This is a genomic window from Kribbella sp. NPDC004536 (assembly GCF_042873835.1).
GTDB lineage: Bacteria > Actinomycetota > Actinomycetes > Propionibacteriales > Kribbellaceae > Kribbella.
Window position 1 is genome coordinate 457,217 of sequence record NZ_JBIALY010000005.1, and the last position, 56,447, is coordinate 513,663.

At 68.7% G+C, this 56,447-nt stretch carries 51 protein-coding genes and 1 riboswitch (2 of these 52 running past the window's edge); of the genes, 19 read left to right on the top strand and 32 right to left on the bottom strand.

What is annotated here, in order from left to right:
- Positions 1-196, top strand: the 3' portion of a protein-coding gene (locus ACFYRU_RS37980) for a LuxR C-terminal-related transcriptional regulator (RefSeq protein WP_387668375.1). The gene continues 1,439 nt to the left of window position 1, outside the view; only the last 196 of its 1,635 coding nucleotides appear in the window; the start codon falls outside the window, past its left edge; its stop codon occupies positions 194-196.
- Here the strand turns inward: ACFYRU_RS37980 and ACFYRU_RS37985 are convergent.
- Positions 181-1,713 carry an FAD-dependent monooxygenase gene (locus ACFYRU_RS37985; protein WP_387668378.1) on the bottom strand — a complete coding sequence of 511 codons (1,533 nt, stop codon included), beginning with the start codon at positions 1,711-1,713 and terminating at the stop codon, positions 181-183. The genes ACFYRU_RS37980 and ACFYRU_RS37985 overlap by 16 nt on opposite strands.
- A gap of 50 nt (positions 1,714-1,763) precedes the next feature.
- On the opposite strand from ACFYRU_RS37985, the gene ACFYRU_RS37990 reads away from it, so the two are divergent.
- Complete coding sequence (locus ACFYRU_RS37990) at positions 1,764-2,405, top strand: TetR family transcriptional regulator (RefSeq protein ID WP_387668380.1); 642 nt, start codon at positions 1,764-1,766, stop codon at positions 2,403-2,405.
- 34 nt (positions 2,406-2,439) lie between these two features.
- Positions 2,440-2,964: a hypothetical protein gene (locus ACFYRU_RS37995; RefSeq protein ID WP_387668382.1), complete on the top strand. Its 525-nt coding sequence runs from the start codon at positions 2,440-2,442 to the stop codon at positions 2,962-2,964.
- Here the strand turns inward: ACFYRU_RS37995 and ACFYRU_RS38000 are convergent.
- A complete protein-coding gene (locus ACFYRU_RS38000) occupies positions 2,939-3,943 on the bottom strand; it encodes a pirin family protein (RefSeq protein WP_387668385.1) in 1,005 nt (334 codons plus the stop codon). The two genes, ACFYRU_RS37995 and ACFYRU_RS38000, sit on opposite strands and share 26 nt — an antisense overlap.
- A complete protein-coding gene (locus tag ACFYRU_RS38005) occupies positions 3,940-4,983 on the bottom strand; it encodes a PHP domain-containing protein (RefSeq protein ID WP_387668387.1) in 1,044 nt (347 codons plus the stop codon). The genes ACFYRU_RS38000 and ACFYRU_RS38005 overlap by 4 nt, the downstream gene beginning before the upstream one ends.
- Positions 4,984-5,108: 125 nt before the next feature.
- Here ACFYRU_RS38005 and ACFYRU_RS38010 point away from each other — a divergent pair, with 125 nt between their 5' ends.
- The 6 genes from ACFYRU_RS38010 (at position 5,109) to ACFYRU_RS38035 (ending at position 11,696) form a co-directional block, all read left to right on the top strand.
- Positions 5,109-6,323, top strand: coding sequence for a PucR family transcriptional regulator (locus ACFYRU_RS38010; protein ID WP_387668390.1), 1,215 nt, complete (start codon positions 5,109-5,111; stop codon positions 6,321-6,323).
- Positions 6,324-6,402: 79 nt separating this feature from the next.
- Positions 6,403-7,596: an acyltransferase domain-containing protein gene (locus ACFYRU_RS38015; protein WP_387668392.1), complete on the top strand. Its 1,194-nt coding sequence runs from the start codon at positions 6,403-6,405 to the stop codon at positions 7,594-7,596.
- Positions 7,593-8,582 carry a beta-ketoacyl-ACP synthase III gene (locus tag ACFYRU_RS38020; RefSeq protein ID WP_387668395.1) on the top strand — a complete coding sequence of 330 codons (990 nt, stop codon included), beginning with the start codon at positions 7,593-7,595 and terminating at the stop codon, positions 8,580-8,582. Before ACFYRU_RS38015 ends, ACFYRU_RS38020 begins: the two co-directional genes overlap by 4 nt.
- Before the next feature lie 85 nt (positions 8,583-8,667).
- The gene (locus ACFYRU_RS38025) at positions 8,668-8,916 is read left to right on the top strand and encodes an acyl carrier protein (protein ID WP_130380551.1); all 249 of its coding nucleotides are present in this window, start codon (positions 8,668-8,670) and stop codon (positions 8,914-8,916) included.
- Between the two features lie 114 nt (positions 8,917-9,030).
- On the top strand, positions 9,031-10,266 hold the full coding sequence (fabF, locus tag ACFYRU_RS38030) for a beta-ketoacyl-ACP synthase II (RefSeq protein WP_387668397.1): 1,236 nt from the start codon (positions 9,031-9,033) through the stop codon (positions 10,264-10,266).
- Between the two features lie 5 nt (positions 10,267-10,271).
- The gene (locus ACFYRU_RS38035) at positions 10,272-11,696 is read left to right on the top strand and encodes a carboxyl transferase domain-containing protein (protein ID WP_387668399.1); all 1,425 of its coding nucleotides are present in this window, start codon (positions 10,272-10,274) and stop codon (positions 11,694-11,696) included.
- Positions 11,697-11,914: 218 nt separating this feature from the next.
- Here ACFYRU_RS38035 and ACFYRU_RS38040 read toward each other — a convergent pair whose 3' ends face one another.
- The 5 genes from ACFYRU_RS38040 to ACFYRU_RS38060 form a co-directional block, all read right to left on the bottom strand.
- Complete coding sequence (locus tag ACFYRU_RS38040; protein ID WP_325038753.1) at positions 11,915-12,412, bottom strand: DUF3145 domain-containing protein; 498 nt, start codon at positions 12,410-12,412, stop codon at positions 11,915-11,917.
- Between the two features lie 203 nt (positions 12,413-12,615).
- Positions 12,616-13,599: a hypothetical protein gene (locus ACFYRU_RS38045; protein WP_387668402.1), complete on the bottom strand. Its 984-nt coding sequence runs from the start codon at positions 13,597-13,599 to the stop codon at positions 12,616-12,618.
- Between the two features lie 43 nt (positions 13,600-13,642).
- Positions 13,643-14,596: a VWA domain-containing protein gene (locus tag ACFYRU_RS38050; protein ID WP_387668403.1), complete on the bottom strand. Its 954-nt coding sequence runs from the start codon at positions 14,594-14,596 to the stop codon at positions 13,643-13,645.
- The gene (locus tag ACFYRU_RS38055) at positions 14,596-15,558 is read right to left on the bottom strand and encodes a DUF58 domain-containing protein (protein WP_141862991.1); all 963 of its coding nucleotides are present in this window, start codon (positions 15,556-15,558) and stop codon (positions 14,596-14,598) included. The genes ACFYRU_RS38050 and ACFYRU_RS38055 overlap by 1 nt, the downstream gene beginning before the upstream one ends.
- A 29-nt stretch (positions 15,559-15,587) precedes the next feature.
- Positions 15,588-16,622, bottom strand: coding sequence for an AAA family ATPase (locus ACFYRU_RS38060; protein WP_387668406.1), 1,035 nt, complete (start codon positions 16,620-16,622; stop codon positions 15,588-15,590).
- A gap of 171 nt (positions 16,623-16,793) precedes the next feature.
- Here ACFYRU_RS38060 and ACFYRU_RS38065 point away from each other — a divergent pair, with 171 nt between their 5' ends.
- The gene (locus tag ACFYRU_RS38065) at positions 16,794-17,645 is read left to right on the top strand and encodes a hypothetical protein (RefSeq protein ID WP_387668408.1); all 852 of its coding nucleotides are present in this window, start codon (positions 16,794-16,796) and stop codon (positions 17,643-17,645) included.
- Here ACFYRU_RS38065 and ACFYRU_RS38070 read toward each other — a convergent pair.
- Together ACFYRU_RS38070 and ACFYRU_RS38075 are read right to left on the bottom strand one after the other, a co-directional pair.
- Positions 17,604-17,879: a hypothetical protein gene (locus ACFYRU_RS38070; protein ID WP_387668410.1), complete on the bottom strand. Its 276-nt coding sequence runs from the start codon at positions 17,877-17,879 to the stop codon at positions 17,604-17,606. The two genes, ACFYRU_RS38065 and ACFYRU_RS38070, sit on opposite strands and share 42 nt — an antisense overlap.
- A gap of 22 nt (positions 17,880-17,901) precedes the next feature.
- A riboswitch (guanidine-III (ykkC-III) riboswitch) is annotated at positions 17,902-17,962 on the bottom strand.
- Positions 17,963-17,965: 3 nt separating this feature from the next.
- Positions 17,966-18,757, bottom strand: a complete 792-nt coding sequence (locus ACFYRU_RS38075) for an aldo/keto reductase (RefSeq protein WP_387668413.1) — start codon at positions 18,755-18,757, stop codon at positions 17,966-17,968.
- A 188-nt stretch (positions 18,758-18,945) separates the two neighbouring features.
- On the opposite strand from ACFYRU_RS38075, the gene ACFYRU_RS38080 reads away from it, so the two are divergent.
- Positions 18,946-19,437: a GNAT family N-acetyltransferase gene (locus ACFYRU_RS38080; protein ID WP_387668415.1), complete on the top strand. Its 492-nt coding sequence runs from the start codon at positions 18,946-18,948 to the stop codon at positions 19,435-19,437.
- Between the two features lie 37 nt (positions 19,438-19,474).
- Here the strand turns inward: ACFYRU_RS38080 and ACFYRU_RS38085 are convergent, their stop codons facing one another.
- The 4 genes from ACFYRU_RS38085 to ACFYRU_RS38100 all read right to left on the bottom strand — a co-directional run bounded on the left by ACFYRU_RS38085 (position 19,475) and on the right by ACFYRU_RS38100 (position 24,067).
- Positions 19,475-21,049: an alpha/beta fold hydrolase gene (locus ACFYRU_RS38085; RefSeq protein ID WP_387668418.1), complete on the bottom strand. Its 1,575-nt coding sequence runs from the start codon at positions 21,047-21,049 to the stop codon at positions 19,475-19,477.
- Positions 21,050-21,106: 57 nt separating this feature from the next.
- On the bottom strand, positions 21,107-22,036 hold the full coding sequence (locus ACFYRU_RS38090) for an oxidoreductase (RefSeq protein WP_387668420.1): 930 nt from the start codon (positions 22,034-22,036) through the stop codon (positions 21,107-21,109).
- 38 nt (positions 22,037-22,074) lie between these two features.
- Entirely contained in the window at positions 22,075-23,520 is a 1,446-nt protein-coding gene (locus ACFYRU_RS38095) for a M4 family metallopeptidase (RefSeq protein ID WP_387668423.1), read from the bottom strand.
- Between the two features lie 115 nt (positions 23,521-23,635).
- Positions 23,636-24,067 (bottom strand): Lrp/AsnC family transcriptional regulator, encoded by a 432-nt coding sequence (locus ACFYRU_RS38100; RefSeq protein ID WP_387668425.1) that lies wholly within the window; start codon positions 24,065-24,067, stop codon positions 23,636-23,638.
- An 83-nt stretch (positions 24,068-24,150) separates the two neighbouring features.
- Between ACFYRU_RS38100 and ACFYRU_RS38105 the strand changes: the two genes are divergently transcribed.
- On the top strand, positions 24,151-24,684 hold the full coding sequence (locus ACFYRU_RS38105) for an RBBP9/YdeN family alpha/beta hydrolase (RefSeq protein ID WP_387668427.1): 534 nt from the start codon (positions 24,151-24,153) through the stop codon (positions 24,682-24,684).
- Between the two features lie 131 nt (positions 24,685-24,815).
- Here ACFYRU_RS38105 and ACFYRU_RS38110 read toward each other — a convergent pair whose 3' ends face one another.
- From ACFYRU_RS38110 to ACFYRU_RS38145, 8 genes are all read right to left on the bottom strand, one after another.
- Positions 24,816-25,676, bottom strand: a complete 861-nt coding sequence (locus tag ACFYRU_RS38110) for a hypothetical protein (RefSeq protein ID WP_387668429.1) — start codon at positions 25,674-25,676, stop codon at positions 24,816-24,818.
- A gap of 177 nt (positions 25,677-25,853) precedes the next feature.
- Positions 25,854-26,975, bottom strand: a complete 1,122-nt coding sequence (locus tag ACFYRU_RS38115) for a hypothetical protein (RefSeq protein WP_387668431.1) — start codon at positions 26,973-26,975, stop codon at positions 25,854-25,856.
- A gap of 16 nt (positions 26,976-26,991) precedes the next feature.
- Positions 26,992-27,843, bottom strand: coding sequence for a hypothetical protein (locus ACFYRU_RS38120; protein WP_387668433.1), 852 nt, complete (start codon positions 27,841-27,843; stop codon positions 26,992-26,994).
- Positions 27,844-27,849: 6 nt separating this feature from the next.
- On the bottom strand, positions 27,850-29,730 hold the full coding sequence (locus tag ACFYRU_RS38125) for a hypothetical protein (protein ID WP_387668435.1): 1,881 nt from the start codon (positions 29,728-29,730) through the stop codon (positions 27,850-27,852).
- A 140-nt stretch (positions 29,731-29,870) separates the two neighbouring features.
- Positions 29,871-33,101 (bottom strand): ATP-binding protein, encoded by a 3,231-nt coding sequence (locus tag ACFYRU_RS38130; RefSeq protein ID WP_387668437.1) that lies wholly within the window; start codon positions 33,099-33,101, stop codon positions 29,871-29,873.
- Positions 33,088-33,660, bottom strand: a complete 573-nt coding sequence (locus ACFYRU_RS38135) for a hypothetical protein (protein WP_387668440.1) — start codon at positions 33,658-33,660, stop codon at positions 33,088-33,090. Before ACFYRU_RS38135 ends, ACFYRU_RS38130 begins: the two co-directional genes overlap by 14 nt.
- Positions 33,660-33,947 (bottom strand): hypothetical protein, encoded by a 288-nt coding sequence (locus ACFYRU_RS38140; RefSeq protein ID WP_134118528.1) that lies wholly within the window; start codon positions 33,945-33,947, stop codon positions 33,660-33,662. The genes ACFYRU_RS38135 and ACFYRU_RS38140 overlap by 1 nt, the downstream gene beginning before the upstream one ends.
- Before the next feature lie 49 nt (positions 33,948-33,996).
- The gene (locus ACFYRU_RS38145; RefSeq protein WP_387668442.1) at positions 33,997-35,031 is read right to left on the bottom strand and encodes a conjugal transfer protein; all 1,035 of its coding nucleotides are present in this window, start codon (positions 35,029-35,031) and stop codon (positions 33,997-33,999) included.
- Between the two features lie 678 nt (positions 35,032-35,709).
- On the opposite strand from ACFYRU_RS38145, the gene ACFYRU_RS38150 reads away from it, so the two are divergent.
- The 3 genes from ACFYRU_RS38150 to ACFYRU_RS38160 all read left to right on the top strand — a co-directional run bounded on the left by ACFYRU_RS38150 (position 35,710) and on the right by ACFYRU_RS38160 (position 38,011).
- Positions 35,710-36,585 (top strand): aldo/keto reductase, encoded by an 876-nt coding sequence (locus ACFYRU_RS38150; protein ID WP_387668445.1) that lies wholly within the window; start codon positions 35,710-35,712, stop codon positions 36,583-36,585.
- Positions 36,586-36,736: 151 nt separating this feature from the next.
- Positions 36,737-37,126 carry a thioredoxin gene (trxA, locus tag ACFYRU_RS38155; protein WP_387668447.1) on the top strand — a complete coding sequence of 130 codons (390 nt, stop codon included), beginning with the start codon at positions 36,737-36,739 and terminating at the stop codon, positions 37,124-37,126.
- A gap of 159 nt (positions 37,127-37,285) precedes the next feature.
- Positions 37,286-38,011, top strand: a complete 726-nt coding sequence (locus tag ACFYRU_RS38160) for a hypothetical protein (RefSeq protein WP_387668449.1) — start codon at positions 37,286-37,288, stop codon at positions 38,009-38,011.
- On the opposite strand, the gene ACFYRU_RS38165 is transcribed toward ACFYRU_RS38160, so the two are convergent.
- Both ACFYRU_RS38165 and ACFYRU_RS38170 read right to left on the bottom strand, forming a co-directional pair.
- On the bottom strand, positions 37,992-38,393 hold the full coding sequence (locus ACFYRU_RS38165) for a VOC family protein (RefSeq protein ID WP_387668452.1): 402 nt from the start codon (positions 38,391-38,393) through the stop codon (positions 37,992-37,994). The two genes, ACFYRU_RS38160 and ACFYRU_RS38165, sit on opposite strands and share 20 nt — an antisense overlap.
- Before the next feature lie 227 nt (positions 38,394-38,620).
- Complete coding sequence (locus ACFYRU_RS38170) at positions 38,621-39,886, bottom strand: NAD(P)/FAD-dependent oxidoreductase (protein WP_387668454.1); 1,266 nt, start codon at positions 39,884-39,886, stop codon at positions 38,621-38,623.
- A gap of 90 nt (positions 39,887-39,976) precedes the next feature.
- On the opposite strand from ACFYRU_RS38170, the gene ACFYRU_RS38175 reads away from it, so the two are divergent.
- Positions 39,977-41,515, top strand: coding sequence for a PucR family transcriptional regulator (locus tag ACFYRU_RS38175; RefSeq protein ID WP_387668456.1), 1,539 nt, complete (start codon positions 39,977-39,979; stop codon positions 41,513-41,515).
- 221 nt (positions 41,516-41,736) lie between these two features.
- On the opposite strand, the gene ACFYRU_RS38180 is transcribed toward ACFYRU_RS38175, so the two are convergent.
- From ACFYRU_RS38180 to ACFYRU_RS38190, 3 genes are read right to left on the bottom strand one after another with little or no spacing between them, the layout of a single operon-like run.
- The gene (locus tag ACFYRU_RS38180) at positions 41,737-42,753 is read right to left on the bottom strand and encodes an NAD(P)/FAD-dependent oxidoreductase (protein WP_387668459.1); all 1,017 of its coding nucleotides are present in this window, start codon (positions 42,751-42,753) and stop codon (positions 41,737-41,739) included.
- Positions 42,750-43,277 carry an isoprenylcysteine carboxyl methyltransferase family protein gene (locus ACFYRU_RS38185; protein WP_387668461.1) on the bottom strand — a complete coding sequence of 176 codons (528 nt, stop codon included), beginning with the start codon at positions 43,275-43,277 and terminating at the stop codon, positions 42,750-42,752. The genes ACFYRU_RS38180 and ACFYRU_RS38185 overlap by 4 nt, the downstream gene beginning before the upstream one ends.
- Complete coding sequence (locus tag ACFYRU_RS38190) at positions 43,277-44,323, bottom strand: type III polyketide synthase (protein WP_387668464.1); 1,047 nt, start codon at positions 44,321-44,323, stop codon at positions 43,277-43,279. The genes ACFYRU_RS38185 and ACFYRU_RS38190 overlap by 1 nt, the downstream gene beginning before the upstream one ends.
- A gap of 18 nt (positions 44,324-44,341) precedes the next feature.
- On the opposite strand from ACFYRU_RS38190, the gene ACFYRU_RS38195 reads away from it, so the two are divergent.
- On the top strand, positions 44,342-45,148 hold the full coding sequence (locus tag ACFYRU_RS38195) for a UbiA family prenyltransferase (RefSeq protein WP_387668466.1): 807 nt from the start codon (positions 44,342-44,344) through the stop codon (positions 45,146-45,148).
- Between the two features lie 101 nt (positions 45,149-45,249).
- Here the strand turns inward: ACFYRU_RS38195 and ACFYRU_RS38200 are convergent, their stop codons facing one another.
- Complete coding sequence (locus tag ACFYRU_RS38200) at positions 45,250-46,137, bottom strand: LysR family transcriptional regulator (protein WP_387668469.1); 888 nt, start codon at positions 46,135-46,137, stop codon at positions 45,250-45,252.
- A gap of 109 nt (positions 46,138-46,246) precedes the next feature.
- Here ACFYRU_RS38200 and ACFYRU_RS38205 point away from each other — a divergent pair, with 109 nt between their 5' ends.
- The gene (locus ACFYRU_RS38205) at positions 46,247-47,773 is read left to right on the top strand and encodes an MFS transporter (RefSeq protein WP_387668470.1); all 1,527 of its coding nucleotides are present in this window, start codon (positions 46,247-46,249) and stop codon (positions 47,771-47,773) included.
- Positions 47,774-47,833: 60 nt separating this feature from the next.
- Here the strand turns inward: ACFYRU_RS38205 and ACFYRU_RS38210 are convergent, their stop codons facing one another.
- The 4 genes from ACFYRU_RS38210 to ACFYRU_RS38225 form a co-directional block, all read right to left on the bottom strand.
- Positions 47,834-49,858 carry a hypothetical protein gene (locus ACFYRU_RS38210; RefSeq protein WP_387668473.1) on the bottom strand — a complete coding sequence of 675 codons (2,025 nt, stop codon included), beginning with the start codon at positions 49,856-49,858 and terminating at the stop codon, positions 47,834-47,836.
- Positions 49,859-50,057: 199 nt separating this feature from the next.
- Complete coding sequence (locus ACFYRU_RS38215; RefSeq protein ID WP_387668476.1) at positions 50,058-51,464, bottom strand: N,N-dimethylformamidase beta subunit family domain-containing protein; 1,407 nt, start codon at positions 51,462-51,464, stop codon at positions 50,058-50,060.
- 145 nt (positions 51,465-51,609) lie between these two features.
- On the bottom strand, positions 51,610-53,169 hold the full coding sequence (locus ACFYRU_RS38220; protein ID WP_387668477.1) for a N,N-dimethylformamidase beta subunit family domain-containing protein: 1,560 nt from the start codon (positions 53,167-53,169) through the stop codon (positions 51,610-51,612).
- Between the two features lie 131 nt (positions 53,170-53,300).
- Entirely contained in the window at positions 53,301-54,785 is a 1,485-nt protein-coding gene (locus tag ACFYRU_RS38225) for a lysyl oxidase family protein (RefSeq protein ID WP_387668480.1), read from the bottom strand.
- 213 nt (positions 54,786-54,998) lie between these two features.
- Here ACFYRU_RS38225 and ACFYRU_RS38230 point away from each other — a divergent pair, with 213 nt between their 5' ends.
- On the top strand, positions 54,999-56,447 hold the 5' portion of the coding sequence (locus ACFYRU_RS38230) for a fibronectin type III domain-containing protein (protein ID WP_387668482.1). Its footprint extends 543 nt past the window's final position; only the first 1,449 of its 1,992 coding nucleotides appear in the window; its start codon is at positions 54,999-55,001; its stop codon lies off the right edge, out of view.

Genomic DNA, 56,447 nt, shown 5'->3' on the forward strand with positions numbered 1-56,447 from the left:
GCCGGGCGGACTCACCGGCCGCGAACTCGAGGTACTGAAGCTGGTTGCCGCAGGCAACAGTAATACCGAGATCGCGCGCCGGCTCGTGCTGAGCGACAAGACCGTTGCCCGGCACCTCACGAACATCTTCACGAAGCTGGCGGTACCGTCGCGCACCGCGGCGGTCGCGTACGCCCGCGATCACGACCTGCTCTGACCGACCCATTTCACCAGCGCCGCGTCCAGACCGGCGGCCGAGCCGTCCGAAGCGGCCCAGGCCACGATCCCGTCCGGCCGGATCAGAACGCCGGTCAGCTCACCGCCGTACTTCGTGGTCAGCGCGCGCACCCGCCCGCCGGCGGCCTCCCGGAGTGCGGCCGAGTCGGCCAGGTCGAGCAGCAACGCCTTGCCGTCGGCCAGGTGCTCGCCGAGCCGGGTACCGTCGGCGAACTCGAAGTCCGGCGCACTCGTACCGACCAGCTCGTGCTCCCCCTCGATCGCGTACCGCTGCAGCACGCCCGACAACTTCTTCGCCAGATACGTCGACCCGCTCGGCGTGGCGAGCAGGTCCCCGACGACACTGCGCAGTGCCGCGGTCCGGGAATCCGTACGCATCAACGCGATCTGCGCCCGCGTCCAGTCCAGCACCCATTCGCCGATCGGATGCCGTTCGGTCGTGTACGTGTCGAGCAGGCCTTCGGGCGCGGTGCCCCGGATCGTCGCGGCGAGTTTCCATCCGAGGTTGACGGCGTCGCCCATGCCGAGGTTCAGACCCTGACCGCCGAACGGCGAGTGCACGTGCGCCGCGTCGCCGGCGAGCAGCACGCGACCCTTCCGGTACGACGTCGCCTGCCGGGCGTTGTCGGTGAAGCGGGTCGCCGACACGAGCTTCGTGACCGTGACGTCGACACCCGAGACGCGGCGCAGGCTGCCCTGGATCTCGTCGGCGGTGATCGGCGCGTCCCGGTCCTCCGGCGGACCGTCGAACTCGACGGTGAGGATCCGGCCCGGGACCGGTCCGTGGGCGTAGATACCGGTGTCGGTGTAGTTCCAGCTCGGCTTCAGCCCCTCAGCACCTGCCAGCTCGACGATCGCCTGCCGCCCGGTGATCGCCGGCTCGGTCCCCGGAAAGTCGAACCCGGCAAGCTTCCGCACCACACTCCGCCCGCCGTCACACCCCACCAACCAACCCGCCCGAACTGGGCCGAGTGACCCGCGTTGGACGGTTACGCCGGAATCGACGGGCCTGAGTTCGACGGTCACGCCGGAGTCGTCGGCGGTGAAGCCGGTGAGCTCGACGCCGCGGCGTACCTCGACGCCCAGCTCCGTCGCCCAGGCGCCGAGGATCGCCTCGAGGGCCTGCTGGCCGACCACGAAGACCGTCGCGGCCGGTCCGGCGTCCCGGAAGTCCGGGTCGGCGAAGTCGATCCCGGCGCCGCTGACCATGATCCCGGCGAAGTGACCGGCCGGCCGCGGCCCGCTCGGCGCCTTCCCGCCGCGGAACGCCTTCATCTGCTCGAACGCCTGCTGCTGCACCTCCTGCAATGCCGGCAGCAGGCCACGGCGGTACAGCGCCTCCGCGGTCGGCAGGTTGATCGAACCCGCCTTGATCGTCGGGTCGATGTCGAGCAGCCGCTCGACGACCAGCACGTCCAGCCCGGCCAACCGGAGTTCGCAGGCGAGCATCAGGCCGACCGGCCCGCCCCCGGAGATCACTACGTCTTTGGAGTCCATGCGAAGAATCTTAGACCGAGTACAAAATTTGGTCCAGTACAATCCTTGCCATGGCGGAGCAGGGACTGCGCGAGCGGAAGAAACTGGCGACCCGGCGGATGATCGCGGACATCGCCACCGGGCTGTTCGTGGTGCGCGGGTTCGACGCCGTCACGGTCGCCGAGATCGCCGAGGCCGCGGGCGTGTCGAAGATGACGGTCTTCAACTACTTCCCGCGCAAGGAGGACCTGTACCTGGACCGGCACCTCGACCGGCTGCGCGAACTCGAGGCCGTCGTCCGCGAGCGCCCGGCCGGCGAGCCGGTCTCGGTGGCGATGCGCCACTACCAGCACGAACTACTGGCCGCCCACCACCCGCTGTCCGGCGCGATCGAAGGCGTGCGCGGTTTCTGGAGCGTGCTGCACGAGAGCCCGGCGCTGATGAGCCGGATGGTCGAGCAGGAACACGAGATCGCCGAACTGCTCGCCCGTCTGCTGGCCGAGGAGACCGGCGACGAGTTCCGGTCCCGCCTGGTCGGCAGCCTGCTGACCGCGACGATCACCACGATCTGGCACACCGCAGTCGGCCGGATCATTGCCGGCGACGACGTCGAGCAGGTACGACGGGATCAGGTCGCGGTCATCGACGACGGCTTCGACGTACTGGAGCAGGGAATCGGTCCTCGGAGGGAGCAGCTTCACTCCGAGGGGTGAGGCGGCGCGGCGCCCGGCCGCCGATGCTCGGAACGTGAGCACAACAGAACATTCCGTCCCCCGCTGGGCCTACGTCCTCGCCCATGTGATCCCGTTCCTCACGCTGCCGTCCGGACTGTGGCGACTCGGGCTGGTGTTCGGCTCGTCGATGGGCATGCTCGACGACACCGGCGCACCCGCGCACCTGGCCGGGTTCGGGCAGAAGCTGTACGTCGTCAGCCTGACGATCTTCTCCGAACTGGTCGCGCTGACGGCTCTCGGCCTGGTCAGTCGCTGGGGCGAGGTCGCGCCACCATGGATCCCGCTGATCGGCGGCCGCCGCGTCCACCCGTACGCCGCGATCGTCCCGGCAACGCTCGGCGCGCTCAGCTTGATGGCGATCTGGACCTACGGCTTCCGCGACGCGTACACCGACCACTTCATCCCGTTCAGCAGCACGGCCTGGAAGGTCCTGATGCTGACGTGCTACAGCCCTCTCAACCTGTGGGGCCCGGCGTTGCTGCTCGTCACCTGGGCGTACTACCGCCGCCGCGTCAACGCGAGCGTGGTCGCGGCTTGAGGGTCGTCGCGGGCAGCGGCGGCGCCGGGAGCGGATCGCCTTCGTAGCCGGGGACCATCGGGAAGCGCGGGTCGCCGGTGGCGATGGCGGTCTGCCAGGCGTTGCGTGCGGCAACGATCTCTTCGTGGGACCGGCCAATGAAGTTCCACCACATCACGAGCTCCTCCGCGAACGGCTCGCCGCCGAGCAGCAGGAACCGTACACCGTTGTCGGCGGCAACCAGTTCGACGGCGTCGCGACCGGAGCCGAGGTAGACCATCTCGCCGAATCCCGGAGCCAGCGTTCCGACCGTGAGCGAACCGTCCACGACCAGGACGGCGTACTCGTTGGACGGGGTGAGCGGAAGTTCCAGCCGGCGGCCGGGGTCGACGGTGACGTCGGCGCCGACGAGTGGCGTGTACGCGGGCGCCGGTGAGGTGACGCCGGCGACGGTGCCGATCATCACGGTGGCGTGGGCGCCGTCGAGGTCGAGCTCCGGAAGGTCGGCGTACGCGTTGAAGGCCGGCGGGGTCGTCGTCCGGACGCTGTCCGGCAGCGCGACCCACAACTGCGCGCCGTGCAGCGTCGGCGGAGCATCCGGGGTGGACACCTCGGAGTGCGCGATGCCGTTGCCGGCGGTCATGATGTTCAGCTCGCCCGGACGGACGAACGCGTGCGAGCCGACGCTGTCGCGGTGCTCGATCTCGCCCTCGAACAGCCAGCTCACCGTCTGCAGGCTGGTGTGCGGATGCGGCGGTACGAGCATGCCGCGCTCCCCCGGTACGTCGTACGGGTCGACCCGCTGCGTCAGGTCGTCCGGCCCGTAATGGTCGACGAAGCACCACGCGCCGACCATCCGGCGGTTCTTGTTCGGGAGCAGCCGGCGAACGGTCGTACTCCGCCCGAGGACGACCTCGCGTGCTTCGAGCATCTCCAGCGCGGGGCCTTCGCAGTCGCCGGTGCCGATCAGCTCGGCGGGGTCCTTCTCTAGATCACTCATGATGCAGTCCAATCCAGCAGGACCTGCTGGTCCCAGGTGTTGATGACGCGCTCCGGGGTGACCCCGCAGTCCTCGGCGCGTTCGCAGCCGTAGACCTGCCAGTCGAGTTGCCCCGGCGCGTGCGCGTCGGTGTCGATCGAGAACAGGCAGCCGGTCTCGACCGCCATCGACAGCAGGCGTTTCGGCGGGTCCAGGCGTTCGGGGCGGGAGTTGATCTCCACCGCGGTACCGAACTGGCGGCAGGCCTCGAACACCACCTCGGCGTCGAACTCCGACTCCGGCCGGGTCCCACGGCCGCCGGTGATCAGCCGGCCGGTGCAGTGCCCGAGGACGTCGACGTGCGGGTTCGCGATCGCGCGCACCATCCGCTCGGTCATCGGCTCGGAGGCCATCCGCAGCTTCGAGTGCACGCTCGCCACCACGACGTCCAGCCGGGCCAGGATCTCCGAGTCGCAGTCCAGCGTGCCGTCCTCGTTGATGTCCACCTCGATCCCGTTCAGGATCGTGAACCCGTCCAGCTCGTCCCGCAGTTTCTTGTTGAGCTCGGCAACGACTTCGAGCTGCTGCAGGCGGCGTTCGCGGGACAGGCCGTTGGCGACGGTGAGCCGCGGCGAGTGGTCGGTGAGCGCGATGTAGGAGTGCCCGAGGCGGTGCGCCGTACGGGCCATCTCCTCGATCGGGCTGCCGCCGTCGGACCACTCCGAGTGCAGGTGCAGGTCCGCCTTGAGGTCGGCGCGCAGCCGGTTGCCGGCCGTGGTCAGCTCCCCCGCCGCCTCCTCGAGCTTCACCAGGTACGACGGGGTGGCGCCGTCCATCGCCTCGACGATCACGGCCTCGGTCTTCGGGCCGATCCCGGGCAGCTCGGTCAGCGTCCCGGCCCGGCGGCGCGCCCGCACCTCGGTGGCCGGCAGCGCCGCGATCGTGTCCGCGGCCCGCCGGTACGCCTTCACCCGGTGCGTCGGCTGCCGATCCCGCTCCAGGTAGTACCCGATCGCCCGCAACGCGGCCACCGCGTGCTCGACCCCCGCCTTGTCCGTCATACGCCCATCATGGCAGCGCGGACCCCCAAGCCATCACAATCCGCGCGACCGCCGCCGGCCACGCGTGCACCGCGCGGGGAAGTGGGATTGTGATGGCGTGGCGGTCCGGGGTCTAGGGTCGAGGCGTGGCGAGAGACGGGCATCGGGCGCGGGCCGACCGGTTGCAGTTGGCGACCGGGGCGTTGGCGACGGCGGCGATGGCTGCGATGGAGGCCCAGTTGCCGTGGTTCGCCAAGTTGTCGGCGCAGGACCGGTCGTGGATCGGGCTGGTCGCGCAGTCCGGGATCTCCGCGTTCGTCGACTGGTTCCGCGATCCCGAGGCGCACTCGTCGATGCCGACCCGGATCTTCGGGTCCGCGCCGCGCGAGTTCACCCGGGTGATCTCGCTGCATCAGACCGTCGACCTGGTCCGGACCACGATCGAGACCATCGAGACCACGATCGGCACGCTGCTCCCGCCTGCCGACGTACCGATCGTGCACGAGGCGATCCAGCGGTACGCGCGCGAGGTCGCGTTCGCGGCTGCCACCGTCTACGCGCAGGCCGCCGAGATGCGCGGCGCCTGGGACGCCCGGCTCGAGGCGCTGCTGGTCGACTCGGTGATCCGCGGCGAGACCGACGAATCGGTACGGTCCCGCGCCTCCGCCCTCGGCTGGACCGGCGCCATCGGGACCACCGGATCGGCCGAGGTGGCCGTCGTCGTCGGGCGGGCACCGGCCGCCGAGACACCCGCGCCGGCCACCGGTGGTTCGAACGTCGTGGACATGGTCCGGCACGCCGCCCGCGAGGCGGGTGCTGACGCACTGTGTGCGGTCCAGGGCGACCGGCTGGTGGTGGTACTCGGCGGTACGAGCAAACCTGTCGAGATCGTACAAAAACTCGCCCGCTGGTTCGGACCCGGCCCGATCGTGGTCGGACCGGTCGTGAAGGACCTGATGGCGGCCGTCACCTCGGCCCGCGCGGCGGTCGCCGGACTGCGCGCGGTGGCCGCCTGGCCGGGTGCGCCGCGGCCCGTCCACGCCGACGAACTCCTGCCCGAACGGTCACTCTCCGGAGACGGCCACGCCCGGCGGCAGCTCGCGAACGAGGTCTACGCCCCGCTCACCGCGGGCGACGGAGCCCTCCTCGACACGGTCTCGGCGTACCTGGACTCCGGTGGTTCGATCGAGGCGACGGCCCGCACGCTGTTCGTCCACGCCAACACCGTCCGGTACCGGCTGAAGCGTGTGGCGGACCTCACGGGCTACAACCCGCTGAATCCCCGCGACAGTTTCACCTTACGTGTCGCACTGACGCTGGGCCGCCTGCTCAGCCCGGAGCCAGGGAACCCGGTTTTGTAGGATCTCCACAAATCCGCCCCGGTAGAATTCGTGCTCGCCGTGCGGCTCCGAGCGGGCCCGGCTGAGGGAGAGTGGTGTCGTGCTCGTCATCGTCGCGCCCGGTCAGGGTGCCCAGACTCCAGGATTCCTCGAGCCGTGGCTGGCGGACCCCGTCTTCGAGAGCCGGCTGAACTGGCTCTCCGCGGTCGCCGGTCTCGACCTCGCCCACTACGGCACCGAAGCCGACGCGGACACGATCCGGGACACCGCGATCGCGCAGCCGCTGCTGGTCGCGTCCAGCATGCTCGCCGCACTGGCGGTGTTCCCGCACCCTGGCGACGCGTTCGCCAAGGTCGGCGCGGTCGCCGGGCACAGCGTCGGTGAGCTCGCCGCCGCGGCCGGTACCGGCGTACTGACCGCCGAGCAGGCGATGGTCCTGGTCCGCGAGCGCGGCAAGGCGATGGCCGCCGCGGCCGCGCTGACCCCGACCTCGATGACCGCCGTCCTGGGCGGCGACCGGGACGAGATCCTGGCCAAGCTCGCCGAGCACGGCCTGACCCCCGCGAACGACAACGGCCCCGGCCAGATCGTTGCCGCCGGCACCGTCGACGAGCTGGCCGCGCTGGCCGCGGACCCGCCGGCGAAGGCGCGGCTGATCCCGCTCTCGGTGGCCGGTGCGTTCCACACCCGGCACATGGAGCCCGCGGTGCAGACGCTGGCGAAGTACGCGACCGCGATCAGCACCCACGACCCGCGCACCCGGCTGATCTCGAACCGCGACGGTCACGTCGTCCACGACGGCCGCGACGTCCTCCAGCGGCTGGTCACCCAGGTGAACGCGCCGGTCCGCTGGGACCTGTGCATACAGACCATGTCGGACCTCGAGGTGACCGGCATCCTGGAGCTGCCGCCGGCGGGCACGCTGACCGGGATCGCGCGGCGCGCGCTGAAGGGTGTCGAGACGTTCGCGCTGAAGACGCCGGACCAGCTCGACGACGCCCGCGCGTTCGTGGACAAGCACGGCAGCCCGTCCGAGATCGACGCCTCTCCCACCTGGCGCCTGCTGGTCGCCCCGATCAAGGGCACCTTCACCCGTTCCGAGCAGACCCGCCGCGAGTCCGGCGACGCCGTCGAGGCCGGTGAGGTCGTCGCGAAGGTGGCCAGCCTGCGCGACGAGGTCGAGGTCACCGCACCGCACGGCGGCATCGTGGTCGAGTGGCTCGCCGAGGAGGGCGACCCGGTCGCACCCGGCCAGCCACTGCTCCGCCTGCACCCCGCCGGGAGCGCCTCGTGATCACCGCGTCGACCGGAGCGCAGTACGCCGGGATCCTCGGGATCGGGTCGTACCGGCCGCGTCGCGTGGTACCTAACGCGGAGATCCTGGAGCAGATCGACTCCAGCGACGAGTGGATCCAGACCCGTTCCGGGATCAAGGAACGCCGCTGGGCCGACGACGACGAGACCGTCCTGATGATGTCGGTGAGCGCCGCCAAGGACGCGATCGCCGAGTCCGGCATCGACCCGGCGCAGATCGGCTGCGTGATCGTCGCGACCGTCACGCACCTGTACCAGACGCCCGCGATCGCGACCCGGATCGCGGTCGAGGTGGGCGCCCCGACAGCGGCCGCGTTCGACATCTCCGCGGCCTGCGCGGGCTTCTGCTACGGCGTCGCGATGGCGAACGACCTGGTCCGCGGCGGCAGCGCGAAGTACGTGCTCGCGATCGGCGTCGAGCGGCTCAGCGACATCACCGACCGGACCGACCGCAGTACGGCGTTCATCTTCGCCGACGGCGCCGGCGCCGCGATCGTCGGCCCCACGGACGAACCGGGGATCGGCCCGGTCGTGTGGGGGTCGGACGGTACGCAGCACCAGGTGATCAGCCAGAAGGAGTCCTGGCAGGAGGTGTTCGGGAGCTTCAACTGGCCGCACCTCACGATGGACGGCAACCCGGTGTTCCGCTGGGCGTCGTTCGAGATGGCCAAGACCGCGCAGCAGGCGCTGGATGTGGCCGGCGTCAAGGCCGAGCAGCTCGACCTGTTCGTACCGCACCAGGCGAACATGCGGATCACCGACGCGATGCGCCGGGCGCTCAAGCTGCCCGAACACGTCAAGGTCGCCCGCGACATCGAGCGGCAGGGCAACACGTCGGCCGCGTCGATCCCGCTCGCGATCACCGCGATGCGCGAGAACGGCGAGGCGCACAGCGGCGACCTCGCGTTGATCATCGGCTTCGGCGCGGGGCTTGTCTACGCCGCCCAGGTGATCAGGCTTCCGTAGTCCATAGTTGTCCGGAGCAGCTCAGGTGGCTGCACCGGCTGCACCAAGCAGCACAGCCAGCAGAAATCCGAAAGGGAACCAAGAGATGGCCAGCACCGAAGAGATCCGTTCCAGCCTCGCCGAGATCGTGAACGAGATCGCCGGCATCCCGGTCGAGGACGTCCAGCTGGACAAGTCCTTCACCGACGACCTCGACGTCGACTCGCTCTCCATGGTGGAGGTCGTGGTGGCCGCCGAGGAGAAGTTCGACGTGAAGATCCCCGACGACGAGGTCAAGAACCTGAAGACCGTCGGCGACGCGGTCGCGTTCATCGAGCGCGCCCAGAACGGCTGACCTCTGCGTCACCCGTGCTGGCCCGGGTGCTCATCGGCTCCGTTCCGGTGAGCACCAGCAGTACCCACCCCTCGCTCCCAACCGCACAACGTCCATGTGAAGGATGAGGTAACCATGTCGAAGACCCGAGTCGTCATCACTGGGCTCGGAGCCACGACCCCGCTCGGAGGCGACGTGGCCAGCTCCTGGGAAGGGCTGCTGGCCGGGCGTTCCGGCGCGCGGCGGCTGACCGACGAGTGGGTGCAGAACCTGGCGGTGCAGATCGCGGCACCGGCGGCGGTCGAGCCGACCGAGGTGATCGAGCGGGTCAAGGCCCGTCGCCTGGACCGGACCGCGCAGCTCGCCGTGGTCGCCGCCCGCGAGGCCTGGGCCGACTCCGGCCTGGCCGACTCCGGGCTCGACAAGGAGCGACTCGGTGTCGCGGTGGCCTCGGGCATCGGCGGCCTGCACACCACGCTGTCGAACTACGACGCTCTGCAGTCCAACCCGCGCCGGGTGTCGCCGCTGGCGATCCCGATGCTGATGCCGAACTCGTCGGCCGCCTACGTGAGCCTGGAGTTCGGCGCGCAGGCCGGCGTCCACACCCCGGTCTCGGCCTGCGCCTCCGGCAACGAGGCGATCTGGCTCGGCCTGGACCAGATCCGGCTCGGCCGCGCGGACGTGGTGATCGCCGGTGGCGCCGAGGGCGCGATCATGGCGCTGCCGTTGGCCGCGTTCGGGATGATGCAGGCGCTCAGCAAGCGCAACGACGACCCGGAGAAGGCGTCGCGCCCGTGGGACGTGGACCGGGACGGCTTCCTGCTCGGTGAGGGCGCCGGCATCCTGATCCTGGAGTCGTACGAGCACGCGAAGGCACGCGGCGCGAAGATCTACGCCGAGCTCGCCGGTGCGGGCATCTCCGCCGACGGCCACGACATCGCGCAGCCCGACCCGACCGGCTCGGGCGCCCGGCGGGCGATGCAGCGGGCGCTGTCCGAGGGCGACCTGACCCCGGCCGACATCTTCCACATCAACGCGCACGCCACCTCGACCCCGCAGGGCGACATCGCCGAGTCGATCGCGATCCGGCAGGCCCTCGGCAAGGACGCCGACCACGCGGTCGCGACCGCGCCGAAGTCGATGATCGGCCACCTGCTCGGCGGCGCCGGCGCGGTCGAGTCGATCGCCACCGTGCTGGCCCTGCACCACCGGGTCTCGCCGCCGACGATCAACGTCGACAAGCTCGACGACCAGATCGAGCTGGACGTCGCGACCGAGCAGCGCAAGCTGCCCGAGGGCGACATCGCGGCCCTGAACAACTCCTTCGGCTTCGGCGGCCACAACGCCGCCATCGCGTTCAAGTCGGTGTAGGCCCCATGACCGTCGCCCCGGCGAAACCCGTCAAGCTTCCTCGTGAGCAGGATCCGCGGAACCCGGTCACCCGGCTGACGAACCTGCTCGATCCGGGCAGCCTGGAGCTGATCACCCCCGACAACCTGTCGGGGATGGTCGCGGCGCGCGGGACGATCGCCGGGGCTCCCGTCGTCGCGTTCTGTTCGGACGCCACCGTGATGGGTGGCGCGATGGGCGACGAGGGCTGTGACGTCGTCGTCAGGGCGTACGAGGTCGCCCGCGCGGAGCAGGTGCCGATCATCGGAGTGTGGCACTCCGGCGGCGCCCGGCTGGCCGAGGGCGTCCTCAGCCTGCACGCGGTCGGCAAGATCTTCTACGCGATGACGCAGGCCTCCGGGAAGATCCCGCAGCTGTCCGTCGTACTCGGACCAGCGGCCGGCGGCGCGGCGTACGGACCGGCCCTCACCGACGTCGTGATCCTCGGCCCGGAGGGCAGGATCTTCGTCACCGGTCCGGACGTGGTCCGCTCGGTCACCGGCGAGGACGTCGACATGCTCCGCCTCGGCGGCCCCGAACCGCACGGCCGGCGCTCGGGCGTCGTCCACATCACCACCGACACCGAGGCGGCCGCGCTGGAGCAGGCCCGGCGGCTGACCGACCTGCTCGCGAACCAGGGCACGATCGCCACGGACATCCCCGACACCGACCTGTCCGGGTACCTGCCGGAGTCGGCGAAACGCGCGTACGACGTGCACCCGCTGGTCGGCGGCGTACTCGACGACGGCTCCGGAGTGGAGCTGCACCAGCGGTGGGCGCCGAACATCGTCACCGCCCTCGGCCGGCTCGGCGGCCGCACCGTCGGCGTGATCGCGAACAACCCGCTCCGGCTCGGCGGCTGCCTGGACGCGCTGTCCGCCGAGAAGGCGTCCCGGTTCGTCCGGATGTGCGACGCGTTCGGCGTTCCGCTCGTCGTACTGGTCGACGTACCTGGTTATCTGCCGGGCGTCGGTCAGGAGTGGGACGGCGTCGTACGGCGGGGTGCCAAGCTGCTGCACGCGTTCGCGGAGGCCGTCGTACCGCGGGTGACCCTGGTGACCCGGAAGACGTACGGCGGCGCATACATCGCGATGAACGCCCGGTCGCTCGGCGCCACCCGGGTGTTCGCCTGGCCGCGGGCCGAAGTCGCCGTGATGGGCGCGGTGGCCGCTGTCCGGGTACTGCACCGGCGCCGGCTCGCCGAGGTCGACCCGGAGCTCCGGCCGCAGGTCGAGGCCGAGCTCGCCGCCGAGCACGAGAAGATTGCCGGTGGCATCGACCGGGCCCGCGAGATCGGCGTCGTCGACGAGGTGGTCGAGCCGACCCGTACGCGTACGGCGCTCGCCACCGCGCTCGCGAAGGCCGAGGCGGACGGGCGCGTCCGCGGTGCCCACGGCAACATTCCCCTGTAGACAAGGCCTAGACAGCCTGAAGGGCGCGAACCCTGAGGTTCGCGCCCTTCACGTGGTGCGGCCGCTGTTTTTCACAACCACCGGGGGTGTCCCGACACCCGGTGGCCCAGCGGCCACGGCCCCTCCCACCCTTGTGGAATGTCTGATGCTCAGTCTCACCGAAAAGTTCGGGGAAAGCCGGCCGTTCACGGCTTTCTTCAGAAGTTCTCAGGAACCCCTTAGACGACCTGGTGCAGCCAGCGCACCGGAGCGCCGTCACCGGCGTACCGGAAGGGCTCGAGTTCGTCGTCCCACGGACGGCCGAGCAAACGCTCGACCTCCTCGGTCAGGTCGGCCTCCCCGGCGGCAGCCTTCAGCATCGCGGCCTTCAGCCGCTCCTCCGGGACCATGATGTCGCCGTGCACGCCGGTGGTCGCGTGGAAGATGCCGAGTTCGGGCGTGAACGAGTACCGCTCGCCCTCGGCGCCGTTGCTCGGCTCCTCGGTGACCTCGAACCGCAGCTTCTGCCAACCGCGCAGCGCGGACGCCAGCTTGGCCGCGGTGCCGGCCTCGGCCTGCCAGGACAGCTCGGCCCGGTACGTGCCCTGGGCCGCTGGTTGCGGCGTCCAATCCAGTTTCACGGGCACGCCAAGGATGCCGCCCGCGGCCCACTCGACATGCGGGCACAACGCTGACGGCACCGTGTGGACGTACAGAACGCCACGAGTCGTCGCCACCGGGACCTCCTGTGCTCGAGGGGCGCCTTCCCCAGCGTTCTCGAAGCAACTCGTCGATCGTCGGTGCTTGGGTATCAAGTCTCTCAGTGCTGGATTTCTTGGGCATCACAACATGACCCGCGAAACTCTGGACCATCTTGCACCACCACCCCCGTGAACACCAGTAACCTCGCCGTGTCAACCACATCACCGTCGTGTCGCGATCAGCTGGGCAGTAGACCCGCCGCGAAGGTCCGGCGCGCCTCGTCGACCCACCAGCCGAGGTCGGCCCGCTCGCGGGTCCGGATCACCGGGTCCTCGTGCTCGGCGGCGTCCAGGGCCTTGTTCCAGCCCAGCCAGACCAGGCCCGCGAGCAGAGCCAGGCGCAGTGCCGGCTCGTCGCGCCCGGCCGGGACGAGCTCACGGAAGTCCTCGATCAGTTCCTCGCGGGTCGCGTCGACCACGGACGCGCAGCCGGCCAGGAACCTGGCCAGGTCCAGCGCGGCCGGCGCCGCGGCCGGCATGCCCCAGTCGAGCAACGTCACGCCCTCCTTCTCGAATGCCAGGTTCACCGTCGCGAGGTCACCGTGCACCAGCGTGCACGGTCTGGCCAGCAACGCGTCCCCCAGAGGTGCCGGCCGGTCGAGCAGTCGCAGGACGGGTTCGGCGACGTCGTTCGGTACCAGGGTGGGGAACAGTTCCCACCCGCGCAGTACGAGTTCCGGCAGCGGGTTCTCGCCACCGACGTACGGACGAACGCGATCCGGCGTGAACAACCCGACCAACGCCGGCAGCGGGGTCAGGTTGGCCGGGACGCGGCCCAGGAATCCGTCGTACATCGAGCCGACCGAGCCGAACAGCGTCCGGCACTGCTCGCGGCTCAGGCGGTCCTCCCAGGTGAGCACGCCGTCGCCCAGGTCGCGCATCACCACGACCGTGACGTCACCTTCCTGCCAGCCGTCGACGATCGCGTGCCCGACCGACGGCGGAAGCAGGTCGAGTACGCCACTCGACCACATCAGGTACTCGCGCCCGAACGAGTCGCCGGTCAGCGCCATCAGCAGATCGGTCCCGGGCGAGGACCGCTTCACGACGACGCGCCGGCCGTCCGCGAGAACCAGCCGCTCGAGCGTCGCGCCCGACTTCCCCACGTGCCCGGACATCGTCGTCCGCTCGACCGCGGTGTCCAGGTAGTCGCGATGTTCCACCTGTCCAGCGTCCGCCCGAACGGCCGGCGCCGCCAGATCCCTGTTACGGGAAGCGGGTGGCCAGGGCGATGCAGGCGCCGGCGGCGGCCAGGGTCAGGAGCATCGCGATCCCGGCGAAGCGCGCGGTGATCTCCTTGTCGACCTTGTCGTAGCCGACCGAGGAGCCGATGTTCTTGTACACGTCCTTCAGCTCGCCCGCGGACTCGGCGGTGTACGCCTCGCCGCCGCTGATCTCGGCGATGCTGCGCAGCTCGGTGCGGTCCGGTGGGACGCGCTGCCGGATCCCGTCCATCTCGATGAAGCCGGAGTCCGTACCGAAGCAGATCGTGTAGATCGGCGTGTTCTTCGCCTTCGCCGCCTGCGCGCCTTCCTGCGCGGTGCGGCCGACGGTCCGCTTGCCGTCGGACAGCATCACGATCCGCGCCGGAGCCGGGTCGTTCGGGTGCGCCGGGTCGGCGGGGACCTGGGTGAGCGCCTGCAGCGAGGTGAAGATGCCCTCACCGGTCGCGGTCGACTCGGCCAGTTCCAGCCCGTCGATCGACCGGTCGACGGTGGCCCGGTCGGTGGTCGGCGGCACGATGATGGAGGCCGTACCGGCGAAGTTGACCAGCGCGACGTTGAACTTGGCCGGCAGCGAGTTCACGAACTCCTTGGCCGACTCCTTCGCCGCCTCCAGCCGGTTCGGCTCGATGTCGGTGGCCATCATCGACAGCGACACGTCGATCGCGACCACGATCGTGGCCCGCTCGCGCGGCACCTTCACCTGGTCCTTCGGCTGCGCGAACGCCACGATGCAGGACAGCGCGGCCAGCAGCGCCAGCCCGACGGCGAGGTGCCGCCGCCACTGCGGGCGGCGCGGCGCGACCCGGTCCAGCAGCGCGATGTTGGTGAAGCGCAGCGCGTACTGCGAGCGGCGGTGCTGCAGGAAGATGTACCCCGCGACGATCAGCGGGATGAGCAGCAGGAACCACAACCGCCCGGGCGACAGGAACTGCATCAGCGAGCCACTCCCTTCGGCGGTTGGTGCAAGCGGGGCGCGACCCGCCGGTAGGCGAGCACGAACCGTACGGTGTCGGCGACCCAGTCCCGGTCGGTCCGCAGTACCAGATGTCCCGCACCTACCCTACGCAGGGCGGCCCGGGTTCGTTCCCGCTGCGCCAGCGCGGCCACCGCGAACGCGTCCCGGACCTTGCGTCGCCGGGTGTCGATCTCGCGGACCTCGCCGGTCTCGGGATCACCGATCGTGACCACGCCGATGTTCGGCAGCTCGAGCTCGCGCGGGTCGACGATCTCGACCGCGAGCACCTGGTGCTGGGCGGTCAGCTTGCGCATCGCGCGCTCCCAGGACGGCTCGATCTGGCTGGCCACCTCGCCGTCCTGCGGGGTGAGGAAGTCCGACACGATGACCCGCAGACCACGCTTGCGCTGCGTCCGCGCCATCGACTCCAGCGCGGCCGCCAGATCGCTGCGGTGCGCCTCCTGGTCGCCCTCGAACTGCTCGGCCAGCAGGGCACGGAGCAGCCCGTACAGCGCGAGCCGGCCGGAGCGGGCCGGCCAGCGGCGCAGCGCCGAGTCGCGGAGCATCAGCCCGCCGAACCGGTCGCCGAGCCGGTGGGTCAGGAACCCGACGGTGGCGACGGCAGCGACGGCGAGTTCGCGCTTCTCCAGGTTCGACGTACCGAAGTCCATCGAGGCGGACAGGTCGACCAGCGCCCAGGTCTCCAGCTCGCGGTCCGCGATCAGGTCGCGGACGTGCGGGATCGTGGTCCGCGCGGTGACCGCCCAGTCCATCCGGCGGACGTCGTCGCCGACCTGGTACTCGCGGGCCTCGGCCAGCTCCGTACCAGGACCGGGCAGCAGCCCGAGGTGCTCGCCGTGCAGGTAGCCCTCCAGCCGCCGTACGACGGTCAGCTCCAGCCGCCGCAACGCACGCTCGGGAGCGAGCTGCGAGATCGTCATCGCAGCTCGTGGGTCGGGTCGGTTCGGCACTACACGAACTCCGGGCGGCCGGTGCCGTCGGCGCCGTCGCGCCAGACCGGCTGCGGCGGCGGGACGGTGGCCAGGATCCGCTCGATCACGGCGCGCGGGTCGATGTTGTCGGCGACCGCGTCGAAGGTCAGGCCGAGCCGGTGGCCCATCACGTCCAGCGCGACGGTCTGGATGTCGCTCGGCAGCAGGTAGTCGCGGCCGTGGATCAGCGCCAGCGCCCGGCCGGCCGCGATCAGGCCGAGGGTGGCCCGCGGGCTGACGCCGAGCTCGATGATCGGCTCCAGGTCGGGCAGGTGGAAGTCGGTCGGGGTCCGGGTCGCCATCACCAGGCGGACGGCGTACTCCGCGACCAGGTTGTGGACGAACACCTGTTCCGCGGACCGCTGCAGCTCCAGGATCGTCTCCGGCTTCAGCACCTGCCGCGGCTCCGGCGGGTCGACGCTCATCCGGCGGAGGATCTCGAACTCCTCGTGGCCGCGCGGATGGGGTACGTCGATCTTCACCAGGAACCGGTCGCGCTGGGCCTCGGGCAGCGGGTAGACGCCCTCGGACTCGATCGGGTTCTGGGTGGCGATCACGATGAACGGCTTCGGCATCGGGAAGGTCTGGCCGCCGATCGACACCTGCCGCTCGGCCATCAGCTCCAGCATCGCGGACTGCACCTTGGCCGGCGCCCGGTTGACCTCGTCGGCGAGCACGAAGTTCACGAACGTCGGGCCGAGCTCGATGTCGAACGCCTCGCGGGTCTGCCGGTAGATCCGGGTGCCGACGATGTCGGACGGAACCAGGTCCGGGGTGAACTGGATCCGGGCGAACGAACCGCCGACGACACTGGCGAACGTCCGGACCGCGAGCGTCTTCGCGACGCCCGGAACACCCTCGAGCAGGCAGTGACCCTTGGCCAGCAACGACACCATCAGCGTCTCGACCATGTGCTCCTGGCCGACGATCACCCGCTTGACCTCGCCGACGGCCTCGCCGATCAGCCGGGACTGCTGGGCCACCGTTCCCGCCGGCACCGTGGTTTCGGTCATGCCTGTCCTTCCGGGGCCCGCGCGCGAGCCTTGTCAATCCCCACTTGCAACATCCGGTATTCCATCAGATCACCGGGGCCAGCGCCCGCGGAGCCCCGTCCCATCCTCCCCCCGTGGTCCAAATCGGTGCTGTCGCGACAGTGCTACCAGCGATGTGGTGGGATTGGGGTGATGACTGCGACCGAATCCCAGACCGAGGTGCAGCCGGCCGCCGAGCCGGCGCCGCCGCCTGCGCTGGAGATTCCGGTCGCGCTGCCGCTGCAGCCGGAGGACCCGCCGCGGGTCGGCGAGTTCTGGCTGCGTGGCCGGCTCGGCGCGAACGCGGCCGGTTTCCTGTACGAGGCCAGTACCAACGACGGCCGGGACGCGATCGTCGCGATGATGACCGAGGGCTCGGCCGACGACGCCGCGGCCCGGGAACGGTTCGTGAACGCGGTCGACGAGCTGCCCGAGACCGCCGTACTGGCGCACAACGACGCCGACGACGACGATCTGGCGCTCTGGGCCGCGCTCGGGCCGATCCGCGCCGACGACGGGTCCAGCGCGGCGTCCGACGAGCGGCTGATCGCCGAACGCCGCGGCGAGGAGATCCTGTCCGCGGTGCTGATGGACCGGATCCCGCAGCCCGGGAAGCTCCGCGGCCCGGACTTCCGGCACTACTGGGAGAACCGCCGGCGTCCCGGCCTGTTCCGGATCTGGCCGCTCCCGTGGCCGAACGCGCTGCGCCCCGCGTCCCGCTGGGCGCTGGCGCTCGCGTTGCTCACGATGGCCCTGATCATGGCGCTCGCGGTGTTCCTGGCGTGGCTGCTGTTCCGGAACGCGCCGCCACTGGAGCCGCCGCCGGTCGTACCGACGCCGACCAACACCGCGACCGTGACGATCACGCCGACCACCCCGCCGCCCGCGACCGGTACGCCGAGCGGCAGCCCGACGGCGTCGGTGACGCCGACGACGGGGATCCCGACGACGGCGCCGACCGAGTCACCGGGCGGTACGGCCACCGACCCCGGGTCGAAGTTCTGACCGCTGCCGCAGGCTGATCAGACCGATCAGGCTGATCATCGCCCAGCTGCCTTCGAGGAGCAGGAAGCCCCAGGACAGCTGGACGCCGGCGATTGTTGCCAGCACACCCGATCCGAGCAGGTTCAGCAGCTGGTAGGTCGCCGTGCGCTGCCGCAGGCGGCCGGCCTGGGCCGCCGCGAACGCGACCAGAACGGTGAGCGCACCAACGATTTCGAGGACATCGAGCGCATGCATTGGACGGCCCCTCCACGAGGGCTCGGCGTCGTCTTGTCGGTCCGGGTACGACACCGCTCGTCCGGGGAGTTGCTGACTCCTGCTTCCTACGATAGCAAGCGGCTCAGCTCCGGATCCTTCCACAGCCGCTCGGGTACGGGCTGGCGGACGAGCACGGCGTCGGCGCGGATCTCGGCCGGTGAACTCGCCGTGATCAGTACGGACGTGACGGCGTGGTGCCTGCTCGGAAACGCGAGCGCGGCCTGCGGCAGCGAGACGCCGTACCGCTCGCAGACGGCCGAGATCCGGCGGGCCTGGACGGTCTCCGGTTGCAGTACCAGGGCACCGGCCACGATGACTGAGACGCCGCGGGCGAGGCAACGATCGAGCAGCGGCTTGGCCTGCTGGTCGAGCAGCGAGTAGTGACCGGTGAGGAGTACGCAGTCCAGCTCGACGTCGCGGACCACGTGGTCGAGCTGCTGCCAGTCGTCGGCTACCGCGCCGACGGCCTTGATCATGCCGTCGCGTTTGAGTTGCTGGAGGGCGTGGGTCTCCGTGAGGTTCTCCGTGAGGTTCTCCGCGAGCACCACGTCCACCGCCAGGCCCAGCCGCTCGCTGCTTGTCCGGACCTCGGCCTCCGGGTCGTCGCCGAGGATTCTGGTCGACAGGAGGTACTCGCCGCGCGGCCGCCGCTGCAGCGCCGTACCGAGTCGCACCTCGGAGTCGCCGTACGCCGCGGACGTGTCGAAGAACCGGATGCCGGCCTGGTACGCCGCGTCGACGGTCGCGATCGCCGTCTGCTCGTCGGTCGCACCGAGATGCGAGCCTCCGAGCCCGAACCGCGGCGGCCGGAAGCGGACCGTCGAGCGCGGCGCGAGTACCTGGCTGGGTGCGGCCATCGCACTCACCTCCGCTGGTCGGCTACCTCCAGGATCGTGGCTCGACGACTTCTTCGCATCTCGAACTAACACCCAATTCGTACAACCTTGCATGGCCCCGTGCGTTGACCGAGCGCTTTCAGCGCAGCGTCAGTTTCGATTCATCGCGCTCCCTACGATGGAGAGGTCGTTACCGATAGGGAGTTCTGATGGACCTGCGGGCGTTCGAGAGTGAGTTCACGAAGCTGGTTGCCGGTTGGGCGAGCTCGGCGCAGGAAGTCGGCCTCTTGTCAGGCCGCGACGATTTCCCGTTCCCGGCCGATCTGTTGACGAATTGGCGGACGATCGCCGACGACATCAAGTCCTACTTGTTCTTCCAGGGTCCGACGCCGGTTGCCTACGGTGAATTGTGGCTCGACGACGAAGAGGACGAAGTCGAACTGGCACGAATCATCGTCGCCCCGGAAGCCCGCCGCAGAGGACTCGGAACCGCGTTCGTCCGTGCGCTACTGATGCCCGCACTCGACGCCGGCTATTCCAACGTCTTCCTGCGAGTACGCCCCGACAACGAACCGGCCATCCGCACCTACTTCCGAGTCGGTTTTCGACCCGTCGCCGAGGCCGTGGCAGCCGAGTGGAACGTACCTCAACCCGTCAACTACACCTGGCTCCACTACCCGATCAATCGCGCGGTGGCGTAAACCGTGGGATCACGAAGGACGGCTCAGCGCGGAACCGTCACGCTGCCATCGGGACGCTGATCGTCGACGGGTCGTTGGTGGGTGAGCTGAACGTCACCGTCGAGCCGATCACGCTGCGGCCGAGGTAGCGCGGATCGACCGTGTCCACGACGAGTACGAGGTGATGCCCGGCCGGCACCTCCCAGCTCGTCGCCTCCAGTTGTACGTCGACCGCGACCGCCTGCCCGGGGGTCGCCCCGAGCAGCGTGTACGGCTTGTGCGACATCAGCGAGCCGACGCCGAGCGCGTCGACGTCGTACAGGTACGCGAACAACGAGGTGGATGCCGCCGACGGCCGTACGGTGACGTGCAGCTCGGGCGCGCCGTTCACGACCGCTGCCCGGTCGAACGCCGGACCGGACCACACCCCCGCGAACGACCGGTCGACGAGCGGCGTCGCGACACCTGTGGGGATTGTCAACAATCCTTGCAACGCACCGGAAACGAGCGCGACCCCGCTGTCCGCGACCGTCGGTACGCCGGCGCCGATCACGCGGCTCCAACCGGTCGACGCCGCATCCTGCAGCGCCCCCGCCTTGGTGAGGTACGACGTCCGCGCCTGGCCGACCGCGGCCCAGTCGGCGTACCCGCGCCAGGTCCCCCGCTGCGACTTGAGCTGCACAGGTGCTTCCCGGTCCGCACCGTTGTCCGCACGCGTCAGGTAGTGCCGCAGCCAGCCGGCGAGCTCGTCCCAGGTCTCGTTGGGCAGGCCGACCGCTCCGCTCGCCTCCGGTGTGGCGTGGTCGCCGTGCGCGAGCAACAGCCGCTTCGGACCGGTCAACCTGGTGAAGAAGTCCGTGTACTGCGAAGGCGGGAAGATCGAGTCCTCGAACGCGTTCGCCAGGAAGACTGCCGGATTGTTCGCATTCAGATTGTCGACAATCGTCGCGACCGAGCGTACCGGCGAGAGCTGCTTGGCCTCCGCGATCGCGCCGTCGAAGTCACCGGTGACGAACTTCGACTGCAGCGACGCCATCTCCGACCCGGGCCGGCCGGTAACGTTGCCCAGGGCAAGCAGACCGGCGACGGCCTGCAGCGACACGGTGTCGTTCGGGTCCAGCGACCGGATCAGGTCGGCCCAGCCGCTCAGTGCGCCGACCGCCTTGATCCGCGGGTCCTTCGCGGCCGCGAGCAGCGAGGTGCCGGCGCCGTACGAGATCCCGACGGCCGCGACCCGGCTCGTGTCCGCGAGCGTGTGCTGACCGGCCCAGTCGATCACCTTGCTGACGTCGGCCACGGTCGGCGGCCCGGCGATGTCGATCCCGCCGCCGGTGTCCCAGAAGCCGCGGCTCGAGTACGAGATGACCTGGAACCCGGCGGTTGCCAGCTTCGCGCCCTGGCCGACGTACTCGGCGTTCGGCACGCCCCAGCTCGACGGCATCACCACGAGCGGGAACGGGCCGTCGCCCTGCCCGGTCGGCGTCAGTACGACCGCGCCGATGCTGATCCCGTCGGCGCCGGGGATCCGCTCGTACGCCGTACTGAAGCCAGCTGAGGTCTCGCTGGCGTCGGCCCGTGGACCGATCGCGATGAGGGTCAGGGCGACTGCGAGAGCAGCGGCAAGTCTGCGCACGGGGACCTCCGGCTTCGGGAATTACCGGAGGGTAACCACAAAGTTGCCACTGTGTCACTACCTCGGCACGGTGAGTACCGGATTCACTCCCGTCGCCTCGACCGACCACGCCCACAGCTGCTGCGCCAGCTCCGGATCCTGGGCGGTCCGGGTCGGCAGCACGATCCGCGGCGCACCGCGGTACTCGAGGAAGCCCGGCCCGACGAACGATCCCGGACGCAGATCGGCGTACGTCGCGGCGTACAGACTCGGCCACGCGCCGGCCGCGGCCGACTGCGCGACGAGCCGGGTCGCGGTGCTCATGAACCGCGCCTGGAACGCGTTCCCGGCGAGCTCGGGGCCGGCGGCCTGCAGGTGCGTCGACGCGTACCCGGGATGTGCGCCGGCGCTCAGCAGGTCGGCTCCGGCGGCGCGGGCGCGGCGGTCGAGTTCGAGCATGAAGAGGAGGTTCGCGAGCTTGGACTTCCCGTACGCCTCCCACTTCCGGTACGTACCGGCCGGGCGCCGCAGGTCGGCCTCGCTGATACCGCGGACGGTCCTGTGCATGAAGGAGCTGACCGTCACGACGCGGCTGCCGTTGAGCAGCAACGGAAACAGCCGGCCGGTCAACGCGAAATGCCCGAGGTGGTTGGTCCCGAGTTGCAGTTCGAACCCGTCGACGGTCTGCCGGTACGGCGGCGCCATCACGCCGGCGTTGTTGATCAGCAGGTCGAGCCGGTCGTACTTCGTACCGACTTCTTCCGCGGCCCGCTGCACGCTCGCCAGATCGGCCAGGTCCAGCTCGAGCACCGTCGGCGCGCGACCGCCGCGTCGGGTGAGCGTTTCCGCTACCTGGGCGGCCTTCCCGGGGTTGCGCGCGGCAACGATCACGTCGGCGCCGTGCCGGAGCAGCTCCAGCGCGGTCTCGTACCCGAGTCCGCTGGTGGCGCCCGTGACCAGCGCCCGTCGCCCCGTGAGGTCAGGAATGTCCGCCGTACTCCAGGTCATGCGCCCACCCTAGTGGTGGGCGCATGGGCTGGTGTGGTTCAGAGGATCTTGCGGGCCTTGAACGCGTCGGTCACCGTCTGCGCGGCGGCCTTTCCGTACATCAGCCGGGCAGCCTGGACGGTGTCTTGCGCCGCACCGGCGAACGAGGTGTCCGGGTCGTAGAAGAACGTCGCCTCGAGGATCAGCTTGTCGGCCTTGGTCCGGCCGAGCGACTGCTGGATGTCCCAGAGCGCCCGCGACCAGATCTCGCCGTCGTCGTGGACCTCACCGTCGATGTCGTCGGTGGTCTTGGTCCCGTCCGTCCGGCGCAGGCAGTGCGGCTCGTCGGTCGTGTACGACGTCGCGTCCCAGTCCATCACGCACGGCAGGTTGAAGCCCTTGCTCACCGGTACCGAGTTCGTCACGGCCCAGTAGTCGCCGAAGCCCTCGCCGATCGCGCCGGCCTGCTCCGACTCGCCGAAGCCCGGCACCACGTCGTCCTGGATCGCGTGCCCGTACTCGTGCCAGATCACTTCGGCGTCCTCGGCGTCGTCGACCCCGCCCTCACCGGTGGTGATCATGTCCGTCGACGGATCGTAGAACGAGTTGTCGTCCGCGTACGTGTCGACGCTGAAGTCCTGGGATTCGTTGTTGACGTCGGTGAAGCCGAGCTTCTGGATGTACTCCTGCGTCTGGTTGATGTGGTAGTACACCATCACCTGCTCGAACTTGTCGTTCGCTCGTTGGTACACGAAGGTGTTGGTCTTGCTCTGGGCGATGCCGCCCTTGGCCTCCTTGATGTTGACGTAGGAGCCGTCGAGCTTCCCGGAGCCGTCCAGGTTGCGCAGGATCACGTTCTTCTGGGCGAGGAACAGCGCGTCCTGGTTCTTGTCGTTCATGTCGGTGAGCTTCTCGTTCTGCTCGCTCACCACCGGGTTCGGGTCGAACACCGAGCCGCGGCCGTCGATGTTGTCGCTGATCACCTTCGACTCGACGACGCTGCCGGTCTTCGCGTCCACCAGCGACCGGCTGACACCTTCGGTCGAGCGGCTGGTGACGTTCCAGACCAGGCGGGCGTTCGGTCCGCCGATCACCGCGAGTTGCGTGGCGCTGCTGGTCGCGGCGGGCTGCCGTACCAGGCTCTTGTTCGGGGCGGCGTCGCGCTGCGCGCGGGCGGTGACCGCCGCGTTCGCCGACTGGGCCGCGGAGGCCGGAGCCACCTTCGCACTGACGTCCAGGTTCGCCGGTACGGCGTCGCGCCCGTCGGCGATCTCGACGTTGCCGTTCTTGCCGACATGCTTCGCGTAGTACCCGTTGACCACGGGCAGGCCCTTGAAGGTCTGCTGGTACCAGTAGTGCTTGCCCAGCAACGACGTCTTGGTCTTGATCAACTTCAACCCGTTCGGGTTGGCTTGCGCACCCGCTGCGTTGGTCCCCGCCAACCCCAGCGAAACCGAGGCCAACCCAGCAGCAACAGCCACCAGCACCTTACGGCGTCTCGTCATACCCTTTCCCTCCCACGTCCGCGTTGCGTAACGCAACCACTACGGTCCGTCGAACCCTAGTTCCGCCCAGTACCCAGAGGGAAGCAAACCGTGACCACGACAAGGGAAAACCTTGTCAGCCGAGCGGGAGGGGTTTGGCCGGGTACTCCCGCAGCACCAAAGAGGTACTCACCGGCCCCAGCCGGCCGATGGTGTCGACCACCTGCTCGAGCCTTTGCGCGTCAGCCGTGTGGACGTCTAGGAGGAAGCAGTCCTCGCCGGTCAGCCGGTACGTGCTCACGACCTCGGGCAGCTTCTCGAACAGCTCGAGCGCCTCGACGATCCGGGCGTGCGACGTACGCAGCCGTACGACGGCGTGAATGTTCAGCCCGATCCGCGCCGGGTCGACCACCGCCCGGTACCCGGCAATCACCCCGGACCGCTCCAGCCGCTGGATCCGCGCCGACACCGCCGGCTGCGACAACCCCACCTTCCGGCCGATGTCGGCCCCACTCAACCGCCCGTCACACTGCAGGATCGCCAGGATCGCCCGGTCGATCGAATCCAATGACCCAGTCGTTGCCTCGCCCATCGACCTTCATTTCATCAGCAGCCGCCGCCGTCCGGCGATGACTCCACCATCATGACGCGATGACGTACATCATCATCCCCGGCCTCGACGGCTCCGACGAACACCACTGGCAGTCCCACTGGGAAACCACCCTCCCCGCCATCCGCATCCAGCCCACCTCCTGGACGACCCCCGACCTGACCGACTGGACCAACGCCATCACCCGAGCCGTCAACTCCGCCCCCACCCCCATCACCTTCATAACCCACAGCCTCGGCTGCCACGCCGCAGCCCACTGGCTGACCACCCACCCTTCGACTTCCGTCCGAGGCGCCTTCCTGGTAGCCCCACCCGACCCCACGGCCCCCACCTTCCCCACCCACCGCCTCCCAACCTTCGCCACCCCACCAACAGGCCCCCTAGGCATCCCCGCCACCCTGATAGCCAGCACCAACGACCCCTACTGCACCCTCCAAGCCGCCATCCACCTATCCAAAACCTGGCAAGCCCACCTGATCCCCCTCCCCGACCTAGGCCACATCAACACCCAATCCAAGCTCGGCCCCTGGCCCCAAGGCCACCAACTCCTAACCACCTTCGAGACCACCCTCTAAAGCACAACAGCCCGACCCCAAAGGGATCGAGCCGTCGCACCTCGCACCTACGACCGCCGGAGGCTCCTTGGTCGCCGTTCGATGAGCGTTCCTCCAGTAACCCTCTCCGATACCATCCGGTCTCGACGGATTCACGCTCCTTGCAAATAGAGCTCGAGCGCCCGAATGCGCTCGGCAACCACCGGTTGACCGCTGAGCCAATCAGGCTGAGTGATGCCCATCCTCCGAACGGCCTGCTGATGCTGAGCCTGCCATCCATACAGGATCTCGAGCAGCGTTCTACCGAATCCAAGGTCCGCGACCGCCTGGTCCGCCATCCGCTCGTTCCACCTAGCAAGACCAGCGAACACAGCCGGGAGCAGCAGGGGCGACAAGTAGAGGAGAGGAATCGTCCAGCCGTCATAGAAGACCAGCACGAACATGAACAGGCCTATGTAGGCAAGGATCAGGAAGCCAACGATGGTACAGCCGACCGCAGGGATCGTCCGGCTGAGGCGCAGTAGTTTCCGCACCCCGGCGCCGACCAACCGAGTCGGGGCCGTATACCAGTGCAGCAACCGACCGATCGAACTGCTGCCATACAGATGACCGACGTAGTCGAATGCCAGAGCAGCCTGAAGGTGTCCTGGTGGCAATCCAGCCATTGCCCAACTTGTAACAGCTACTGTGCGCCCACCTGGAGCACCTGCAGTTGGAACCTCTCCCAGCTGAATCCACATGCTGAATGGCCGCGGGTCGATTCCGGCGCGTTGGGCGACGGCGAACCAACTTGGTGCGAGCCGCTGGCTCTCTACAAGTGTTGGCCGCCGCAGCTCGAACAGATATCGGGCCAGCAGATCGTCAATCCCAGGCCACAGCACGATCAGTCCTGACAAGATCCAGAGCAGGAGTACTAACCAACTGCCGTCCTCGAGTCCAAAGAGCTGCGAGAACCAGAAGATGATCAGAAATCCGAGTAGAGCTCGAACGACACTGTTGACCGACTGGGCCATGAGGAGACCAACCCCACCAAGCCGTGCCGGACGACCACCGCCTGTGCTGGCGCGAGGCTCGGGCAATGGCGGTCGAAAGCCGTGCTGACCGCCTCCAAGACTCGGGCGACCCGGTTGACCGAGAGCATCCGGACGCTCGACGTCGCCATTTTCACCGCTCATCGGCTTCCCAGATCGTCAGTAGAGAGACACATGCACGTGGTCATAGTGTCCACCCGTCGCATCGGTCGGATTGTAGATACCCCCGCCGTTGTACGGCTTCCATTGGCCCGTGCGGGCGCTCCAGATTTTGCCATACCAGATGACGTATCGGACTCCGGTCTTCGCCGCAGTCTGAAGTGTCCAGTTTGCATACCCGTCGCCTTTCGCGCGCTCCGCGGGCGACTTTCGGGAGTCTCCGCCCACAAAGACGTCGCAGGCTCTTCCCTTGGGATGATCGCTCGTCGGGTTCCAGGCATGCGCGTCCCAACAGCTCATGGAGGGGTTGGCCAGAGCTGCGCGGGCCAAGGCCACCCACGCGGCGGTGCGCGGGGTCACCTTGCCACCGGTGCCCGTCGGATCCGGAACCGTCGCTTCCTGAGGCGGCCATACCCCGTTGATCGGCTTGCCGCCGGCAAGGCCGCCGCCATCGTTGCACGGGTCCAATGGCAGGGGGGCTGCCGTAGTTCCAGCGGGTTTGGTTCCCGCGCGGCCTGCGTAGGGGTCGCCCGAGCGGTCGAGATTGATGCCCGCCGCTGCCGCAATCTCCCGCGCCCGTTGCTCTTGTTTCGCGTAAGCATCGGGGAAAGCTGACACCTGCACGGCCTGCGCTGCTTCGGTGTAGGTCATGGCCGGCCAGCCATCGATGTCGACGAGACCTCGCGGGCTGGGCGGATTGGCTCCTCCGAAGAATGCCTGCGTCGCATAGACCGGATCCATGATCTGTGCGACGCTTCCCCATCCGGCAGACGGGCGCTGCTGAAACAGCCCGACAGAATCCCGGTCGCCGTACGAGATATTCTCCAATTGAGATTCTTGCAGTGCAGTCATTAGTGCGATGAGGGTCGCCTGTCCAGGTAGACCGCGTGCTACGGCGACGCCGTCGATAATCTTCGCAAAGGCAACTTGCCGTGCCTGGGTGGAAGCATCAGCAGGAGGCTCGCCACCTCGACCTGCGTCGCCGATGGGACAACTTGCGAGATTCGTCTCGCCACCTGCACCGAACGGCGCGATCATCACCGCACCCAGAAGTGCTACCAGGCCGGCGACGCCGGCAATCTTCAGTCCTAGCGCAGTGCCAGCTCGCGTCTCCATGAACATGCTCGTCACCTCGTGCTCATGGGCCAGTGCCGCCGTCGATATCACTGACCACCCACGCATCACCATCGAAAGCCAGGGTGAGGAGAAGGGGAAGTACGATCCGCTGCGGCTGTTTTCCGGTGACGTCGATGGTCACGGTTGCCAATCGCGTGATACGCGTCGGCGTATCAACCGGAGCGGTGCCCTCTTTCGGCGGCTTCACATCGATACTGACGACCCGAGATGTACCTTGACTGGCCTTCAGGGCCGTATAGGTCGAATCGCCGGCCCGCCGGAGGCTGTCGCTAACATCGCTGCTGGTGAATTTCGACGCCTTCGTAACGAGATCGTCGTAGGTCTCGGATGCAGGGTTCCGCGTATAGAACACCTGAGCCCAGCTTCGGGCAGAACCGTCCGCGGCAGCGGTTGCCGCCGGCGACGGCCGCTCAGTCAGCGGCGGTGGCGCAATGACGGTTGGCGTCCCGACGCTGCTCGTGGGTGCCTCGGTATCCAACGTCGCGGGCACCGCCGGCGCGGAGGGCGTGAGCAGGCCAACCCCACCACTCTTCGACTGGTCATGCCCGAACAGCTTTGGCAGTCCACCGCCAAATCCGAGGACAATGATCGCGAGCAGCAACACCACTACAACGATCGCGACCGGGCTGGTCGGCTCCGCCTGGCGTTGTCGACGCATCCACGCCATGCGCTGGGCATAGTCGTCGCGGCGCCACGATTTCTTCGCTCGCCGCCTGCTGCGGCGATCCATATCGTCCAGATCGTCTGGATACTTGTAGTCGCTCCGAATGACGTCACGCCAGGTCTCGGGCTCCTGCGGACGCGGCTCTTTGTTGTCTTCTTGACGATCGCCTCGGCGATCAGGGCTCCTCATCTGGGGTCACCGACGCGTCGGCACCACGACGCTGGTGCCTTCCTTCGTCGATGCGGTGTAGTCCCGGTACCGCCGGGATGCAGGGGCCGCCGGCAACCGCCTGGCATCACGACGGATTCGCGGTGGTCCGTCACGTAGGCTCGCTGAATGCACCCGCGAACGGGTCTCATAAGGCGCAGCCGGGGGTCGGTCCAACCGACGCTCACGAACGTGTTTACCGCGCTTGAGGTCACCGCTGGAGCCCCCGGCTGCCGTCCCCGAGGCGGACGACACCTGCTTGCCTGAAACGACCGCGACGCCTCCGTTTGCTCGGGCGGCTAGCCGATCCTTCTTCCTGTCCGAAACGATTTGGAGGCTTGCGGGCCTCGAACCATCGGCTGCGTTTCGCCCGGCCGACCGTCCCGAGGCCTGCCCACGACCATCCCCCTGTGCGCCCAAGCCAGCGTTCCGTCCTACCTCAGAACCGCCGGTAATAGCCCGTTGCAACGGACTAGCCCCAAGCGCGTGAGCAGGAGAGCGTCTGGCCCCAGCGCCTTCACTCGTTGACCCAAGTGCTGGCGCCTGGCGGAAGATCCTGACACTCGATACCCGCTGAGTGGGCGTTTGCCGATCGCGATCTCTACCGGTTACCCGATCTGCGATCGTCGGGCTCGCAGCCCGGCTTCCGACCGCACCCATCACCCGACGAACAACATTCATAGCGCCGCGTCGCGCGAGACCGCCCATCATGAGGCTGCCGACCCCTGGACGCATCATCGTGCTCATGCTCTCGAACAACCTGCGCAAGCGGAATCCTGCGACCAGAACTGCAATCGCCAGGCCGCTCACCGGCAGCCAGCCAAGCGTGTCGGTCATGCCGAACACTGCGGTCACCAGTGCGAGTGTGGTCGAGAACACCAGCAGCGCAAGAATCGATTGCAACACCAGCCCCAGCAAGGCTTCGAACCAGTTCATCGCCCACTGACGCGGTCTTCCTGGAATCGCCCAAAGACACGCGAAGAGGACTCCGACGACAAGCAGCATCATGCATCCGACAAACGCCATGAGAGCGGTGAGGGCCAAGGCAATAGTCAGGAATGCGAACAACGATGCAGCGATCGCGCCAAGTGTCAGCACACCGATTCGTCCGAAAGGGTTCTTTCCTTTCGCCCATTTGACTGTGGCTGCGTCGCCGCCGCCTTCGGCTTTGCTGATCTCATTGTCGATGTAGCTGTTCCGCGCGTCACCATCGGTTCCCTTGTCCAGAATCGCCTTGCCGTACCTCTGGCACGCGGCAATCGAACCAAACTCAGCAACACACCATGGCGTTACGGCGAACGCTCTCCAAGTCGCATCGCCCGACTTGCGTAACAAGGTATCTTTCTTGTCGCCAGCGAAACTCGGTTGCGGCCACGCAATCGGCGTATTCATGCTCCCGCCAAGGGCATCCGTTGACGTTGACACAACCGCGTCGGCTCCAACCTGACGGGCGCCGTCGACTCCTGCCAACCAGCTCTTTGGGGCCATTGCGAAGCTCGTCGCCACGACGCCGGCGACCAGCACCCACACCAATTGCCCCATTGCACTGCCACTAGCGCGGCGCTGCGCGTATGCCGCGATCGCTCCGAGTGCGAGTGCGGACGGCAGCAACCATCCCACCAACTCCATATTGACGTTACCGATCGCCGCCGATGCGGTGTCGGTCAAAGACTTGATGTCCGTGAAGGAGAACAGCCACCAGCCCACCGCAATCGCGCCACGCGTAATCGCAACGATGTACATCATCGTCATGTGGGCATATCCGTTGAATACGCCCTGCATCGGGTCCCTCAGGCTGGTCTCAAAATCCAGTCCGTAGACCATCGGGCTGTACTGCTCGAACAGCGTCTTTGTGTCGCCATGCGTCAAGTCAGGAGCCGGCAGCAGGTCGCCGAAGCCCGCGGGGTTTGTTGGGCCCTGGTTGGGGTCGGCGGCTAGGGCTAGTTGGGCGGTGATTATGAAGGAGACCGCTAGGACGGTGGCCGCGGTGCGGAGGCGGCGGGGCCACCTCATGCTACGTGCTCCTTGTTGCCGGTGGGGGGGCGGTCGGGGTCCTGGTCGTCGCCGTAGGCCGGGTACATGGCCTCGTTGTAGGCGGCTTCGTCGGCCTCCTGGTCGTAGACCTCGTCGGGGCCTATCGGGGACTCGTAGCGGAGGGGGTGGCGTTGGGGTTGGGGGGTGTCTTGGCCGTTGGGGGTGGCTGGGTGGCCGTTTTGCTGGGCCACGGGGACGGATGTGTCCGCACCATCGAGTTGAGTGTTTGCTGGCTCGTTGGGTGCTGACGGCGCGGACCCGTTGTTGGCTGCGGCCGAGGCTGCCGGGTCGAGCGAGTTGGCTTGGGGGGCGGGCTGCGGAACAGGGGTGGACGACTGGGCGGGTTCGCTCGGTGGCGTTGTCGCTGCCTGGGTAGTGCTGGGTGCGCTGGCCGCAGCGTTGGTTTGCTGATCCGAGGCGCGTCCGGCAGACGACTGCTCGGCTCGTGTTGTTGAGGCAGCCGGAGGCCGGTTGCTATACGCCGGATCAGCAGGCTCGGTTGCGCTGTAGGTCGCGGTTGGCGGGCCGCCTGTCGCCGGTGATGGGCCGCCAGTCGCTGAGGGCGGAGGTGCGTCCGAGTGATTCGCGGTGGTCGTGCTCGCATAGGTCGCGGACGCCGGTTCCGCGTAGGCGGGATCGGCCTGCTCCGAGTAGCCAGTGGCGGCCGGGGCGGGGTCGGCGTACTCGTAGTCGTCGTCGGCGAACGGGTCCGGGTTGGGGGTTGGGGTCGGCGGGGGCGAGTCCGGGGTGTGTTCGGATTCGGGGGTGGTTCGGAGGAGGGTGGCTACTTGTTGGCTGGGGATGTCTATTTGGACGGTGGCTACTTCGTCCCAGCGGTCTCGCATGATGCAGTGGCCGTGGCGGATGGATTTGCCGTTGGCGGCGGTGTTGATGCCTCGGACGAGGGTTTGGTACGGGGCGGTTTGCGGGCGGCCGAGGAGTTCCAGCAGCGAGTCGACCTGTTCGCGGGAGCGGAGGCTGAAGGCGAACAGGGTGGTGATTTGCTCCACCAGGCCGGGGAGTTTCAGGATCGAGGCCGGGTCCTGGGTGTCCAGGACCAGCGACGCGCCGAGGGCGCGGCCGACGCGGGCGATGTAGTCGAGGAAGGACGCGCCGTCGGGGGTCTTGGTCAGCAGGTGCACCTCGGGGACGATGACGACCTTGGAGCGGCCCCGGAACTCGCGGCGGCCGGTCGTGCGGATCATCCAGGCGAGGCAGCCGCGCAGGCAGGCCATGCCGACGCGTTCGATCGGGGACCAGGACTCGGGGGCCGACTCGGGGGACGGCAGGGTGAGGCCGGGCATCTGGACGACCCAGAGTCCTGGGTTCGTCGTGAGGGACGAGAGGCCGGACGGTGGCCCGGCGACGACCGAACCGAGGCCTGTCTCGACCAGGTCGCGCAACGCGAAACCGACGGTCCGAACGGTCTCTTCGGGAGAGTTGCACAGTCGCTGGATGACGCCCCACGAGGACGGATCCGGGGACTGGATCTCGGCGCGGGTGGCTGCGACGACCGGGGCCTCGGCCGCGCCCCGCAGGTGTGGCGGGAGCAGCAGCATCAGCTGCGACGGCGCCTGTAGCAGCGCGTCGTCGACGGGGAGTACGCGGAGCAGGTCCGCGGCGCCGGAGAACTGGGCCGTGATCTCGATGACGGCCGTCGGTACGCCGTACTCGGCGGCGACCGCTGATACCCCCGCGGCGTCGCCCTTCAGGTCCAGCAGCGGGACCCAGGCGCCGGCGAAGGCGGAATCGAGGCCGCCCAGCATCGCGGCGGTCGTCTTGCCTCGGCCCGAGCGGCCGAGGAAGAGGGTCGTGGTGGCGTCACCCAAAGCAGAACCAGCAGCAGCGTCGAAACGCACCAGACCGGGTGTAGAGCCCGTCAGATAGCCAATGGCCGGGCCGGTGGCGTCGCCGATCGACGCGCCGCCCCAGAACCAGGACCCGAAGAACGCGGTCGACTCCCGGACGTGTCCGAGGTCGGGGACGCGCAACTGATCGCCCGGGAGCGACTCCAGCCAGAGGTCGCGCTGCTCGTCGGCGCCGGCGGCGACGGTGATGCCGCGGTCGGCGTAGTGCGCGATGACGGCGTCGACGTACGCCTCGAGGTCCTCGCGGGTGTCCGCGCTGACCAGGAGCCGCGGGTGGTCCTCGACCAGGGTCAGGCCGCTGCGGTTGATGTCGCGCTTGACCTCACGCATCACCCGCTCGGTCTCGACGATCTCGTCGGCGGTCTCCTCCGCCGTACCCTTCGCGGCCGAGCGGCGCTGTTCCTTCGCGCTCTTGCGGGTCTCGTCGACCAGGTGGCGCGCTGTCTTCTTCGAAAGTACGCGGAACCGGACCGAGGCCTCGACGGTGACGTCGATCTCGTCGCCGTCGTCGTCGATCGCCTTGATCTCGGACAGCGTCCGCAGCCACTCCCCCGCGCCCGGCGTCTCGAGCTCCTCGGGGAAGTCGGTCATCGCCAGCACGGTCGTGTACGCCGCGATCTGGCCGCGGGTGTCGTAGATCCGCAGGTGATCGGTGTACGGCACGACGCGGCCGGACGTCAGCCGGGCCAGCGAGGCGCCGGTGATCAGGCCACGCCGCGGCGCCGCGACGGCACCGCGGTGCATCTCGCGGCTGATCAGCCAGGAGATCACCTCGGCCGGCGCGGTGTGCGCCCGCCAGACGGTCGAGCCGAGCTGACGAGCGAGCTTGCGCACCCGCTCGTCGAGGTGCGCGAGCTCGCGCGCACTCACCCGCCACGACGTCGTACCGAGTGCGTCGCTGATCGAGCCGCGAACCTGCGCGGTCGCCCGCGGGTCCCGGTCGGACAGGTGCACGCCGAGCGCGACGTACCGCTCCGGCATCCGCATCTCGTCGATCCGGTCGGCCCGGGTCTGCGCCCACGCCTCGTGGTCGCCGAGCCGGTAGTGGCCGGCCACCGAGTCGATGTAGTCCTGGCCGGTCGAACGGCCCCAGACCACCTTCAGGTGGCTGAGCCGGTCGCCGAGGATGGTCGCGGCGGCACTGACCGCGGCGTCCAGGGCGGCGTCCTGCTCCGCCTCGGTCGCCAGGTCGGTGTTCGCGACCGAGATCAGGAACCACGCCTCGGCGCTGCGTTCGGTCACCAGCAGGCCGTCGGCGATGGCGACCAGCCGCGGCGGTGGCAGGCCGCGCTCGCGACCGACCCCCACCAGGTTCAGGAGCTTGTCAGCGATCTTCATTCAGGCCTCTTCCTGACGACGTCCTGCGACTCACCCGTTGTACGTGTTCGGCTCCCAGCAGCCGGGCCCGCTGGTTGACGGTGATGTCCGCACCGGCGCGGACCATCGGATCGGCCTCCACCACGACCTCGCGTTCCCACTCGGGCGTGATCCGGGCCTTCGCCAAGTCGGCGACCTTGCGGGTCGACATCCGCTCCCGCCAGGGCAGGTACTCCGACTTGTCCGCGGCCCGGGCCCCGAGGCCGATGATCGGCCGGTGCGCACGCAAGGCGTACCGGACGGCCAGCGCCCACTCGGTGACCCGGCGGCGGCGTTCGTGGAACTTGCCCGGTCGCCAGCCGAACGCGGTGATCACGAACGGCGGGACGACGTACAGGCTGACGGTGGGCTTCTGCGGTACGCCGATGAACGGGAACAGCAGCGCCACCCAGAGCAGGATGACGACCGCGCCGAAGATGATCATCCGGCGGCGCGCGCCTTCGCCGAGGTCGATACCGAGCAGGTCGTACTGCCGGGTCTCGATCTCGAAGTGGTGGGTGAGGGTACGGCCGACGCGCATCAATTACCCCCGGAGAGCAGTCCCCAGAAGCCCTTGAGCACATTGATGGTCTGGTTGTTGGCGTAGATCAGACCACCCACCAGCACCCCGGCCGCGATGTGGCCGAACAGCTCGCCCCACTCGCGCTTGAAGTAGTGACCGATCGCGCGCAGCACCAGGATGGCGATGAAGATGTTGCCCGCGATGACCAGGACCCAGTCCTTGAAATCCGCGCCGGTGGGGACGTTGGGGTCGGCCATGGGCACGGCAAGCTGAACCACGCTCGCAGCCAGTTCGTGCGTCGTCATTGCGGTGTCTCCCTTGTTGCCTCGGTCATCCGATGGCCGGTCGCTGGATTCATCCGACGGCAGCCACTTGCCATCGTTGTGCTCCGTCCGTGGCGACAGTACGCCTCAGCGTGAGCGTGTACGTCTGGTCCAGCGTGGTATCGCCCACGCCGTTCCAGGTGACGGCCGCAGTCGCCTGCCGCTCGTCGTCGTTGCCCGCGTACACCTGCCAGTCCTTGAGTTCGCCGAACTTCACCGCACCGTTCAGGCTGCGGATGGTCGAGCCCGGCGCGGTGACCGCGGACACCTTGTTGTCGGACTCGGCGTACGCGCTGAAGAACGCCTCGGCGTCCTTCTCGGTCGCGGCGGTCAGGTCGTCGTCGGGCTTGCCGGCGTCGGGCATGTTGCTCGGCAGCGGAGCCCGCTCGTCCGGTACGAACGTGGGCGGCCCGCTGACCACCACCCGGGACGCGGTCTGGGCGACCGGGACCGACAGCCGCTCCCAGACGATCGGGCCGGCCGCGAACGCGTTGCTGCCCTGCCTGATGAACGTGTGCACCCGAACCCGTACGTCGACGACGGCCGTGACGCCGCTCGGATCGGGCGTGACCTGCCCCGGGTACGCCACGTCGGCGGTCTGCTTGCCGCGGCCGTTCCACCCGGCCCGGCTGTCCAGCCCGGCCGCGAGGTCCAGCCCGGTCTGGGCGGGGCGGGCGTCCGGGTTGTTCTCGTCCCACGTCAAGTACGCGACTGCGTACCGAGTGCCTACCGCGCGGGCATCGTCCGACGGGAAGCTGCTCTGCCCGCTGACCACTGTCTGGGGTGTCCGGTTCGGGGCGATCCAGGAGCGGATACCGCTGATCGCGGCCAGCAGCAGTACGACGACGACGAGGCCGCGGAAGAATCGCCGCGCCCAGGTGGAGAACGACGACTCGGGCTCGGTCGACCACGGGGTCTGACCGGGCGCCAGCACCTCCCGCGGCGGAGCGGGCGCGGCGTGTGCCCCGTGCGGTGAGCGCTGTTTCAAACGCTCGGGCGCGCGCGGGCCGTGGTCCTGTTGCGGTGCGTCCGGAGTACGCGGCGCCGGGCGGCGGGGCGGAGCCATCACGCCACCGTTCGGCGGCGGTGCCGGCTGCTGCGGAGCGGAGTACTGCGCGGCTACCCCCTGCGCCTGGCGAGGGGTAGGTGAGACCGGCCCGCCTGGGTGGGCCCACCACTCCGGCGCGGTACTTTGCGGGCGGCCCTTGCCGGGTTTCTTCGTCCGGCGCTGGTCCGACCAGTGCTCACCTTTTGGCGGCAGATTCAGTACTGTTCGCCACCAACTCATCCCTACCCGCCCCTCAGACAGCAGTTACGCGGACAGTAGCCGGGAGGATACGGCACGCAACTGTCCTCCGGGAGACCTGAGACCAGGATCCGGATAGTCCATCGCTCCCCGCAGCCATACTGTTACCCCACACGCGGGCAGTGCCACCCTCACCGTCACTCATAACGGCCAAGCGTGACACCTTCGGTACCGTCGTCATAGCTCCTCTCTCATGCCCGCTCAGGTCGACCAGGCAGCGCACACCATGCCACACGCCGCGGACAGGTTCGAAAATCCGTGCGAACAACATGGTAAAAGAACACACCAGCTGATCACAGATAGTAACCGATCCGGCGGCCTGCCTGTGGAAAACTCTCCCGTGGCGAGGGGGTCAAAATCGCCTGTGGACAACCGCTTGCCGGGAGCGGCTCGGGGCATAAGGTCAGGGTGATCCCTGCTACCCCCTGGAGGACCAGGATGGAAACTCGCCGGCTGGGCCGACTCGGCCACCAGAGCTCGGTACTGATCTACGGCGCCGCGTCGCTCGGCGGCGTCGACCAGGACCGCGCCGACGCCTCGATCCAGGAAGCTCTCGACGCCGGAATCAACCACTTCGACGTGGCCGCGGACTACGGCGACGCCGAGCTGCGGCTCGGCCCGCGGATGCCGGAGATCCGGGACCGGATCTTCCTCGCCACCAAGACCGGCCGCCGGACCTTCGAGGAGGCCTGGAGCGAGATCAACCGGTCGCTGGAGCGGCTGCAGACCGATCACCTGGATCTCATTCAGATGCACGCGGTCTGCGACCTGGAGAACCTCGACCTCGTCACCGGCAAGGGCGGTTCGCTGGAGGCGGCGATCCGGGCCAAGGACGAAGGCATGGTCAGCGCGATCGGCATCACCGGCCACACCGCGCAGGCACCGTCGGTGCACACCGAAGGGCTGCGCCGGTTCGACTTCGACAGCGTGCTCACGCCGCTCAACTACAAGCTGTCCACGGATCCGCAGTACGCGGCCGACTACGCGGAGCTGGTCGAGGCCGTGCAGGCGTCGGACGCGGCGCTGATGACGATCAAGATGATCGCCCGGCGGAACTGGGCCGACGGCGAGGAGAAGGCATACGACACCTGGTACCGGCCGTTCGACGAGCAGCGGTACATCACGGCCGCGACGGCGTGGCTGCTGAACGGGCACCCGGAGATCACCGGCCTCGCGACCGCCGGCGAGACCCGGCTGCTGCGGCAGATGATCGTCGCGGAGCGCGAGCGCGCCGACCTGACGCCGGAGGACGCGGCCTCGATCCTGGGCGAGGTCCAGGACTACGAGTCACCGTTCGTGGACATGCCGATCTGACAAAGCACTCAGAACGTGGCGCAGGTCACATACGAGACTCCGCATTCCGGTCAGTACGAGACCGCCCGGGTGGCCTGCGCCGGGGTACGGGAACAAGTCGCGGGGTCGCCGGTGTTGACTACGGCGTACTCAACTACTTTCGGAGGTCGTAGTGGCAACGGTCGAGCTGACCCAGGACAACTTCAACGAGGTGGTCGGTGGCGACGGTCTCGTGCTGGTGGATTTCTGGGCCGAGTGGTGTGGCCCGTGCAAGATGTTCGGACCGGTTTTCGAGAAGTCGTCCGAGACGCACGCGGACATCACGTTCGGCAAGGTGGACACCGAGGCGCAGGGCGAGCTCGCGCAGGCCTTCCAGATCAGTTCGATCCCCACCCTGATGGCGGTCCGCGACGGCGTCGTCCTCTACTCCCAGGCAGGCGCGCTGCCCGCCGCCAGCCTCGAGGACCTGATCGGCCAGCTCCGCGCGGTCGACATGGAAGAGGTCAAGGCCCAGATCGCCGCCCACGAGGCGGAACACGGCACCGAGCCGCACACCCACTGATCCACCCCAACCGATCCGGGAGCCCGCAAGGCGGGCTCCCGGATTTATTGTGTCCGAATGAGGTTCGAGGATCTCCTGGTGAATCGGGAGGAGCAGTACTCGTTGGGGGTCGAGCTGGATTCCGGACGGTGCTACCTCTCGGTTCCGGTCAGCAGGGGCATGGTCGACTACCAGGAGTACTACGAGATCGGCCGGCCGGCGTTCGAGCGGTACCGCAGGGATCCCGATTCCGCGCTCGAGTTTGCAAACCGTTGTCGTGAGCACCAGGTGGACGAGCACCTACTCATGTATCCCGGCGGCCGTCAGGACACCGCCACCGGGCTTGTTGCGGCAATTGACGAGCGCCTCGCGTCGGAGGATCTCGAGGAGGTCTACAGCGCGCTCATCGACATCGGCAAGCGCGAGCACCATGACCTGGCCGATCGGGTTGTGCCTTACCTCATCTCGGAGACCGACTTCCTGCGCGAGGCCGCGGTCCGCACGTTGGTGTTCTACTTCCAACTGCCGCAGTACAAGGCGGACGCGATCCGTCTGCTGCACACCGACCCTGACGAAGGAGTTCGTCAGGTCGCGGCCATGGGACTGCGCAAGTTTGCCGCAAACGATCCAGAGCTGCTTCAGCAACTCCTGGCGGTGACGGTGGACGTCGCCGAGCAGGACATAGTCCGCGACGAGGCATACATCTCGGCGCTCGCAGCTACCGGCAGCGTCCCTCGCTCGGAGTTCCCCATGACAGGCTGGCTACCCAACTTCGACGCCAGGGCGGACTGGCCACTCCTCGAGGACGCGCTCAAGAAAGCCGGGATTCCGGTCCCACCCGCGATCGCTGAACGAGCAACCCGTACGCGAGACCGGGCCAAGGGCGTCAGCGGTCGCGGGAGCTGAGGACGCAGAACTCGTTGCCTTCGGGGTCGGTGAGGACGGTGAAGGAGGCGTCGGCGGGTTGGCCGACGTCGGCTCTGCGGGCGCCCAGGGATTCGAGGCGGGCGATTTCCGCCTCGCGATCCTGGGTGGTGTGGGGTGCGAAGTCGAGGTGCAGGCGGTTCTTGACCGTTTTGCCTTCGGGGACAGGGACGAAGACCATGCCTGGGCCGATCCGTTCCCAGGGAGTGTTCTTGACGGCTTCCTCGTCGACCCAGCCGGGGACGTTCACGCATTCGTCGTCCGCTGCGTAGATCGTCTTCCAGCCGAAGGCCTCGGCCCACCAGGCCGCTTGCTTGCGTACGTCGTGACAGTCGACGACAACCGTGTACCACCTGAGCACCATGGCGGACACCTTGGCACAGGGCACCGACAAAAAGGAGAAAGAGCGGGCCCTGGGCAGGAGAACGAAAGCCAGGGCCCGCTCTTGTGGCTGACCGGAGCGGCGACGAGGTGGCCGGAGGAGGCGCGGGCAGATGAGGCGCTGCCCGAGTGAGGCTCACCGGGAGGGCTGCTCGAGGTGACGGTCAGCTGGATGGAGAGGCCACGTCGTCGGGGCCTCTCCAAGCGCGGTCAGCGGGTCGGGTCGAAGGGCCGCAGCTCCTCGGGAGTACGCCCGGTGGTGATGGTCTCGGCCAGCAACTGGCCGGTGATCGGGCCGAGCGTGATACCCCACATGCCGTGCCCGCCGGCGGCGAACACCCGCGGCGACGTGGTTGCGCCGATCAGCGGCAGGCCGTCCGGGGTGCACGGCCGCGGGCCGACCCACTCGAACGTCCGCGCGTCCAGGTCGGCGTCGCGCAACAGCGGCCGGGCGGCGTCGACGATCGCGTCGATCCGGCGCGGGTCGAGCTTCGCCTCGGGCTTGCGGAACTCCATCATCCCGGCCACCCGGAGCCGGTCGCCGAGCGGCGTGCAGGCGATCCGCTGCGCCGGGAAGTACACCGGTCCGGACGGTACGTGCGCCATCGGCACGCTGAAGCTGTACCCACGTCCGGCCTGGACGACGGTCCGGACGCCGAACTGCCGCGCCAAATCGCCCAGCCACGCGCCGGTCGCCATCACGACCGCGTCGAACGGGTCGGTCTCGCCGTCGGCGGTGACCAGCCGGACGCCGCGGATCTCGTCCACGATGTCCTTGACGACCACGCCGCTGATGATCTGGCCGCCGCGCGCGATCACCGAGCCGGCGAGCTGGTTGACGTACTCGCCCGGGTTGATGAAGCGCTGCCCGTGCAGCCGGATCGCCGCGCCGATCTGGTCGGACAGCGACGGCTCGATCTCGCGGGCGTCGTCGCCGGTGATCGCCTCGAACTCGATGCCCTGGCCGGCGGCGTGGATCTGCTCGATCTCCTCGAGCAGCACCTTGCGCTCCTCGACGGTGCGGTACGCGGCCAGGAACGACTTGGCCTCATGGGTCTGCGCCTCGACGCCGGCCTCGGCCAGGAAGTCGAACGCGGTCAGCGCCTGCCGGTTGATCGGCACCAGCGCTTCCATGGCGGTCTTCCAGCGTCCGGCGGTGCTGTTGCGAGCGAAGCGGGTGAGGAATTTGAGGAGCCGCGGGCTCGCAGTGGGTGGCACGTACACAGGGGAGGACGGGCTCAGCACCGCACGGACGCCGTACTTGAGGACCGCTGGTTCCGGCAGCGGGGTGGCCAGGCCCGGCGTCAGCCAGCCTGCGTTGCCCCAGGACGCGCCTGCGGCGACACCCTCACGGTCGAGCACTGTCACCTCGACACCGGCTTCCTGGAGGAACCAGGCGGTCGCTAGGCCGACCATGCCCGCGCCGACTACGGCGACGCGATCCGGGACGAGGTGAGTGGAACCAGCTGTGGTCATGTATCGATGGTGCGGCCGCAACGCGCCTCTGTCATGGTGCGATCACACCATTGCCGAGACAAATGACTGTGCTCAGCGCACAATAACCTGGTGATCTCCTCATCCGATCTGATCGTCGCTGTCGGTCCTGCGTTGTTCGAGGTGGTCGTGCCCGGCAAGGGCGACAGCGAGGTACGCGACGTGTTCCTGGCCGACCCACAGGAACCTGCGACCGGCCAGCCGGGCGACCTGGTGCTAGGACTCGGTCTACGCGACGCAGAGGACTCTGTAGAGCTCGTGGAACGCTGCGCAGCCGGTAACGCGTCCGGAGTCGTCCTACGTACGACCCTCGCGCACGAGCCGGCCGTTGTCGCCGCAGCGGAGCGGGAGGCGCTCACGCTCGTAGCGCTCCAGCCGAGCGTCACCTGGGCACACGTGGTCTGGCTGCTGCGCGGTGTACTCGACCGTGCCGCCGCACCGGACTCCCCCGCCGCCGGCGATGCAGGCGTACACCAGGAGCTGTTCGCACTGGCTGACGCGGCCGCTGCGATCGTCGATGCGCCCGTGACGATCGAGGACAACCAGTCGCGAGTACTGGCGTACTCCTCCGGTCAGGACTTCACCGACCCGACCCGGGTGTCCACCATCGTCGGTCGCCGGGTGCCACCTGAAGTCATTGCGCACTTCCGCGCCCGGGGCATCTTCCGGCGGCTCGCCAGGTCCAGTGAGCCGTTCTTGGTGCCTGATGGACCGAACGGTATTCGCCCGCGTCTCGTCGTACCGGTGCGGGCTGGTGGTGAGTGGCTGGGCTCCATTTGGGCTGTCGTGGACGGGCCCGTGAGTGAAGCGGTCACCACGGAGCTCAGCAATGCCGCATCGGTGCTGGCCTTGCACCTCCTACGGCTGCGGGCACAGGCCGACGTAGCTCGCAGGAGTGCGATTGACCGGCTGCGCACGGTGTTGCGGCAGTTCTCCCCTGACAACCCGGTCGACGTACGTCTTCCACGCCAGCCGTGGCGGGTGGTCGCACTGGGTTCTCCTGATGGGTATGACGTACCGCAGCAGCTGGACCTGTGGGAGTCGCTGGGGCGTCGTCACGGGTGGAGTGAGCCGCAGCTGGCCGATCTTGACGGCACGGTCTTGGCTGTTGTCACCGATGCCGACGGGCCTGGTTCCTGGAGCTGGCTGCAGAAGCTGGTCGTGGAGCAGTCACCTGGTACGTACGCGGCTGCCGGCGGTCCTGCGCGTGGACCCGCGGATCTGCCGAGCTCACGCGCGGAGGCGGTCGAGTTGCTGGGGCTCGTACGGCGGGGTGTCGCGCCGGGGCCGGCGTTGCGGGTGGAAGAGGCGTGGCATGTGCTGACGGTGCATCGGGCGGTGACTTCGCTTGATACCACCAAGATGGATGGTCCGCTGGCGACGTTGTTGCGGCACGACATCGAGCACGACACCGGGTACGTGGAAACGTTGCAGGCGTGGCTGGACTTTCCGGGTCAGCCGCAGCGGGCGGCGCGCGAGTTGCATCTGCACACGAACACGTTGCGGCACCGGATGAAGCGGATCGGCGAGATCGCGAAGCTGGATCTGTCGGATCCGCGGGAGCGGCTGGCGTTGCAGCTGCAGATTGCGGCGGTGCGGACGGAGCACTGAGATGTACGCCACAGGTCCATGTAACAAGGCTTCACATTCCGGCAACTGTTGGGCAACATCCGCCTGACAGAGTCTTCCTTGTCAGCAGGTCCGACCTTTCACCAGGAGGCCGGAAAGGCTGCCCGGTCCCAGCTTTTCACCAGGAAGCTGGGGCCACCCGTAGGCCCGGCGATGTCTGAGCGACCGCCGGGCCTACGGCATTTCCCGGTCGGTGAGGTTGCCTAGGACAACCGGTTGACGATGGTGCGGTACACCGCCGGGAGGCGGGCGGCGGCCGGGACGATGTGCGGTGCGAGCAGCGGGCGGTTGCGGGCCCAGAGCAACGACGCGGTGAGCAGGCGGCACTCCCAGGACACTCGGCGCCACGCGGCCTCGTAGTCCTGTGGGCGGTCGGCGCGGAGGCAGTCGACGAGTTCCGCGGAGGTACGGAGGGCTACGGCGATGCCCTCGCCGGTGAGTGCGTCGACGTACCCGGCTGCGTCGCCGACGAGCAGGACGCGGCCGGCCGTACGGGCGCGGACGCGTTGGCGGAGCGGGCCGGCGCCCATTACGGTGCCGGCCGGTACGGCTCCTCGCAGGCGGTGCTTGAGTTGCGGAAACGCGTCCAGGTGCGAGTCGAAGCTGCCGCGGGCGGAGGTGAGCACGGCCACACCGACCAGGTCGTCAGCCACCGGGGTCACGTAGGCCTCACCCAGCGGAGACCAGTACACCTCCACCAGATCGGTCCACGGCGCCACGGCGAAGTGCCGCCGGAGTCCGCGTCGTACCTCACTCGAACCGGCAGTGCAGAGGCCTAGTTGGCGGCGGATGGGGGAATGTAGGCCGTCGGCGGCGGCTAGGTAGCGGGCGGTGAGGCCGGCTGCTGTTACGGAGGTGGTGTTCTGGGTGATGGGGCCGACGTGGGCTTGGAGTACGGGGATGTCGAGGGCGGCCAGGCGGTCGGACAGGGCGGACTGGAGTGCGGTACGGCGTACTCCGCGGCCGGGTCCGCGGGTGAAGTGCGCGTCGACGGAGTGCGTACCGTCGAGGTAGCGGATGCCGTGGAACGGACGGCCCGGGAGTTCCACGCCGAGGCGGGAGAGGTACGCGACGGCGCTGTGCGCGATTCCCTCGCCGCACGCTTTGTCGATCGGCGCCGTACGCGGCTCCACGACGACAACAGAGAGCCCGGCGAGCGCCGCGCGAATGGCAGTCGCCGCACCGGCCGGCCCGGCGCCGGCGACGAGCAGGTCGATCATCGGGTCAGCACGGTACTCAGCGCGGTCTCCTCGGTCCGGATCCGGATCCCCAGCAACGGAGCGTTGAGCAGCGTGAAGACAATCGCGGTGATGTACGCCGAGTGCACGAGTGGCAGTGCGATGCCCTCGCCGATCACGGCGAGGTAGTTCGGATGCCGGAGGAAGCGGTACGGCCCGCGCGTCACCCGGCCGAGGCCAGGTACGACGATCACGCGGGTGTTCCACTGGTACCCAAGCACCGAGATGCACCACCAGCGCAGCGCCTGCATCGTCACGACGACGGCCAGCGCTGCCCAACCGACCTTCGGGTCGAACGGCCGGCCGGAGACGATCGCCTCGACGACGCAGCCGGCCAGGAGCCCGGTGTGCAGCACCACCATGAACGGGTAGTGCCCCTTCCCGAACTCCACCCCACCGTGGGCGAAACTCCACTTCGCGTTCCGCAGCGACACCACGAGTTCGGCGACCCGCTCCAGCCCGACCGCCACGACGAGAGCGACGTACCACCACAGCGAATCCGTCATCACCACTCCAGGAGAACGAGCTCGGAACAGAACCCCGGGCCCATGGCGAGCAGCAGACCCATGCCTGCAGGATCCAGCTTCAAGGTGTCACCGAGGACGTGCAGCACCGAGGACGACGACAGGTTGCCCACCGCATCGAGCGACTTCCAGGTCAGCTCGAGCGCCCCCGGCCGCAACGACAGCGTCTCCGACACCGCCTCGAGCACCTTCGGACCGCCCGGGTGGCTGACCCAGGTCCCGATGTCGTCGATCGTCAACCCGTGCGCGGCAAGGAACTCCCGTACGTCGCCACCGAGATAGGTCCGTACCACTTCCGGTACGTCGGCCCCGAGCACGATCCGGAACCCGCCCGCGCCGACGTCCCACCCCATCACCCGTTCCGAGTCCGGGTACAGCCGCGAACGCGTCGCGACCACCGAAGGCCCCGACGCCAAGGGATGCGCCGACCCCGTCAGTACGACTGCCGCCGCGCCGTCCCCGAACAACGCGCCACCGACGAGGTTCGGCAACGACGCGTCGTCCCGCTGCAAGGTCAACGAGCACAACTCCACCGACAGCAGTACGGCCACGTGCGAAGGCCACGCCGTCAGGTAGTCGTGCAGCCGTGCGATCCCGGCCGCTCCCCCGACACACCCCAACCCGAACAACGGCAGCCGTTTCACGTCGTCCCGCAACCCGAGCCGCATCGCCACCCGCGCGTCGATCGACGGCGCCGCCACCCCGGTCACCGTGGTGAACATCAGTACGTCGACGTCGTCGAGCGTCAGCCCCGCCTCCTTCACCGCACCCGCGACCGCCTCCGCGCCGAGGTCGACGGCCGACGCGATCCAGGCGTCGTTCGCGGCGCCGAAGTCCTTGAGCTCGGCGTACTCCTCCAGCGGCAGCGCCAGGTGCCGGTGCGACACGCCGGCGTTCGCGTGCAGCCGGCGGAGCAACGCCGTACCAGCGCCTTCCGGCAGGCACATCGCCGCGAAGGCCTCGGTCAGCGCGGACTGCGGATAGCGGTACGGCGGGAGCGCGGGGCGGACCGCTGCGATCCGCGTCATCGTGGCATCGTTGCGTTCGTGAGGACCGTACTCAAAGGTCTGGCGCTCGCGTGCCATCCGGGGCCGACCGTCGCCGTCACCGCCCTGGTCACGGCTGTCGCGTGGTCTGCCGGGCGAAGTCCCGCCGGGTGTCTCCTCGTCGCAGCAACGATCCTCACCGGCCACCTCTCGATCGGCTGGAGCAATGACGCGATAGATGCCGCCCGCGACACCATTGTGAACCGCCGGGACAAGCCGGTGGTGCGTGGACTGGTGAGTCGCCGGACGCTCGCGGTCGGTGCGGGCGTCATGCTGGCGATCACTGTCCCCGTCTCCCTGGCCAACGGATTTCTGGCCGGACTGGTTCATCTGCTGTTCGTCGCCTGCGCCTGGGCGTACAACCTGGGCCTCAAGTCGACCGTGATCTCCTGGCTCCCGTACGCCGTCGCGTTCGGCGGGCTGCCCTCGTTCGTGACGCTCGGGACGGCGCACGTCTGGGCGCCGTGGTGGGCGACCGCGGCGGGCGCCCTTCTCGGGATCGGTGCCCATCTGGCAAACGTCGTACCGGATCTCGCCGACGACCTGGCGACCGGCGTACGCGGCTGGCCGCAGCGGCTGGGCCGGTACGCGCGCCTGATCGCGCCGGCCCCGCTCGCGGCGGCGACCGGCCTGCTGGTGATCGCTCCGGCCGGCCCGATCGGCGCCGTCGGCTGGATCGCACTCGCGGTCGTTGCCGCGCTCCTCGCAACGATCGTGTGGTGGCGGAACGCGCCGTTCCTGGTCACGATCGCGATCGCCGGCGTCAGCATCGTCTCCCTCGTCCTGCGCGGACACGCGCTGGTCTAGGTGCCGTTCGACAGGTGGTATCCGTTCACTGCGCCGGATCGGGCGGTCCGCTGAGCGGGGGCGCTGCCCGGCCGGCCGAACACCTCCTGTCGAACGGTCCCCTACCCGGCGTCCGGTTTGAGGGGTGCGCTGCTGCCGAGGATCGCGGCGGTCAGCGCCTCGGCCGGTTCCTTGGCCGCGCGCGGGTTCGTGATCAGCACCAGGTCGATCGGCGGCAACTCCGGCAGCCCGGCGCTCGGCGGGGGCTCGACGAGGTCCGCGGGCATCAGCGAGCGCGCGAAGATCGCGATGCCGAGGCCGGCCCGGACTGCCGCGAGGACGCCGTTGACACCGCGCACGATGCACGTGATCCGGCAGGTCCGGCCGGCCTGTTCGAGCGACTGCACACCGAGCGACCGGCTCAGCGACGGCGCCTGGTACGTGACCAGCGGGACCGGGCCGTCGGGCGCGATCCGGGTCCCGGAGATCCCGGCCCAGACGAGCGAGTCGCGCCGGACCAGCCGCCCGTTCGGCTCGTAGCCGCCGCCGGCACCATGCTTCACGTACGCGAGGTCGAGATGGCCGGACTCGACCCGGCGGAGCAGGTTCGGGCTCTGCGCGACGGTCAGCTCCAGGTCGATCCGCGGGTACAGCTGGCGGAAGTCGCGGAGGATCTTCGGCAGCGGGGTCAGCGCCAGGTCGTCGGTGACGCCGAACCGGAGCCGGCCGCGGAGCTCGGAGCCGGTGAAGTACCCGGCGGCCTCCTCGTGCGCGGCCAGAATGGTCCGGGCGAACCCGGCCATCGCCTCGCCGTCCGCGGTCAGCGTCACCGTGCGGGTGTCACGGACGAACAGCGGCCGCCCGACCGCCGTCTCGAGCTTGCGTACGTGCTGACTCACGGTCGGCTGCCGGATCCCCAGCCGCTCGGCCGCCTGGGTGAAGCTCAGCGACTGCGCGACGGCCAGGAACGTCCGCAACTGGTCCGGGTCGTACATCGATTCCCCTCTCATTGCGTGACGCTATAAGACTAATAGGAGTAATTCGCTGTCGGAATTCAGTACCGAACGGTGAGGATGGACGTGTCCTCCCCTGACAAGCCCACGAGTGTAGGGATTGCTCTTGACCACCCGGGCCACCGGTACTGTCCCGTCCACCGACTTCCACCTCCACCGCTCCACCGATTCGAACCAGCTCCGGGAAACGCAGGCGCGCCGCCCGGGCTTCAAGGACACCTTCAGCGCGCTGCGGGTCCGCAACTTCCGCCTCCTGGTCAGCGGTCTGCTGGTCAGTTCGACCGGCGGCTGGATCCAGCGCATCGCCCAGGACTGGCTGGTGCTCACGCTCACCGGCAGTGCCACCGCGGTCGGCATCACCACCGCGCTGCAGTTCCTGCCCACCCTGGTGCTGGGCTTGTACGGCGGCGTGATCGCGGACCGCTTCCCGAAGCGCAAGATCCTGCTGGTCACCCAGATCACGATGGGTACCTGCGCCGGCCTGCTCGCGCTGACCGCCTTCACCGGCAGCGTCCAGGTCTGGCACGTCTACACGATGGCGTTCGTCCTCGGCCTCGCGACCGCCGTCGACAATCCGACACGGCAGTCGTTCGTCACCGAACTCGTTCCGCGCGACACCGTCCGGAACGCGATCAGCATGGTGTCGTCGACGTTCCAGCTCGGCAGCCTCATCGGCCCGGCGCTGGGCGGCGTACTGCTCGGCACGATCGGAGCCGGATGGGCGTTCGCGCTCAACGGGCTGACGTTCTTCGCGTCGATCAGCGCGCTGCTGCGGATGCGGGAGAGCGAGATGCCCGGCTTCCACGCGGCGCGCAAGGCGAGCGCGGGGCTGCGGATCCGGGACGGGTTGCGCGACGGCGTACGGTACGCGTTCCACGAGCCGGCTGTGCGCTGGGCGATCGCGCTGGTCGGGATCTACGGGATGTTCTGCATCAGCCTGCCGGTGACGCTGACCGCGTTCGCCGACCGGGTCTTCCAGACCGGCGCCTCGGGGTACGGCGTACTGAACTCGGTCGTCGCGTTCGGGGCGCTGGCCGGGGCGCTGCTCTCGGCGCGGCGGGTGCGGCCGACGCGGCTGCGGAACCTGATCGGGATCGCCTGTCTGCTGACGGTCACCGAGGTACTCGCCGCGGTCCAGCCGTCGTTGTGGACGTTCATCCCGGTGCTCGCGTCGATGGGAATGGCGACGCTGATGTTCCTGACCGCGGCGCAGTCGATGGTCCAGCTGACCACGCCGGACGGTCTGCGCGGGCGGGTGTCCGGGATCTACAACCTGGTGTTCATCGGCGGCGGCGCGATCGGCGGTCCGTTGGTCGGGTTCCTCGCGCAGCACTTCGGTGCCCGGTCGGCGCTGCTGATCGCGGGGCTGGTCCCGGCGGTCGCCACGGTCGCGATCGGCCTGCGGCTGCGGCGGGACGGGCAGTTCCGGCTGGTCCTCGTACGCACCCGCTCCCCGTGGCACCAGGTCCCGGTCCGCCTCAACCTGCAGCAGACCTCCATCCAGTTGTCTGCCCCCAAGAGCACGCCGCTCCTACGCACCTCCCGCCCATTCGTCCTCGGCCGCCGCCAGCACGCCCGAGCGGACTCCCACCTCCGCCCCGCACGCGCCCGCCGCCGCCCACAACACCACTAGAAACTCCTGGGACAGGGCCGAGCGCTGCCTTCCACACCTCGGCCCTGTCCCGGGCTCTGCTCAGCGTGGGACCAGGGAGATGTTGTCCAACCGGAGCCACGTCGGGGCGCTCACACCCCAGTAGCCGGTGAAGACTGTCATCGTCGTGTTCGTGCCGGAGTTGAAGTCGACGGTTAGTTGTTGGTAGCCGGGTGGGGCGGTGTAGTTGGTTTCGGCGTACGGGGTGGTGCCGGCGCGGACGCCGAAGTAGCCGCCGGTGAAGTTGCCCGACCCCTCGACCCAGCCGGTCAGCCGGTAGTTGGTGTTCGGTAGCACGGGAACCGTTTGTTTGAAGGCGTTCCAGGTCGCGTCGGTCGCGTTGATCCAGCCGTTGTTGCGGCCCTGCTCCGCCCAGGCGCCCTTGTCGTGGTCGATCCCCTTCGTCCCGGTCCCCTCGGTCTGCCACGGCGCGCCGACGGCAGTGGCCGGTTGCGCCTCGAAGCTCGGGTCCGTGACGGCGGAGCCGTAGTACGCCTCGAGCTCACCGATCGACGTGAACGTCTGCGTGCCTCCCGGCGTACCGACGATCCGCACGCCGTCGCCCGACGTCAGGTCGAAGCTGAAGACGTACGTCGCGTTCGTCCCGGCCGCGGAACTCGTCGGGTACGCCGGCGTCGCGGTCTGACCGGTCACGTCGCTCCACACGCCGTTGCGTCGTACCTGCACCTTCGGCGCCGAGGCGAACCAACCGCCGTCGCTGAACATCGTCCCGGTGGTGTAGACGACCTTATTCAGGTTGTACGTACGCGGCCACGTGTAGCCCCACCAGCTGAGCGGTTTGCGTTCGTCGTTCCAGTCGTCCTCGTTCTGCGCGCGGACGCCGTCGTTGTAGCTCGACTGGCCGAAGTGCGTGGAGCGCTCGACCGGTACGGTGCCTGGTTCGCGCGCGAGGTTCCGGGTGCCGTCGAGGGTGTTGTCCGGAGTCGTCGGTACGGACGGGGTGAGCGAGAGTTTGCGCAGCGAGAACGTGTACGCCCAGCGATCGTTGAGGCCGCCGCCGCAGGTGCAGACGTTCGACTGCAGCCACATGTTCTTGCCGTCGGCACCGATGTACTTCGACGGGATCGTGGTCGCGTAGCCGCCGTGCTTCGTGTGCGTCCACGGATAGCCACCGAAGTCCTTCGGCGTGAAATGCGTCCACGGACCCCACGGCGTCGGCGACTCGTAGAACTCGAAGGTGTACTCCGTCCAGGACGTGTAGATGTACCGGTTCAGCGGCTGGTCGTAGACGACTCCGCCCTGGCTGATCGTGGTCAGGTCGTGGGCGCGTCCCGCCGTACCGACGTTCGTGTAGATGTGGCGGTCGTCGTGGAGTGCCGCAACCCGGGCGTTGATGTCGGCGGTCCATTGCGGTACGCCGTTGGTCGTACCCGCGTAGAACTGCCAGGTGGAACGGTTCTGCACGCTGGTCGCGGGGACGCGCGCCAGCCAGAGGTCGACGGGGTCCGGTACGCGGTTCGAGAACGAGTCACGCCAGTTGTTGTCGAGGCCGTACGCGTAGACGTAGCCGTCCGGGGCGTTCGCGTAGTTCTTGCCGTAGTCGAGGAAGAAGATCGTGGTGAACTTCGACCCGCCGAACATCGGCGCGCTGGTGTCGAACGTCCAGGTCTGGCCGTGGTCCGTCGACTTCGCGATGGTCGCGGCGGGGGCGTCGTCGAAGTCGAAGGCGAGGTCTTGTACGGCGAGGTAGAGGTTGCCGCCGACGCAGGCCATTCCGGTTGGTTTGCGGCTGTGGTTGGCGGTCCAGACCTTGCCCAACTGGTCGCCTTGGGCCAGCTGGGTGCCGGTGAGTGATCCTGGCAGGCCGGAGATCCTGGTGACGCCGATGTCGCTCGAGGTCGATCCGAAGCCGATGCCGTCGCCGTACGCGGCGTAGACGTTGTCGTCGTCGGACCAGCAGTTCGGCCAGAGGTCACCGTGGTCCTTGTCGTCCCCTATCGCCGGTGCGCCTACCGTGGCGCCGGCATCTACGCCGACAGTCGAGAAGAACGTACTTTCCGGCGGTGAGGCGGTGATCGTTGCCCGGGCCGACCCCACTCCGGCCAAACAAACAGCTAACAGAACACAGGCGATTCTTCGCATGCCAGCCTCCTGAACGCCGGTGCGGGCAGGCGGGAGAAATCGATTTCCCGGACCGGATGGTTCGAAGGTAGTCAGCAGGAGAACCGCGGTCAAGACCTAACACTGTGGTGGAAGAGGTATGCCCAGCAGCCCTCAACCGATGGCTGGGTTCCGTACGCGCCGGTCAGCCGATGGAGCCGCCTGAGCCGGTGGAGGTGGAGGGTGAGGCTCCGAGGGTGTTCAGGTCGGGTTGCGCGGGGTGGGTTCGGGCGAGCGGGCCCGTGGACATCGCGCGGAGCAGGTTGCGGGTTACGGTGCGGGCGAACGCCACTTCTCGTGCGGTCAGGGCGTGTTTGGAGTTGGGGCCGTGGAGGGAAGGGACCCAGTTCATCGAGCCGGTGTCGAAGACTCCTGCGCCTGAAGGGGTTGTGTAGTAGGTGGCGTCGGAGAAGGTGTGGACGGTGGGGCCGCAGGTCACCGGTGAGTGGGCTACTACCTGGAGCGTCGCCGGGGTTCCGGGGATCGGGTAGGCGCGGTCCACCTCGGTGGCGACCAGGCCTGGGTACGTCGAGCCTTTGCGGGCGCCCGTTCCGGCGTACAGGAAGAAGGCCGGATCGCGCACGGTGAAGGCGCCGACGGCGGGGAAGCACTCGTAGAGCATTCCGGTGAGCGAGTTCTCGGGGCGTGGGTCCGGCTTGCTGCGCCACTTCGCGGTCGTGTCGGGCCGGTTGCGCAGCGGATCCAGGGTGGCGTCCTTGTAGCCGACGAGCACCCGGCCACCGGACTCGTAACGCACCCGCCAATAGACGGCGTTCGCGCCGAGGAACGCGAGGTTCGTACCGGCGTCGCGCGCCTTCGTGACGGCAGCGCGCATCGCGACGGTCCAGTACTCGTCGTGCCCGGGCGACACCACCCCGCGCGCGCCGGCGAGCGCGTTCGGGTCGGTGGCCAGGTCGAGGCTGGTGAGGTACGCGAGCTGTACGCCGCTGCGCTCGGCCAACTGGATCAACGGCAGCTCGGACTGGACCAGCGTGCGCGCGCCGTTGCCGTCGTACGGCCGGTTGAAGCTGACCCGGTGCGCCCGCGACGCGAACGACTTGTCGGGGCCGTTGTAGAGCGAGTATCCACCCCATTCGTTGTACGCCTCGTACGTGTTCGTGGCGTCGACGATCACCACCGCGTCGCGCGCCGAATCGGAGCGGACCGTCAGCGGGACGTACTTCTGCTTGCCGTTGGCCGCCGTCATCAGCAAGAGATACGCACCTGCCGGCCAGCCGGTCGTTGCCACGGTCAACGAAGGCTGCCAGGTCGTGGTGACGAAATGGTCGGACGGCCGTACGACGGCTGCGGGTTGTACTCGTCCCGGAACGCTCGCCGACGTCCACACCAGGCGTCCGCCGGTACCGCCGTACCAGCCGATCCGGAACGCCCGAACGGTGAACGCACCCGCAGCCGACGTCACGAACAACCGGAACGGCTGCCCGCTGCGGACGCTGACGTGGTCCGCGTACCCGGCAAGTTCGAGCGGCCCGGCAATGCGTTGGGTGTCGATCCGCCAGGCTGTCGTACCGCGCTTCGCGTTCTCCGCCACGGCGGTCCCGCTGTGGGCCGCAGGCGGTCGTGAGGTCGATGGCTGCGTGACAGACGGAGTGGTCGGGGTCGACGCTGACGGATGCGCACTGCAGCCGGTTGCCAACAGCAACAAGACCGCCAACAACTTCCGTCGCACCATAGGTTCAGGCTTTCACATGCAGGTCGACCGGCGCAGGCAGCTTCCCCACGACGCCTCCCGTACCACTCGCGGTCGACGGCGACTCGTGCAGCCTCGACAGATCGCCGTGCGCCGGGTGCGTCCGCCCCAACGGCCCCGAAGCGAGTGCGCGGAACACGTTCAACGTCACGGTCCGCGCGAACGCGACCGCGGCCGGGCCGACGCCGGCCTTCGGGTCAGGGCCGGCGAGCGCCCGCACCCACTCGATCGAACCGGTGTCGAACACCCCGGCGCCGGACGGAGCCGTGTAGTACGACGCGTCCGAGTACGTGTGATGCGTCGGCCCGCACGTCGTCGGCGAATGCGCGACCACCTGCAGGTTCGCCGGTGTCCCCGGGATCGGGTACGCCCGGTCCGCCTCGTCGCCAATGAGCCCCGGGTACGCCGTACCCGCCCGCGCGCCGGTGCCCGCGAACAAGAAGAAGCCCGGGTCCCGCACGGTGAACGCCCCGACGGCCGGGAAGCACTCGTACAGCATCCCGGTAAGGCTGTTCTCGGGATCGGCGAACGGGTTGCTCCGCCAGCGCACCGTCGTCACCGGCTGGTTCTTCACCGGATCGAGCCGCGCGTCCTTGTAGCCGATCATGATCCGCCGCGCCCCGAGCCGGCTCGGGGCGTACCGGACCCGCCAGAACACCGAGTTCGCGCCGAGGAACGCGAGGTTGGTCCCGTGGTCGCGCGCGTTGGTCACTGCGTTCCGCATCGCGAGCGTCCAGTACTCGTCGTGCCCGCCGAACACGATCCCGCGCGCCCCGGCGAGAAGTCCGGGATCGGCGTCCAGGTCCGCACTGGTTGCGTACGCCAGCCGTACGCCGCTCTGCTCCGCCTCCTGGATCACCGGCGCCGCGTAGTTCAGCAACCCGCGCGCGCCACCGTCGTCGTACGGCCGGTCGAACGTGACTTCGAGCGAACGATGTGCCGCCACCGAGCGCGGCCCGTGGTAGAGCGAGTAGCCGCCCCACGCGTTGTACGCCTCCTCGGTGTTGACCGCGTCGACGATCAGGACCGCGTCGCGGGCGGACTCCGACCTGACCACGATCGGCACGTACTTCTCCTTGCCGTTCGCAGCGCGCAACAGCAGCACGTACGCGCCCGGCAGCCAGCCCTTCGTCGGGACGGTGAGCGACGGCTTCCAGTTCGTCGTGATCATCCGGAGCGGCGTGAGCGTCGGCGGCGGCTGCGTCACACCGGGTACGACGCTCGACGTCCAGACGAGCTTGGCACCGGTTCCGTCGTACCAGTCGAGGCGGAAGGCGCGGACCGTGAAGTTGCCGTCGGACGAGGAGACGAAGAGCCGGAACGGTTCGCCGCTGGTGACGCTGACGTGGTCCGTGTAACCGGCCAGGTCGGCCGGGCCGGCCATCCGGCTGTCGGTGATCACCCAGGCCGCGGTACGGGATCCGGCGGTCACGGCATGCGAGACGGAGCCGCCGAGCGCGGCCGCCGGATGCTTCGGGCTGCCCTGACATCCGGTCAACAAGACGATTGCCAACAATCCGACGACACCGACGAAACCTCGGCGCATGGGCCCTCCCTCAGGTCGTTCCGACGATAGGTAAGGCCTGCTTGGAACAAGCTGAGAAGAGGCTCGCGCCCCCGGCTGGATCGTTGGCCGGGGGCGCGAGCTTGCCGGCAGGCGGGCCGGCGGTGGCGGCATCAGGGGATGTTGATGACGCCGACCGGGGGCACCTTGACGGTGCGGTGGTGCAACGTGCCACCGAGGATCACCTTGCGCAGCGCGACGTTGTTGGTCGTGCTGGACTCGTACAGCCGGTGCTCCGGGTTCGCGGTGACCTGGACGTAGTACGTGCCGTTGGCCAGGTTGGTGATGTCGAACGACTGGCCGGGCAGCGTCTGTACGTACGTGTCGCCGGAGCCGACGTCGAGAACCTCACGCACCGAGAGCGAGCCGTGGTCGCCGCACGCGGTGTGCAGGTCGGTGTTGTCCGGGTGCCAGTTCGCGTTCTTCACCGTGTAGTCGATCGAGTCGGTCGCGGCCAGGCAGAACGCCTCCTTCTGGCTGCGGACGACCTCGCTCTGCTTCGCGTTCAGCAGGCTGTAGCGGGCGAAGTCGGTGAAGTGCCAGTGGTTGTGGCCGGGCCGGCCGTCCCATTCCAGCGTGCCGGTGTTGTGGTACCCGACCTGCTTGCCGTGCGCGTCGTAGAAGTACTGGTACGCGTCCATCAGGTCCTTGCCCTGGCGACGGAAACCGTCCAGCACCAGCGGCGACGGGCCGGCGTTCCACACGGTCGCCGAGAACTGCAGGAAGTCCTTGTTCGCGTCCGGCGTCCCCGCGTCGCCCGGCGCGACCTCGATTCCCCACGCGGGCACCGGCCGGAGGTCCGGCTTCGGACCCTTCGGCACGCTTGCCTTACCGGTCGGACGGGCCGCGTTCGGCTTCAGGACAGCGGACTTCGCTGCCAGGCTCTTGCCCACGCCACACCCACGCAGACAGTCCGGCGCCTTCTCGACGGTGAGGTTCAGCTTGACCGACGCCTCCTTCGCGGGAATCCTGAAGAAGTCGCGGTACGCCTTGTTCACCGTGACCGTCGCCTTGTACTTGCCGTTGGCAAGCTTCACCGGAGCCTCGTTGTAGTCGTACGTCCGCGCCGACCAGCCGGTCTGCAGGCCCCAGACCGCGCCCTGCGTGAACGGGTTCGCCGAACAGCCGTCCGGGTACGGCGAGGTGGCCGGCGCGTCCGGCCGGGTCCGCGAGCCTTCGCCGTTCAGGCAGATCGTCTGATCCCGGTCGAGCACCTTCTTGCCTGCAGCGTCGGTGATCGTGACGTGCAGGAACTTCCCCAGCCCACCGAAGTTCGTGACGAGTCCCTTCGGCAGTTGCCGGGTCGCCTTGCCGTTCACGTACTGCGTCGCGACCACCGGCGACGCGTACGTCGCCCGGGTCGCGCGAACCTCGACCGGACCGTTGCCGGCCACCAGGTGCGTACCGAGATCCAGGTCGACGCCGTAGTCGGGCTGGTTGTCGAGCGTGACGTCGATGCTGCCGGCAACCAACTTCAGCGGCGGGCGGGCCGGCGTCGCCGAACTCGAGGCCGCCGAGGCGCCGGCGGCTGCGATTGCGACCAGTCCGGCCGCCCCGGCCGCGGCGACAGCCGCCCGGCCGAGCTTTCGTGTCCTCACGTGGAACCCCCTCGTGCATCCGGCCGGCGTCCTCACGAGGCCGGCCACTGCTCGTAGGACGCCCAGGCACCGGCACGAGGTTGATCAAGGTTCCATGGCAGTCCTGTCACAGGAAGTCACTTGAAAGTCGCAGAGGCTTGATACTTGACTGCGTAAATTAAGCCGACCTAGGCTCGGCCAGGTCCGCTCACTCCTCCCCCGGAGGACGTTTTCATGTTCTTCAGACGTACTACGACCGTCCTGGCTGCTGTCGCTCTGGTGTCGACGGCAGCCGCCACCGCCGATGCGACCCAAGAGCAGCAGCCCACCCACCCGCAGCTCGCCGCCAAGCCCTACATGGGCTGGAGCAGTTGGAGTCTGCAGTCCACCAACTACCCGGGCGTGAACCCCGACGGCCCCGGCAGCTTCATCAGCGAGAAGAACATCCTCACCCAGGCTCAGGCGCTGGCGACCAAGCTGAAGCCGTACGGCTACGAGTACGTGAACGTCGACGCCGGGTGGCAGGACGGCGGTGACGAGTACGGCCGCCCGGTCGCGATGGCCAAGCGCTTCCCGCGCGGGATGAAGGCCGTCGGCGACGACATCCACAAGCTCGGGCTGAAGTTCGGGATCTACACCACGGTCGGCCTCGGTACGGACGTGTACCGCGACGGCAACACGCCGATCTACGACGCGCCCGGGTGCTTCACGCGCGACATCGTCTACCCGGACCTGCGCAAGACGAACGGCTGGGACGCGGCGTACAAGATCGACTACGCGAGCCCGTGCGCGCAGAAGTACGCCGACTCGATCGTGAACCTGTTCGCGTCCTGGGGCGTGGACTTCATCAAGATGGACGGCGTCGGCCCCGGCTCCTGGAAGGGCTCGCCGGACGACCCGAACCACAACAACACCGCCGACGTCGAGGCGTGGTGGCGCGCGGTCCAGAACGCCGGCCGGCCGATGCAGTACACGCTGTCCTGGTCGCTCAGCCACCGCTACGCCGGTGTCTGGAAGCAGAACTCGAACGGCTGGCGGATCGACACCGACGTCGAGTGCTACTGCGACACGATCGTGAAGTGGGACAGCTCGGTGAAGCAGCGCTGGTGGGACGTCGCGCAGTGGGTCGACGACGCCGGGCCGGGACACTGGAACAACCTCGACGCGCTGGACGTCGGCGTCGGCGCGATGGACGGCCTGACCGACGCGGAACGCCAGTCGTACATGACGTTCTGGGCGATCAACGCCGCGCCGCTGTTCTCCGGCGACGACCTGACCAAGCTGGACGCGTACGGCCTGAAGCTGCTGACGAACCGCGAGGTGATCGCGATCGACCAGTCCGGCAACCCCGCGCGCCCGCTGAACCAGGACCAGCTGCAGCAGGTCTGGTACGCGCAGAACGCCGACGGCAGTACGACGGTCGCCCTGTTCAACCTGGCCGACTCCCCCGCGACCGTGACGGGCGACTTCGCCCAGCTCGGCATCGACGGCAAGGCCACCGTCCGCGACATCTGGGCGAACCAGAACCACCCGAACGTGTCCGGTTCCGTCAGTGCCCAGCTGCCCGCGCACGGGTCGAAGCTCTACAAGATCTGGCCGAACGGCGGACGTGTTCCCGCCGACCTGACCGCTACCGACGTCAGCAGTACGACCGTGTCCCTCACCTGGCGGCCGAGCGCCGGC

What these genes read in the sequence shown, in the direction of transcription:
- ACFYRU_RS38095 (WP_387668423.1), bottom strand. Translation starts at nt 23,520, where the DNA reads ATGACGAGACGCCGTAAGGTGCTGGTGGCTGTTGCTGCTGGGTTGGCC.
- ACFYRU_RS38025 (WP_130380551.1), top strand. Translation starts at nt 8,668, where the DNA reads ATGGCCAGCACCGAAGAGATCCGTTCCAGCCTCGCCGAGATCGTGAAC.
- ACFYRU_RS38105 (WP_387668427.1), top strand. Translation starts at nt 24,151, where the DNA reads ATGACGTACATCATCATCCCCGGCCTCGACGGCTCCGACGAACACCAC.
- ACFYRU_RS38220 (WP_387668477.1), bottom strand. Translation starts at nt 53,169, where the DNA reads ATGCGCCGAGGTTTCGTCGGTGTCGTCGGATTGTTGGCAATCGTCTTG.
- ACFYRU_RS38115 (WP_387668431.1), bottom strand. Translation starts at nt 26,975, where the DNA reads ATGTTCATGGAGACGCGAGCTGGCACTGCGCTAGGACTGAAGATTGCC.
- ACFYRU_RS38060 (WP_387668406.1), bottom strand. Translation starts at nt 16,622, where the DNA reads ATGACCGAAACCACGGTGCCGGCGGGAACGGTGGCCCAGCAGTCCCGG.
- ACFYRU_RS38160 (WP_387668449.1), top strand. Translation starts at nt 37,286, where the DNA reads ATGGTCGACTACCAGGAGTACTACGAGATCGGCCGGCCGGCGTTCGAG.
- ACFYRU_RS38000 (WP_387668385.1), bottom strand. Translation starts at nt 3,943, where the DNA reads ATGAGTGATCTAGAGAAGGACCCCGCCGAGCTGATCGGCACCGGCGAC.
- ACFYRU_RS38070 (WP_387668410.1), bottom strand. Translation starts at nt 17,879, where the DNA reads ATGCATGCGCTCGATGTCCTCGAAATCGTTGGTGCGCTCACCGTTCTG.
- ACFYRU_RS38090 (WP_387668420.1), bottom strand. Translation starts at nt 22,036, where the DNA reads ATGACCTGGAGTACGGCGGACATTCCTGACCTCACGGGGCGACGGGCG.
- ACFYRU_RS38005 (WP_387668387.1), bottom strand. Translation starts at nt 4,983, where the DNA reads ATGACGGACAAGGCGGGGGTCGAGCACGCGGTGGCCGCGTTGCGGGCG.
- ACFYRU_RS38080 (WP_387668415.1), top strand. Translation starts at nt 18,946, where the DNA reads ATGGACCTGCGGGCGTTCGAGAGTGAGTTCACGAAGCTGGTTGCCGGT.
- ACFYRU_RS38140 (WP_134118528.1), bottom strand. Translation starts at nt 33,947, where the DNA reads ATGACGACGCACGAACTGGCTGCGAGCGTGGTTCAGCTTGCCGTGCCC.
- ACFYRU_RS38055 (WP_141862991.1), bottom strand. Translation starts at nt 15,558, where the DNA reads ATGACGATCTCGCAGCTCGCTCCCGAGCGTGCGTTGCGGCGGCTGGAG.
- ACFYRU_RS38135 (WP_387668440.1), bottom strand. Translation starts at nt 33,660, where the DNA reads ATGCGCGTCGGCCGTACCCTCACCCACCACTTCGAGATCGAGACCCGG.
- ACFYRU_RS38165 (WP_387668452.1), bottom strand. Translation starts at nt 38,393, where the DNA reads ATGGTGCTCAGGTGGTACACGGTTGTCGTCGACTGTCACGACGTACGC.
- ACFYRU_RS38120 (WP_387668433.1), bottom strand. Translation starts at nt 27,843, where the DNA reads ATGAGGAGCCCTGATCGCCGAGGCGATCGTCAAGAAGACAACAAAGAG.
- ACFYRU_RS37985 (WP_387668378.1), bottom strand. Translation starts at nt 1,713, where the DNA reads ATGGACTCCAAAGACGTAGTGATCTCCGGGGGCGGGCCGGTCGGCCTG.
- ACFYRU_RS38170 (WP_387668454.1), bottom strand. Translation starts at nt 39,886, where the DNA reads ATGACCACAGCTGGTTCCACTCACCTCGTCCCGGATCGCGTCGCCGTA.
- ACFYRU_RS38180 (WP_387668459.1), bottom strand. Translation starts at nt 42,753, where the DNA reads ATGATCGACCTGCTCGTCGCCGGCGCCGGGCCGGCCGGTGCGGCGACT.
- ACFYRU_RS38065 (WP_387668408.1), top strand. Translation starts at nt 16,794, where the DNA reads ATGACTGCGACCGAATCCCAGACCGAGGTGCAGCCGGCCGCCGAGCCG.
- ACFYRU_RS38150 (WP_387668445.1), top strand. Translation starts at nt 35,710, where the DNA reads ATGGAAACTCGCCGGCTGGGCCGACTCGGCCACCAGAGCTCGGTACTG.
- ACFYRU_RS38200 (WP_387668469.1), bottom strand. Translation starts at nt 46,137, where the DNA reads ATGAGAGGGGAATCGATGTACGACCCGGACCAGTTGCGGACGTTCCTG.
- ACFYRU_RS38145 (WP_387668442.1), bottom strand. Translation starts at nt 35,031, where the DNA reads ATGGCTCCGCCCCGCCGCCCGGCGCCGCGTACTCCGGACGCACCGCAA.
- ACFYRU_RS38110 (WP_387668429.1), bottom strand. Translation starts at nt 25,676, where the DNA reads ATGGCCCAGTCGGTCAACAGTGTCGTTCGAGCTCTACTCGGATTTCTG.
- fabF (WP_387668397.1), top strand. Translation starts at nt 9,031, where the DNA reads ATGTCGAAGACCCGAGTCGTCATCACTGGGCTCGGAGCCACGACCCCG.
- ACFYRU_RS38190 (WP_387668464.1), bottom strand. Translation starts at nt 44,323, where the DNA reads ATGACGCGGATCGCAGCGGTCCGCCCCGCGCTCCCGCCGTACCGCTAT.
- ACFYRU_RS37990 (WP_387668380.1), top strand. Translation starts at nt 1,764, where the DNA reads ATGGCGGAGCAGGGACTGCGCGAGCGGAAGAAACTGGCGACCCGGCGG.
- ACFYRU_RS38035 (WP_387668399.1), top strand. Translation starts at nt 10,272, where the DNA reads ATGACCGTCGCCCCGGCGAAACCCGTCAAGCTTCCTCGTGAGCAGGAT.
- ACFYRU_RS38075 (WP_387668413.1), bottom strand. Translation starts at nt 18,757, where the DNA reads ATGGCCGCACCCAGCCAGGTACTCGCGCCGCGCTCGACGGTCCGCTTC.
- ACFYRU_RS38185 (WP_387668461.1), bottom strand. Translation starts at nt 43,277, where the DNA reads ATGACGGATTCGCTGTGGTGGTACGTCGCTCTCGTCGTGGCGGTCGGG.
- ACFYRU_RS38130 (WP_387668437.1), bottom strand. Translation starts at nt 33,101, where the DNA reads ATGAAGATCGCTGACAAGCTCCTGAACCTGGTGGGGGTCGGTCGCGAG.
- ACFYRU_RS38050 (WP_387668403.1), bottom strand. Translation starts at nt 14,596, where the DNA reads ATGCAGTTCCTGTCGCCCGGGCGGTTGTGGTTCCTGCTGCTCATCCCG.